The 47,057-nt window shown below is 67.3% G+C and carries 38 protein-coding genes (1 of these 38 running past the window's edge); 22 read left to right on the forward strand and 16 right to left on the reverse strand.

Features of this window, described 5'->3' with window-relative positions:
* A protein-coding gene (locus LGY53_RS40015) for an HhH-GPD-type base excision DNA repair protein (protein WP_225731880.1) crosses the window boundary here: on the forward strand, positions 1–229 show its end. The gene continues 347 nt to the left of window position 1, outside the view; 229 of the gene's 576 nt are visible here — the last part of the coding sequence; its start codon lies beyond the left edge, outside the window; its stop codon occupies positions 227–229.
* Between the two features lie 325 nt (positions 230–554).
* Complete coding sequence (locus LGY53_RS40020) at positions 555–1,817, forward strand: ROK family transcriptional regulator (protein ID WP_225731881.1); 1,263 nt, start codon at positions 555–557, stop codon at positions 1,815–1,817.
* Positions 1,818–1,871: 54 nt separating this feature from the next.
* Here LGY53_RS40020 and LGY53_RS40025 read toward each other — a convergent pair whose 3' ends face one another.
* Positions 1,872–3,494 (reverse strand): DUF2207 domain-containing protein, encoded by a 1,623-nt coding sequence (locus LGY53_RS40025; RefSeq protein ID WP_225731882.1) that lies wholly within the window; start codon positions 3,492–3,494, stop codon positions 1,872–1,874.
* Positions 3,495–3,586: 92 nt separating this feature from the next.
* Between LGY53_RS40025 and LGY53_RS40030 the strand changes: the two genes are divergently transcribed.
* On the forward strand, positions 3,587–4,765 hold the full coding sequence (locus LGY53_RS40030) for a neutral zinc metallopeptidase (RefSeq protein ID WP_225731883.1): 1,179 nt from the start codon (positions 3,587–3,589) through the stop codon (positions 4,763–4,765).
* 15 nt (positions 4,766–4,780) lie between these two features.
* Here the strand turns inward: LGY53_RS40030 and LGY53_RS40035 are convergent, their stop codons facing one another.
* Positions 4,781–6,055 (reverse strand): ammonium transporter, encoded by a 1,275-nt coding sequence (locus tag LGY53_RS40035; protein ID WP_225731884.1) that lies wholly within the window; start codon positions 6,053–6,055, stop codon positions 4,781–4,783.
* Between the two features lie 125 nt (positions 6,056–6,180).
* Positions 6,181–7,026: a hypothetical protein gene (locus tag LGY53_RS40040; RefSeq protein WP_225731885.1), complete on the reverse strand. Its 846-nt coding sequence runs from the start codon at positions 7,024–7,026 to the stop codon at positions 6,181–6,183.
* Positions 7,027–7,539: 513 nt separating this feature from the next.
* On the opposite strand from LGY53_RS40040, the gene LGY53_RS40045 reads away from it, so the two are divergent.
* The 5 genes from LGY53_RS40045 to LGY53_RS40065 all read left to right on the forward strand — a co-directional run bounded on the left by LGY53_RS40045 (position 7,540) and on the right by LGY53_RS40065 (position 18,885).
* Positions 7,540–10,671, forward strand: a complete 3,132-nt coding sequence (locus LGY53_RS40045) for a DNA polymerase III subunit gamma and tau (RefSeq protein ID WP_225731886.1) — start codon at positions 7,540–7,542, stop codon at positions 10,669–10,671.
* A 292-nt stretch (positions 10,672–10,963) separates the two neighbouring features.
* Positions 10,964–12,175: an acetyl-CoA C-acetyltransferase gene (locus LGY53_RS40050; protein WP_167471507.1), complete on the forward strand. Its 1,212-nt coding sequence runs from the start codon at positions 10,964–10,966 to the stop codon at positions 12,173–12,175.
* Between the two features lie 113 nt (positions 12,176–12,288).
* Positions 12,289–14,436, forward strand: coding sequence for a 3-hydroxyacyl-CoA dehydrogenase NAD-binding domain-containing protein (locus LGY53_RS40055; RefSeq protein ID WP_308103080.1), 2,148 nt, complete (start codon positions 12,289–12,291; stop codon positions 14,434–14,436).
* A 131-nt stretch (positions 14,437–14,567) separates the two neighbouring features.
* Positions 14,568–14,978 (forward strand): PPOX class F420-dependent oxidoreductase, encoded by a 411-nt coding sequence (locus tag LGY53_RS40060; RefSeq protein ID WP_225731887.1) that lies wholly within the window; start codon positions 14,568–14,570, stop codon positions 14,976–14,978.
* Positions 14,979–15,321: 343 nt separating this feature from the next.
* Positions 15,322–18,885, forward strand: coding sequence for a serine/threonine-protein kinase (locus LGY53_RS40065; RefSeq protein WP_225731888.1), 3,564 nt, complete (start codon positions 15,322–15,324; stop codon positions 18,883–18,885).
* A 233-nt stretch (positions 18,886–19,118) separates the two neighbouring features.
* On the opposite strand, the gene LGY53_RS40070 is transcribed toward LGY53_RS40065, so the two are convergent.
* Both LGY53_RS40070 and LGY53_RS40075 read right to left on the reverse strand, forming a co-directional pair.
* On the reverse strand, positions 19,119–20,435 hold the full coding sequence (locus tag LGY53_RS40070) for a class I SAM-dependent methyltransferase (protein ID WP_225731889.1): 1,317 nt from the start codon (positions 20,433–20,435) through the stop codon (positions 19,119–19,121).
* Complete coding sequence (locus LGY53_RS40075) at positions 20,432–21,871, reverse strand: FAD-binding oxidoreductase (protein WP_225731917.1); 1,440 nt, start codon at positions 21,869–21,871, stop codon at positions 20,432–20,434. Before LGY53_RS40075 ends, LGY53_RS40070 begins: the two co-directional genes overlap by 4 nt.
* A 362-nt stretch (positions 21,872–22,233) precedes the next feature.
* On the opposite strand from LGY53_RS40075, the gene LGY53_RS40080 reads away from it, so the two are divergent.
* On the forward strand, positions 22,234–22,668 hold the full coding sequence (locus LGY53_RS40080; protein ID WP_167471511.1) for an SRPBCC family protein: 435 nt from the start codon (positions 22,234–22,236) through the stop codon (positions 22,666–22,668).
* A 23-nt stretch (positions 22,669–22,691) separates the two neighbouring features.
* Here the strand turns inward: LGY53_RS40080 and LGY53_RS40085 are convergent, their stop codons facing one another.
* The 3 genes from LGY53_RS40085 to LGY53_RS40095 are packed head-to-tail and all read right to left on the reverse strand — an operon-like array spanning position 22,692 to position 24,473.
* A complete protein-coding gene (locus LGY53_RS40085; RefSeq protein WP_225731890.1) occupies positions 22,692–23,039 on the reverse strand; it encodes a VOC family protein in 348 nt (115 codons plus the stop codon).
* A gap of 16 nt (positions 23,040–23,055) precedes the next feature.
* Positions 23,056–23,871, reverse strand: a complete 816-nt coding sequence (locus tag LGY53_RS40090) for a MerR family transcriptional regulator (protein ID WP_225731891.1) — start codon at positions 23,869–23,871, stop codon at positions 23,056–23,058.
* A gap of 44 nt (positions 23,872–23,915) precedes the next feature.
* The gene (locus tag LGY53_RS40095; protein ID WP_225731892.1) at positions 23,916–24,473 is read right to left on the reverse strand and encodes a hypothetical protein; all 558 of its coding nucleotides are present in this window, start codon (positions 24,471–24,473) and stop codon (positions 23,916–23,918) included.
* Between the two features lie 259 nt (positions 24,474–24,732).
* Between LGY53_RS40095 and LGY53_RS40100 the strand changes: the two genes are divergently transcribed.
* From LGY53_RS40100 to LGY53_RS40110, 3 genes are read left to right on the forward strand one after another with little or no spacing between them, the layout of a single operon-like run.
* Positions 24,733–25,074, forward strand: coding sequence for a YbaB/EbfC family nucleoid-associated protein (locus LGY53_RS40100; protein WP_225731918.1), 342 nt, complete (start codon positions 24,733–24,735; stop codon positions 25,072–25,074).
* A gap of 11 nt (positions 25,075–25,085) precedes the next feature.
* Positions 25,086–25,694, forward strand: a complete 609-nt coding sequence (gene recR / locus LGY53_RS40105; protein ID WP_167471515.1) for a recombination mediator RecR — start codon at positions 25,086–25,088, stop codon at positions 25,692–25,694.
* 55 nt (positions 25,695–25,749) lie between these two features.
* A complete protein-coding gene (locus LGY53_RS40110; protein WP_225731893.1) occupies positions 25,750–26,370 on the forward strand; it encodes a LysE family translocator in 621 nt (206 codons plus the stop codon).
* 25 nt (positions 26,371–26,395) lie between these two features.
* On the opposite strand, the gene LGY53_RS40115 is transcribed toward LGY53_RS40110, so the two are convergent.
* Positions 26,396–27,037, reverse strand: coding sequence for a hypothetical protein (locus tag LGY53_RS40115; protein WP_225731894.1), 642 nt, complete (start codon positions 27,035–27,037; stop codon positions 26,396–26,398).
* 204 nt (positions 27,038–27,241) lie between these two features.
* Complete coding sequence (locus LGY53_RS40120; RefSeq protein ID WP_225731895.1) at positions 27,242–27,448, reverse strand: hypothetical protein; 207 nt, start codon at positions 27,446–27,448, stop codon at positions 27,242–27,244.
* Between the two features lie 135 nt (positions 27,449–27,583).
* Between LGY53_RS40120 and LGY53_RS40125 the strand changes: the two genes are divergently transcribed.
* Genes LGY53_RS40125 through LGY53_RS40140 form a run of 4 tightly spaced genes read left to right on the forward strand, consistent with a single transcriptional unit; the run spans position 27,584 to position 36,426 of the window.
* The gene (locus tag LGY53_RS40125) at positions 27,584–31,336 is read left to right on the forward strand and encodes a DUF2126 domain-containing protein (RefSeq protein ID WP_225731896.1); all 3,753 of its coding nucleotides are present in this window, start codon (positions 27,584–27,586) and stop codon (positions 31,334–31,336) included.
* Positions 31,337–31,373: 37 nt separating this feature from the next.
* Entirely contained in the window at positions 31,374–34,448 is a 3,075-nt protein-coding gene (locus tag LGY53_RS40130; protein ID WP_225731919.1) for a circularly permuted type 2 ATP-grasp protein, read from the forward strand.
* The gene (locus LGY53_RS40135; RefSeq protein WP_225731897.1) at positions 34,445–35,338 is read left to right on the forward strand and encodes a transglutaminase family protein; all 894 of its coding nucleotides are present in this window, start codon (positions 34,445–34,447) and stop codon (positions 35,336–35,338) included. The genes LGY53_RS40130 and LGY53_RS40135 overlap by 4 nt, the downstream gene beginning before the upstream one ends.
* Positions 35,338–36,426 (forward strand): putative zinc-binding metallopeptidase, encoded by a 1,089-nt coding sequence (locus LGY53_RS40140; protein WP_225731898.1) that lies wholly within the window; start codon positions 35,338–35,340, stop codon positions 36,424–36,426. Before LGY53_RS40135 ends, LGY53_RS40140 begins: the two co-directional genes overlap by 1 nt.
* A gap of 1 nt (position 36,427) precedes the next feature.
* Here the strand turns inward: LGY53_RS40140 and LGY53_RS40145 are convergent, their stop codons facing one another.
* The 4 genes from LGY53_RS40145 to LGY53_RS40160 all read right to left on the reverse strand — a co-directional run bounded on the left by LGY53_RS40145 (position 36,428) and on the right by LGY53_RS40160 (position 39,069).
* Entirely contained in the window at positions 36,428–36,850 is a 423-nt protein-coding gene (locus LGY53_RS40145) for a hypothetical protein (RefSeq protein ID WP_225731899.1), read from the reverse strand.
* Between the two features lie 50 nt (positions 36,851–36,900).
* Positions 36,901–37,551 (reverse strand): DUF2637 domain-containing protein, encoded by a 651-nt coding sequence (locus tag LGY53_RS40150; RefSeq protein ID WP_225731900.1) that lies wholly within the window; start codon positions 37,549–37,551, stop codon positions 36,901–36,903.
* A 61-nt stretch (positions 37,552–37,612) separates the two neighbouring features.
* On the reverse strand, positions 37,613–37,864 hold the full coding sequence (locus LGY53_RS44325) for a hypothetical protein (protein ID WP_308103083.1): 252 nt from the start codon (positions 37,862–37,864) through the stop codon (positions 37,613–37,615).
* Between the two features lie 305 nt (positions 37,865–38,169).
* Positions 38,170–39,069: a LysR family transcriptional regulator gene (locus tag LGY53_RS40160; RefSeq protein WP_225731920.1), complete on the reverse strand. Its 900-nt coding sequence runs from the start codon at positions 39,067–39,069 to the stop codon at positions 38,170–38,172.
* 91 nt (positions 39,070–39,160) lie between these two features.
* Here LGY53_RS40160 and LGY53_RS40165 point away from each other — a divergent pair, with 91 nt between their 5' ends.
* The 3 genes from LGY53_RS40165 to LGY53_RS40175 all read left to right on the forward strand — a co-directional run bounded on the left by LGY53_RS40165 (position 39,161) and on the right by LGY53_RS40175 (position 42,723).
* Entirely contained in the window at positions 39,161–40,084 is a 924-nt protein-coding gene (locus LGY53_RS40165) for an EamA family transporter (protein WP_225731901.1), read from the forward strand.
* Between the two features lie 176 nt (positions 40,085–40,260).
* A complete protein-coding gene (locus LGY53_RS40170) occupies positions 40,261–42,024 on the forward strand; it encodes an FAD-dependent oxidoreductase (protein ID WP_225731902.1) in 1,764 nt (587 codons plus the stop codon).
* 57 nt (positions 42,025–42,081) lie between these two features.
* On the forward strand, positions 42,082–42,723 hold the full coding sequence (locus LGY53_RS40175; RefSeq protein ID WP_225731903.1) for a pyridoxamine 5'-phosphate oxidase family protein: 642 nt from the start codon (positions 42,082–42,084) through the stop codon (positions 42,721–42,723).
* Here the strand turns inward: LGY53_RS40175 and LGY53_RS40180 are convergent.
* A complete protein-coding gene (locus LGY53_RS40180) occupies positions 42,711–43,658 on the reverse strand; it encodes an alpha/beta fold hydrolase (protein ID WP_225731904.1) in 948 nt (315 codons plus the stop codon). The genes LGY53_RS40175 and LGY53_RS40180 overlap by 13 nt on opposite strands.
* Positions 43,659–43,813: 155 nt before the next feature.
* Here LGY53_RS40180 and LGY53_RS40185 point away from each other — a divergent pair, with 155 nt between their 5' ends.
* Together LGY53_RS40185 and LGY53_RS40190 are read left to right on the forward strand one after the other, a co-directional pair.
* Entirely contained in the window at positions 43,814–45,052 is a 1,239-nt protein-coding gene (locus LGY53_RS40185) for a Mur ligase family protein (RefSeq protein WP_225731905.1), read from the forward strand.
* The gene (locus LGY53_RS40190) at positions 45,049–45,759 is read left to right on the forward strand and encodes a type 1 glutamine amidotransferase (RefSeq protein WP_225731906.1); all 711 of its coding nucleotides are present in this window, start codon (positions 45,049–45,051) and stop codon (positions 45,757–45,759) included. Before LGY53_RS40185 ends, LGY53_RS40190 begins: the two co-directional genes overlap by 4 nt.
* A 3-nt stretch (positions 45,760–45,762) precedes the next feature.
* Here LGY53_RS40190 and LGY53_RS40195 read toward each other — a convergent pair whose 3' ends face one another.
* Entirely contained in the window at positions 45,763–46,104 is a 342-nt protein-coding gene (locus tag LGY53_RS40195; RefSeq protein ID WP_225731907.1) for a hypothetical protein, read from the reverse strand.
* 243 nt (positions 46,105–46,347) lie between these two features.
* Between LGY53_RS40195 and LGY53_RS40200 the strand changes: the two genes are divergently transcribed.
* A complete protein-coding gene (locus tag LGY53_RS40200) occupies positions 46,348–46,983 on the forward strand; it encodes a DUF5753 domain-containing protein (protein ID WP_225731908.1) in 636 nt (211 codons plus the stop codon).
* The last annotated feature ends 74 nt before the right edge of the window (positions 46,984–47,057 follow it).

Here is a 47,057-nt window from a genome sequence, read left to right on the forward strand (position 1 = left end):
GCTGCGGCGGTTGAAGGAGCTGCCGGGGTACGGGGATCAGAAGGCGCGAATCTTCCTGGCCCTGCTCGGGAAACAGCTCGGCGTCACCCCTAAGGGCTGGGAGAAGGCCGCGGGGGCGTATTCGGAGCAGAATTCGCGGCGTTCGGCGGCCGATATCGTCGACAACGAAACCCTGCTCGAGGTGCGGGCGTTCAAGAAGCAGCTGAAGGCCGCGGCGAAGAAGGGCTGACCCTCCCGACCGGATGCGGCTATTGGCCTACCTGGGACGCACCCCTATTCACCAGCGCGAATGCTGTGGTCTGTGGCACCGGCTCGGCCGGGAGCTTGGTACGTCCTATGTTTCGATGTTAGTTTCACTCTTATGAATTCCAGCCGTCCTACCGCCCCGCGGGTCACCTATGTGACCGCCGCGCTGGGCCTGCGGCTGCCGCTGGCACGCGTGCTGTGTCGTCCTTGCACCCGCAGCTGAGCCGTTTTCGCGACTCGTTTGCTGCCTCGCCGCCCGTGTAGGCACGTCCCGTCCGGGTTACGGGACTTCAGCAAGGATTCCACAAATGTCGCTACCTACCCTCGAGCGTTCCGTTCCCAGAGGTTCGACGGCTACCCGGGTGCGGGTCGCGCGTCCGGTCGTCGCACCCGAACTGCGTATTGCCGACAATCCGGCGGCCGCCGTGCTGCGGGCCGCGACCGGCGGTCCGGTCTCGCGCGACAATGCCGCGCGCACAACGGGTTTGAGCATTGCCACGGTCAACCGTCAGGTCTCCGCACTACTCGCCGCTGGACTGCTGCGCGAACGTCCCGATCTCACGGCGGCGGGCGCGGTCGGCCGCCCGCGGGTGCCCTTCGAGATCGATCACGAGGGATACCTGACCCTCGGCATCCATATCGGCGCGGTCTCCACCAAGATCGTCGCCGCCGATCTGCGCGGCCGCATCCTCGGCGGGCTCGCCATCGCGACCCCGCAGACCGGGCAGGATTTCGCCACCAACACCGTCGCCCGCAGCGCCAAGGCATTCCTGCAACGATGGCATCGCCGCAAACCGCTGTGGGCCGGCGTCGCCGTCGGCGGCCGGGTCGATCCGTCGACCGGTGTCGTCGAGCATCCGAAGCTGCAGTGGCAGGGCGCGCCGATCGGCGCGGTGCTCGGTGAGGTGTTGGAGCTGCCGGTTTCGGTGGCGCCGCACGTCGAGGCCATGGCCGCCGCCGAACTGCTGCTGCCCACCGGCGAACCGCGCGACCGCAATCACGAGCGCGGCAGCAGCCTCTTCTTCTACGTCCGCGAAACCGCCGGCATCGCGGTGACATTGGACGGTCGCGTGCACACGCCGAACAACGGCCCCGGTTCGATCGCGCACCTGCCGACCGGATCCGATGTGGACTGCACCTGCGGCAGGCGCGGCTGCCTGGAGGTCACCGTCGGTGACCGGGCGCTGCACGCCAGGGCCGTCGGCCGCGGAATCATCCCGGCGCACAACGGAACCGCGGGCTCGACCATCGCCGACCTGTACCGGGCCGCCGAGGCCGGTTCCGAGCCGGCACGGGAACTGCTCGCCGAGCGCGCGACGATTCTCGGACACACCGTCGCCATGGTGCGCGACATGCTCAATCCCGACCGGGTGATCCTCGGCGGGCAGGCGTTCAACGGATACCGGCCCGCGGTCGCGCACGTCGCGCGGGCATTCAATCAGGGATCGTCGTTGCCGCCCACCGACATTCGGATCAGCGGCTTCGGCGGGAAGGTGCAGGAGTTCGCCGCGGTCGTGACGTCGCTGAGCGCGCTCTACGCGGATCCGCTCACGGCGATGCGGCGGCTCTGAGCTCACCGACGGGACAGGGTTTTTCGCCGCGACCCTGTCCCGCTCGGTGCCCGCCTATCGCTTCTCGTCCGCGAACAGACCTTCCAATGCCGTTATGAAATAAGGGAATTGGCTGCCGAAGCGCTGTAGGTTCGGATCGCGTTCGAAGCCGCCGAACCAGTACAGGCCCGGCTGCGGCGCCGCGGCCGGATTCAGGTCGCGGAAGGTGCGAATCCAGTTGTCGGCGCGCCCGCCGAGCAGGGTGAACGGCAGCGCCCTCGAGAAGACCAGTTCCTGATCGGCCGGTGGAATCTGTTCGCGCCGAACGTTTTCCAGCCCGCGCTGCAACCCGCGCAGCCGCGCCGTCACCGCGCGGCCCTGCGCGGTGCGGCCGGGAAGATAGCGCGGCAGCAGCAGTACCGCGATACCGGCCAACGCGATCGCGACACCGACCAGTGCGTGTCCCGACGTCATCGCGAGCGCGACGGTGGCGACGATGCCCGCCGCGATCAGCGCGCCGCCCAACCACATCGGCGGGCCGGGCTTGCGGCGGTCGACGAAGTTGCCGGTGGTGACGGCGTCGGCGATCAGCGCGTCGCGCACGGCATCCGCCGGAATCCGTCCCGGCGCGCGCAGCTCACCGAGGGTGACCGAATCGGTGCCGTCCGGCAGCAACGCCAGGTAGACGGCCTTCTCGTAATCGCGCAGCTGATCATCGGGCTGGTTGATTCGCGTTATCCGCCAATCGGTTTCGCTGATCGGGCCGATCCAGATGTAGCGGCGCACCGCGAGATCCACCACGGTCGCCGCGATATCGACGGGGTCGGCGTGCTCGTCGAGCAGCAGGCCCGCCTCGCCGGGCAGCAGGCCGTCGGGCGAGGCGAAGCGCATCCGGTCGCCCTCGGTCAGCAGCGGGTCGACCACCTCGGAACCGCTTCCGGCGGCGGCATTTTGGCGTCGCGACCAGAATACGAAGCCGAGCAGGCCCGCCAGCGCGACGAGCAGAACGCCGAATGCGACGAGCGCGGGCGCGGTCAACGCGAACGCACCAGTATTGCGGGTGTCGCGGATATCGGCGTTGGCGGGAACGGTGCCGGGCGGCAGCTGCACGGTCAGATCGATCGCATCGCCCTTGTGCAGGCCCGACTGCTCCAGATACAGCGTGCCGTCGACCTCGGTGTGCACATTCCCGCAGTCCCTTGCGTTTCCGGGCGGGCCGAGCTTGCAGTCGACGATCGCGATCCGGTAGTCGGGGCTGAGCAGGCTGGCCTGGATCGAGGCGATATCGGTGCCGATCACCCCGAGGTAGCGGAACAGCTGGCTGCCCGGTTCGTCGGCGACCGTGTTGTGCACCGCGTAGGTGAACGTCGACTCGCCCGGTTTCGCCTCGACGGTGAACTGGTCGTTGGCCACCGTCGCGGTGCCGGGGCCCTTGGTATCGATATCGGTGACCTTGAAGATCCGCTCGGTATCACCGTTCAGCGCGATCCGCAGCGGTAGCGACATCCGGAAGTCGCGGCCGTCCGGCACGGACACCGTCTCGATAACCTGCAGCACACCCTGTTTGTCCAGTGTCAGATCGGCTTTCAGACCGATGCCGTCCGGCGCGGGCTGGCCGTGCGCCATCGGCGCAGCGGCAGCCAATCCCGCGGTGGCAAGCGCAAGCGCCCCGGCGGCAGCCCCCCGAAATGTCAGCATGGCTGCCTACTTTAGACAGCTTGCTATCCTGCGTCAGCGGCTAGCATGCGCAGCCGGGCCAGCGACCACAGGAGACGAGGGGGTACGGGGTCGTGACACAACCACCGTACGGGCACGGCCCGGTACCGCCGGGCGGGCGTCCGGTACCGCCGCCTCCTCCCGGGTATGGCAAGCCGTACGGTCCGCCGCCCGGAAATGCGCCGCGGCCCGGGTATCCGCCGGGGTATCCCGGCCGTCCCGGTGCGCCGCAGCCCGGATACGGGCCGGGTTACGGTGGGCCGCAAGGCTTTCCGCCTGGGCAAGGGTTCGCGCCCGGTTATCCGCCGGGCTATGGCGGTGCGCCGGGTCATCGTCCGCCGCCCATGCCGTACGGGCCGCCCGGACATCCCGGCTATCAGCCGCCGCGCCGGTCGCGCGGCGGGGGTTGGCTGGCGCTGCTGCTCGTCGTCATATTCCTGGTGGTCGGTGCGGTGGTGCGCAACGCCGTGGTGACCGGGCGGCACACCACCTCGGCCGGTCCGTCCTCGGTCGCGCCGATCCAGGACACGCCGTCGGGTCCCGCGGAGACGGCGACCAACCCGCTGCTCACCGACACCGAAGCCACGCTGCTACCCGCCAAGTGCGCGTACACGCCGTGGGGCACTCAGGTGGATACCGCGCGAAAATTCTTCGAGACGGCCGCCGACTGCCTGGCGGCGGCGTGGAAACCGGTGCTGGCGAAGAAGAATCTGCCGTTCCAGCCGCCGAATCTGAACGTCAGCGCGTCCACCGCGGGCATAACCACCCCATGCACCGGATCGAGCAGCAATTTCGCCGCCTTCTACTGCCCGGCGAACAAGACCATCTACCTGCCGATCAGCCAGCTGCAGACCGAGATCTTCAAGGACCACTGGGAGATATACCTCTCGGTTTTCGCGCACGAGTTCGGCCACCACGTGCAGGCCGTGGCGGGAATTCTGAAGCGGGCCAACAGTGAGCGGGTCGACGCGGGTGTCCGCAGCGATAGGGGCCTGGAGCTGTCGCGCCGAATCGAATTGCAGGCCAACTGCTTCGACGGCATGTACCTGTCATCGTCCTCGGGCGGCGGATCGCTGACCCAGACCCAGATCGGCCTGACCCGCCGCGACGCGTACGCCCGCGGCGACCAGCCCGGCGATATGCGCGATCACGGCACCTCGCAGCACGGCGGTCAGTGGTTCGAGACCGGTCTCGACAAAAACCGTGCGGCCCAGTGCAATACGTTCACCGCGTCGTCCAGCCAGGTCAGCTGATCCGGCTCCGGCGCCTCATTTCCCGAGGTGGGTCTGGCCGAAGGTCCGCGGCGAATGTCCGTGCACCCCTTCGGCATACGCGGTCTCCGCGTGCAGTGCGAAATCGATGCCGGTGGATTCGTCCTCCCGGCTCACCCGGAATCCGATGGTCCGATCGATGGCCTTGCCGAGCAGGAAGCTGATGGCGAAGGCATAAGCCGCGACGGCGAGCACACCCACCAGTTGCTTGCCCAGCTGAGCGAGTCCGCCACCGTAGAACAGACCCTCGGCGCCGCCGGTCATCACCTGGTTGGCCAGCAGGCCGATCAGCAGCGTGCCGACAATGCCGCCGACGAAGTGCACGCCCACCACGTCGAGCGAATCGTCGTAGCCCGCCTTGAATTTCCAGCCCACCGCGAACGAGCAGACCACACCGGCCGCGAGCCCGACGACCACCGCGCCGAGGGTGTTCACCGAACCGCAGGACGGCGTGATCGCCACCAGACCGGCCACCGCACCCGATGCCGCGCCGAAGGTGGTCGGATGCCCGTCGCGGATCTGTTCCACCGCGAGCCAGCCGAGCATGCCGAGACATCCGGCCACCAGCGTGTTCAAAAAGACCGCCGCCGCAACACCATTCGCCGACAGCGCGGATCCGGCATTGAAACCGAACCAGCCGAACCACAGCAGTCCGGCGCCGAGCAGCACGAACGGCAGGTTGTGCGGCCGCATGGCGTCCACCTTGAATCCGATCCGCGGGCCGAGCACGATCGCCAGCGCCAAAGCCGAAGCGCCGGAGGCGATTTCCACGACCATGCCGCCCGCGTAGTCCAGCGCGCCGAATTTGGCGAGCCAGCCGTCCGGACCCCAAACCCAGTGCGCGATCGGGACATACACCACCAGCGCCCACAGCGGGACGAACACCATCCAGCCGGAGAATTTCGCGCGATCGGCGATCGCGCCGCTCACCAGCGCGGCGGTCAGGATCGCGAAGGTCAGCTGGAAGGTGGCGAAGAGCAGTTCCGGAACCGTCCCGTGCACGGTGTGCGGATCGATATCGCGCATGCCGATATGCGCGAGGCCGCCGATGAGCCCGGCGCCCGCATCGTCACCGAAGGCCAGGGAGTATCCGACCAGCAGCCAGACCACCGTCACCAGCGGGATCGCGATGAAGTTCATCATCAACATGTTGAGTACGCCGGTGGAGCGCACCATCCCGCCGTAGAAGATGGCCAGGGCCGGCGTCATCAGCAGCACCAGGGCGGTGCTGATGAGCAGCCAGGCGGTGGCCGCGGGATCGATCTGTGCCACGGGGTAACTCCTTCCACGCCCAATGCGTTGCGAAGAAATTACCGAACGCGGCGTGAGGTCAGGCGCGGAGGCGGTAGCGAAGCGTAACCACGTAGCGCCCCGAACGCCGCAAATTCAATGACAGCTCACTCGTGGGATGTTTGCCGAGGTCGCTGTCCGCGCCGGGCGAGTATCCGCAGGCCGCGCCGACCCGGCACCGGCAGCTCGTTCTCCACCGCGAGCCATTCGGCGGTGCTGAGCCACTGCTGCTGAACGCGGGCATCGGCGGTGTCGTGGAAAATCCGGCGGCCGCGGTCGTCGCGCAGCTCGTGCGCCATGCTCGACCAGCGCGGCGGCCGTCCGTGCTCGGTGCGGTATTCGGCGAGATATCCGGCGACCAGCGTGCCGATGGTGTTCACCGGCCGCAGCGAAACCCGGTTGCCGTATTTGGCGGCGTGGAAGCGCCGCCCGGCGCAAAGCGATCCGGGATTGGCATTGGAGGCGATCCAACCCGCGCGCTGGGCCCGCTCGATCAGCCACAGATGTTTGACGGCGCCGGGCGCGATATCGCCGATGCGATCCCGGATCAGGCCCATGACCTCGTCGGAGGACAGCACGTCGCGCCGGGTCGGGCCGATGCCGTACGCCTTCCAGTGGTCGTTGGCCAGCCGGGCCAGTGCCCTGCCGAAGTCGTCGATGCTGCGCTGGGCGCGGCGGCCGAGGCGCTCGATCCGCTCCGCCTCCTTGCGCATCTCGTTCTGCGCGGTGAGGGTGCGGATGGCGGCCATGGTCGGCACCTGCCCGCGTTCGAGCAGTTCCAGAATGGCCGCCGCGGTGGCCGGATCCGCGGCCGCGGCCACCGGTAGCGAATCGCGTTTGATCGCGAATTCCTGCGGGCTGATCGCGCGGCTGAGCAGGCCGACCGCGGCATTGTCGCCGGCGAAGTCGGTGCTGGAAAGCCAGGCGGCGGCGATGTCGACACACGACGTCACGGTGGGACTGTCCTCCGGGAATGGCAGCCGGCGGAGCCGGCGGGGCGGGTAGACACCGGTGTGGAAGTGTGGAAATCGGCGAAAGTGCCGGATAAAGCGCGAAAACCAGGTTGCGCCCCGGTCGGGATGAGGGACCGGCCGGGGACACCAACCTGATGAAGGTTTGGCTACCGAAGTTGCCAAGGGCCACGTTAGCCAGCGGATTGCGTGAATGTCATCCCCATTGATGATTTCGTTATCTCCACTAAACAGGGGAAATTCGGGGCGTGAGTTCGGATAAATGCCGAAAATACTGGTGGCTAGGTTGTCGTTTTCCCGTTTCGACCGATTTCCGATTGGCGATTGCTCCGATGTTGCCGACTTCTATCGCCGTTTGGTGCGGATTCGGCGGGCTGTTGGTGATATGTGATTTGCATCACATTTATGGCTCCGGGTTGCCTCTTCGGAAGCCGCGCCGAGCCCGTGGGAGCAGCAGAAATGTTCTTTGTCGGTGGGCGCCGGTAGCCTCTGCCCGTGGCTCTGTACCGGAAGTACCGACCGGCAACGTTCGCTGAGGTGGTGGGTCAGGAACACGTCACCGACCCGCTGAGCACCGCGCTCGACACCGGACGGATCAGTCATGCCTACCTATTCTCCGGCCCGCGCGGATGTGGCAAGACCTCATCGGCGCGCATTCTGGCGCGATCGCTGAACTGCGTACAGGGTCCGACCTCTACGCCGTGCGGTGTCTGCCCGTCCTGTGTCGCGCTGGCCCCGGGCGGTCCGGGCAATCTCGACGTCATCGAACTCGACGCGGCCAGCCACGGCGGTGTCGACGACACCCGCGAGCTGCGCGACCGCGCCTTCTACGCACCCGCCGAGTCGCGGTACCGGGTGTTCATCGTCGACGAGGCGCATATGGTCACCACCGCGGGCTTCAACGCGCTGCTCAAGATCGTCGAGGAACCACCCGCCCACCTGATCTTCATCTTCGCCACCACCGAACCGGACAAGGTGCTGCCGACCATCCGTTCGCGCACCCACCACTACCCGTTCCGGCTGCTGCCGCCCGCCACCATGCGCGGTCTGCTCGGCAAGATCTGCGAACAGGAGCAGGTGCCGGTCGAAGAGGCCGTGTACCCCTTGGTGATTCGCGCAGGCGGTGGTTCGCCGCGGGACAGCCTCAGCGTGCTGGATCAGCTGCTGGCCGGTGCCGGGGCGGAGGGCGTCACCTACCCGAGGGCGGTGGCGCTGCTCGGCGTCACCGATGTCGCGCTGATCGATGACGCGGTGGAGGCGCTGGCCGCCGACGACGGCGCGGCGCTGTTCGGCACCGTCGACAGGGTGATGGAGGCCGGGCACGATCCCCGCCGCTTCGCGGTCGACCTGCTGGAACGCTTCCGCGACCTGATCCTGCTGCGCGCCGTACCCGACGCCGCCGACCGCGGACTGGTCTCCGGCCCCGGCGATGTGCTCGATCGCATGCGCGATCAGGCCCAGCGCATCGGCCCGGCCACCCTGGCCCGCTACGCCGAACTGCTGCACGAGGGGCTCGGCGAGATGCGCGGCGCCACCGCACCGCGCCTGCTGCTCGAGGTCGTCTGCGCCCGCATGCTGCTGCCATCGGTCTCCGACGCCGAATCCGCCGCGCTGCAACGCCTCGAACGTTTGGAGCGCGGTTTCGCGGGCGGAGCGATGCCCGTCGCCCCCGCCGGTGCGACGGCGGGTGGCCCCGCACCCGCCGCGGAGCGTGCGCCGAGTCAACCGGCGGCCGCGCCCGCCGACCCGAGCCGCCGCCGCGGCGCGGAGGCGCTCGCGGCGATTCGGGAGAGCCGCGCGGGGCGCGGCGGTCAAGGACAGCCCGGTGGCGGAGCGTCACCGGATAGTCCGCCCGGACATGGAGATTCCGGTGACGCGGCGGATCCTGCTCGGTCGCCGGGCGACCAGAGTCGTCCCGAGGCTGCCGCAGCGCCGCCCAGCCGATCCGAGCATGGCGTGGCTGGTGCGGGCGGTGAATCCGCCGCAGCACCCGATCCCTCCTCCGGCCGAGGGAACCCGTCCGGACGTGGCGGCGTCGCCGTCTCGGGTGCGGCAGATTCCGCTCAGCCGCAGGGCGGCCAGCGTGGATCCGAAATCGCCGCGGGCGGCGGGCCCGCCGAGACGGTCGATCCGACGGGTGGCCGGATGCCGGTCGGCGACGCGGCTGCCGCATCGCATGGCGATCGGAATCCAGTTGTGGCCGTTGGTGTTACGGCTGGTAGGGCCGTTGGCGCAGTAGATCCCGGTGCAGCCGATCGCCGTGGCGTGGCGGCTTCGAATAGCCCAGGGCCAATCGACCGGTCGGCAGCCGTCGACGGCGCTGCGACTGCTGAGGAACGGCCGCACGGCGTTTCCGTCCCTGCGAAATCGGGCGATAGCGCAACATCGGTCGGGGTCATCGACGCGGCGGATGGCTCGATTCCGAGTGGGTCCGGGCGTGAGCCTGGTGCGGGTAGTGCCAGTTCCGGGGCCGAGGGTGCGCAAAGGCCCGCCGCGCAGGGTGATTCGTCGGCTGGGGCCAGCGCCACTGCTACAGGTGGCCTGGGTGCGGAAAGTACGAGGGCGTCCGAGCCGGTGTTGTCGGAGGTCGATGATCTCGACGACGCCGTAACGGAGGTGGGCGAGGATCCGGCCGAATTCCTCGACGAAGCCGAGTACGCCGATGGGGCCGATGCGGTGGACGCGTCGCTCGACATCGCCGACGCATACGCCGACGAGGTCGAATCGGCAAGTGCCGCAGCCGAATTCGGCGGTGAAGCGGCCGGAGACGATGTTGCCGCCGAATCCGGGCCGGTGGAAGCCGATGCGGCGCAGCCGATCTCCTCGCGGCCGGTGGTGAACGAGGAATCGCCTTCGGTTACGAGCGGGGCGGTGGCGAATGAACCGCAACCCGAGGAGTTGATGCGGGCGGTCGAGGCGGCGTGGGCGGATATCCGGGCCAAGGTGCGCGAGTTCGGGCCGACGCTGCAGGCGCTGCTGTCCGGTGCGTCGGTGGCGCGGGTGGATGGCGCGGCGATCGTATTCGCGCATCAGAGCCCGCCGCTCGCGCAGCGGTTGTCGAGTCAGCAGAACCTGGATGCGGTGCGGTCGGCGGTGCGCGCGGTGCTCGGCCGTGATCACGAGGTGCGCTGGGAGGCAGGCGGCCCGGCGCAGCGCCCGGCCGCGGCGCCCAAGGTGGCCGGGGGGAACCGGTCGCGCGGCGGCGGGCAGCGGGAATCGGGCAGCGCGGGCGGTAGAGATAGCGCGGCGCCGCCGCGTTTCTCCCGGCCGAGCCAGGCGAAGGGGGCGGGTAAACCGGCCGGCGGCAATCAGCGCGGTACTCGCCCGGAGCCGCGGACATTCGGCGACGACGACATCCCGCCGCCCGACTACCCCGATCTACCCGACGACCCGGGGCCAGCGGACTTCGCTCCGGCGGATACCGGCGCGGCAGCGGGCGGTTTCGAGGCCGCGCCGCGCGGCGGGTACGCCCCGGATCCGGTACCGCCGCAAGTCACGCCGGACGACGAAGAGGAGATGCTGGCCGAGGCCGCGACCCCGGTGCCGGCGGGCAATCGTCGCGATCCGGACGAGGTCGCCTTGGAATTGCTCAGAAATGAGCTGGGGGCCACACGGCTGGACGGTTGACAACCGCGGCGCTCGCATCGTTAAGTTAACCGGAGTTCGCACGCACGGTACTATGAACGGGTGGCCGCGAGCTCCGGCGTTGCCAAGTTCTATCGTGTGCACAGGCCAAACCGCACATTTGGACACGTCATCGCCGAGGCTTGCCGATTTTTGTACAGCGTCAGGACGATCGGTCCGCTGGACCGGTCGGTGAGGTTACCCGCGGCCGCGCCGCACAACGCGGTTCGGCGCAATGAAGCGCTCGGACGGATGCCCGGTCCGCCCGCCGCACCCGAGGAAGGAAAACTCCGATATGACCACAGAGGCCTACATTTTCGAGGCCATCCGCACCCCGCGCGGCCGCAACAAGAAGGGGTCGCTGCATTCGGTCAAGCCGATCGACCTGACCACGGGTCTGGTCCAGGAGCTGCGGAATCGCTTTCCGAATCTCGATGAAGACCGGATTTCGGATCTGATCCTCGGTGTCGTGTCGCCGGTCGGCGACCAGGGCGCGGATATCGCCCGCACCACCGTCCTCACCGCCGGCCTGCCCGACACCGTCGGCGGCTTCCAGCTCAACCGCTTCTGCGCCTCCGGCCTCGAGGCCGTGAACCTGGCCGCCCAGAAGGTCCGCTCCGGCTTCGACGACCTGGTGATCGCGGGCGGTGTCGAGTCGATGTCGCGCGTTCCGATGGGTTCGGACGGCGGCGCCTGGGCCATGGACCCGGCCACCAGCTACGACACCTACTTTGTGCCGCAGGGCATTTCGGCCGACCTGATCGCCACCATCGAGGGCTTCACCCGCGACGATGTCGACGCGTACGCGGTGCGCTCGCAGGAGCTGGCCGCCAAGGCCACCACCGGCGGCTACTTCGCCAAGTCCATCGTTCCGGTCAAGGACCTCAACGGCCTTGTCGTGCTGGACCGCGACGAGCACATGCGTCCCGGCACCACCGTCGAGGACCTCGCCAAGCTGAACCCGTCCTTCGCCGGCATCGGCGACTTCGGCGGTTTCGACGCGGTGGCGCTGCAGAAGTTCCACTTCGTCGAGAAGATCAACCACGTGCACCACGGCGGCAACAGCTCCGGCATCGTCGACGGCGCCGCGCTCGTGCTGGTCGGCACCGAGGAGGCGGGCAAGGCCTCCGGTCTGACCCCGAAGGCGCGCATCGTCGCCACCGCCACCTCCGGCGCCGACCCGACGATCATGCTCACCGGTCCGACCCCGGCCGCCAAGAAGGCGCTGGCCAAGGCGGGCCTGACCATCGATGACATCGACCTGGTCGAGATCAACGAGGCGTTCGCCTCGGTGGTGCTGAAGTTCCAGAAGGACCTGCAGGTGCCCGACGAGAAGCTGAACGTCAACGGTGGCGCGATCGCCATGGGTCACCCGCTCGGTGCGACCGGCGCGATGATCACCGGCACCATGGTCGACGAGCTGGAGCGCCGCAACGCCCGCTACGCGCTGATCACCCTCTGCATCGGTGGCGGCATGGGTGTGGCCACCATCATCGAGCGCGTCTAATCCCAACCGGCAGCTGAGAATTCGCGCGGCATGAACGTCAGGCCCGGAGGAGGCAGCTTGCGTAACCACGCAGGGCCCGTGAATGCCGCCATGAAACAAGGAGACACAGAGCTGTGAGCGACACCAACATGATCGGTTGGGAGCAGGATTCGGACGGCATCGTCGTGCTGACGATGGACGACCCGAACCAGGGCGCCAACACGATGAACGAGCTGTACAAGAAGTCGATGACGGCCACCGTCGATCGGCTGGAGGCGGAGAAGGACAGCATCACCGGTGTGGTGCTGACCTCGGCCAAGAAGACCTTCTTCGCCGGCGGCGACCTGAAGAACATGATGAAGGTCACCAAGGACGACGCCAAGCAGCTGATGGACGAGCTGACCGAGATCAAGGCGGCGCTGCGCCGGCTGGAGCAGCTCGGCAAGCCGGTCGTCGCCGCGATCAACGGCGCCGCGCTCGGCGGCGGCCTGGAGATCGCGCTGGCCACCCACCACCGCATCGCCGCCGACGTGCCCGGTTCGCAGATCGGTCTGCCCGAGGCCACCCTCGGCCTGCTGCCCGCCGGTGGCGGCGTCACCCGCACCGTGCGCATGCTCGGCCTGCAGAACGCGCTGATGCAGGTGCTGCTGCAGGGCCAGCGCAACAAGCCGGCCAAGGCCAAGGAGATCGGCCTGATCGACGAGCTGGTCGGCTCGGTCGACGAGCTGATCCCGGCCGCCAAGGCGTGGATCAAGGCCAACCCGGAGGCCGCGCAGCCGTGGGATAAGAAGGGCTTCAAGATCCCGGGCGGCACCCCGTCCAACCCGGCCTTCGCCGCGAACCTGCCCGCCTTCCCGGCCAACCTGCGCAAGCAGATCAAGGGTGCGAACATGCCCGCGCCGCGCGCGATCATGTCCGCCGCGGTCGAGGGTTCGCAGGTCGACTTCGACAACGCCTCGCTGATCGAATCCCGCTACTTCGTGCACCTGCTCACCGGGCCGGTCGCGAAGAATATGATTCAGGCCTTCTTCTTCGACCTGCAGACCATCAACAACGGCGGTTCGCGCCCGAAGGATGTGCCCAAGAAGGAGATTCGCAAGGTCGGCGTGCTCGGCGCGGGCATGATGGGCGCCGGTATCGCCTACGTCTCCGCCAAGGCCGGCTACGAGGTCGTGCTGAAGGACGTCACCATCGAGGCGGCCGAGCGCGGCAAGAACTACTCGGAGAAGATCGAGGCCAAGGCGCTGTCCCGCGGTAAGACCACCGAGGAGAAGTCCAAGGCGCTGCTGGACCGGATCAAGCCGACCGCGGATGCGGCCGACTTCGCCGGCGTCGACTTCGTTATCGAGGCGGTTTTCGAGAACACCGAGCTCAAGCACAAGGTGTTCCAGGAGATCGAGGACATCGTCACCCCCGACGCGCTGCTCGGCTCGAACACCTCCACCCTGCCGATCACCGGTCTGGCCACCGGTGTGAAGCGCCAGGAGGACTTCATCGGCATCCATTTCTTCTCGCCGGTGGACAAGATGCCGCTGGTGGAGATCATCAAGGGTGAGAAGACCTCGGATGAGGCGCTGGCCCGGGTGTTCGACTACACCCTGGCGATCAAGAAGACCCCGATCGTGGTGAACGACAGTCGTGGTTTCTTCACCTCGCGGGTGATCGGCACGTTCGTCAACGAGGCGATCGCGATGCTGGGTGAGGGTATCGAGCCCGCGACGATCGAGCAGGCGGGTTCGCAGGCGGGTTACCCGGCCGCGCCGCTGCAGCTGTCGGATGAGCTGAACATGAAGCTCATGCAGAAGATCGCCAAGGAGACCCAGGAGGCGATCGCGCACGGCGATGCCACCATGGGCAGCAAGCGGCACCCGGCGCTGGATGTCATCGACTACATGGTCGAGCAGGGGCGTCCGGGTCGGCTGGAGAAGGCGGGCTTCTACGAGTACGACGAGTCGGGCAAGCGCACCGGGCTGTGGCCGGGTCTGCGTGAGCACTTCAAGTCGGTGGCCGGTTTCCAGGTGCCGCTGCAGGATCTGATCGACCGGATGCTGTTCATCGAGGCGATCGAGACCCAGAAGTGTTTCGACGAGGGCGTGCTGACCTCGACCGCCGACGCCAACATCGGTTCGATTTTCGGTATCGGCTACCCGGCCTGGACCGGTGGTGTGCACCAGTTCATCGTCGGCTACCCGGGCGGCCAGCAGGCGTTCGTTGCGCGTGCCGACGAGCTGAAGGCCAAGTACGGCGACCGCTTCGAGGTCCCGGCCTCGCTGCGTAAGTAATAGGCCGAAAAGCAAAGCCCGCCAACGTGTTCCGCGTTGGCGGGCTTTTGCTTTCCGGTACGCGGAACAAACTGGTTCGGCCGATCGGTTGTTCTGATCGGAGTACGTCGAGTCGGATCGAGGAGTTGCTCATGCCGGTGGTGTTCGACGCCGAGGTGCGGAAGATACTCGACGGAAGGAACTTCGCGACCGTCGCGACACTCGATGCGCATGGCGCGCCGCATACGTCGGTGGTGTGGATCCTGCGCGACGGTGACACCGTTGTCTTCTCCACGACGGCGGACCGACTGAAGGCGCGTCATTTGGGTCGCGATCCGCGCGTGAGCCTGACCGTATTCGATACCGCGAATCCGTACCGCTCGGTGGATATTCGCGGCGTCGCCGAGCTGACCGACGACGCGGACCGGGAGGTGCAGTTCCTGGTGTCGCGGAAGTATCTCGGCACCGAACCGCCGCCCGAGCCGGACACCGTGCGGCGGATGGTCGTGCGGATCGTTCCGGAGCGGGTCAGCGGGTTCGTCGGCGGGTCCGGGCGTGGGTGAGGTGCGCGCCCGCGATGTTCATCTCGGCGTGTCGCGAGGGATACCGGCGGTGGGTGTGCCGCGCGGGTACGCGTTCTGGTACGGACATACCGAAAGCCGTTCCGGCGCAGGATAATCCGGTTTCGATGGCCCGAGTGCAGCCGAATATCGGTAGCAATTCCGGCGCCGATCGTGGCGTGGGCGAAATCGGCCTGTTTCGAAAGCTCCACCTATGGGTCCATAGCGCGCTACGTTGGAGTATGCGCAGACATATCGGACATCCGAGAATCGCCTGGGGTGCCCGATGTCGGCGTGTGTACTGCTCGCCGGTGACGCCGATTCGATGTCAGTTCGAGGTGGTCACATGACTCGACAACCACGTTCGGGTAAGGAGAACCCCGGATCGGACCCGGCCGAATCGAATACCCAGCGTCAGACGCCCTTCGGCATCACCGATGAACTGGAGGCAATGGGGCTCTACGGCGCGAAGGAGATCGGCCGGGGCGGGTTCGGGGTGGTGTATCGCTGTATTCAGCGCGCCCTCGATCGAGTGGTCGCGGTCAAAGTGCTGTCCGAGGAGTTGGAGGCGGAGAGCCGCGAGCGCTTCCTGCGCGAGGAGCAGGCCATGGGCCGGTTGTCCGGCCATCCGAATATCGTGGACATTCTGCAGGTCGATGTCACCGGCTCCGGGCTGCCGTTCATCGTCATGCCGTATTGCGGGCGCGGTTCGCTCGAACAGCTCATCCGCGAGCACGGCCCGCTCACCTGGTCGGATTCGCTGCGGGCGGGGGTGAAGCTGGCGGGCGCGATCGAGAGCGCGCACCGGGCGGGCATCCTGCATCGCGATGTGAAACCGGCGAACGTCCTGCTCACCGGGTACGGCGAACCGCAGCTCACCGACTTCGGCATCGCCCGGATACCCGGCGGGTTCCGCACGTCGAACAGCCTGATCACCGGCTCGCCCGCATTCACCGCACCCGAGGTGCTCAAGGGTGACGACCCGACCACCCGCTCCGATATATACGGGCTCGGCGCGACGCTGTTCGCCCTGTTGACCGGGCATGCCGCCTTCGAACGGCAGGCGGGGGAGAAGGTGGTGGCGCAGTTCCTGCGGATCACCACCCAGCCGGTGCCGGACCTGCGCGAGCACGATATTCCGGCGGATGTCGCCGCGGCGATCGAATACGCGATGGCCTCGGATCCGGACGACCGCCCCGCCTCCGCCTTCGAATTCGGCGAGCTGCTGCGGGCGGCGCAGCTCGAGCACGACCAGGTGCCCGACGAGATGGCGCTGCTGGACCCGTCCGCGGCGCTGGACGAATTCGAGGGCCCGGTCGAAGAGGGTGAGTCGACCACGCTGGCCCGGCCCGCGGTGACGGCCCGGCGCAGCTGGCCGCTGAATCTGAATCAGGCGGGCGGGCAAACCAGTGCCCAGTCCGCGCCTTCGGCGACGACGCTGCCGCCGACCGCGACCACCAAATTCCGGCCGCCGACCCCGGCCAGGGCACCGGTGCCGCGGCCGCGGCTGCTCGACATCCTGCGGGCGGGCGGGCGGCGCAGGCTCGCGGTGATCCACGCGCCCGCCGGATTCGGCAAGAGCACCGTGGCCGCGCAGTGGCGCGGTGAGCTCACCGAGCGCGGTATCGCGGTCGCGTGGATCGGCATCGCGCATGACGACGACAACGAGATCTGGTTTCTCGCACACCTGATCCAGGCGATCCGGCGCGTCCGGCCCGATCTCGGAACCGGTTTGGAGCAGGTGCTGGAGGAGCGGCCCGCGGATGCGGCCGCCTTCGTCATCACCACGCTGATCGATGAGATCCATGCCGCGGGTTCGACGGTCGTTGTGATCGTCGACGACTGGCACCGGGTCACCGACGCGGGCGCGCACCGGGCGATGGCGGCGTTGCTGGACAACGGATGTCACCACCTGCGCTTCGTGGTGACCAGCCGGGAGCAGTCCGGCCTGCCGACCAGCCGGATGCGAGTGCATGACGAACTGGTCGAAATCGGTTCGGCCGCACTGCGTCTCACCGCGGCGGAGACCAAGCAGATCCTGGTGGAGCACAACGGTTTCGCGCTGACCGACGCGCAGGTCGACCAGATACATCACGCGACCGACGGCTGGCCCGCCGCCATCCAGCTGGTGAGCCTGGCGCTGCGCGGCAATGCCGATCCGGCGCAGCTGATCGCGAACCTGTCCGAGGGTACGCACGGTATCCGCGAGTATCTGGCCGAAAACGTCTTGGACACATTGGAACCCAGGATGTTGGAGTTCCTGATGGCCATTTCGGTGACCGAGCGGGTCTCCGGATCGCTCGCCGCCGCGCTGTCCGGTGACGCCGATGCCGAGCAACTGCTGGAGCAGGCCGAACAGCGCGAATTGTTCCTGCGGCGCATCGAACACGATCCGGAGTGGTTCCGGATGCAGCCGCTGTTCGCCGAACATCTGCGCGCCCGGCTGGAACGCGCCCACCCGGGCCGGTTGAAGGCGTTGCACCGCAAGGCATCTCGCTGGTATTACGAGCATCAGCTGCTGCGCAAGTCGGTGGATCACGCGCTGGCCGCCACCGATCTGAAGATGGCACTGGATCTGTTGGAGAGCGGCGGCATGGACCTCATCGACCGGTCCCGCCTCGCGACGCTGCTCGGCACCGTATCGAAACTGCCCATGCAGCAGGTGGCTTCGCGCTCGAAGCTTTTGATGGCGGTGGCGCGGGCCAATGTGAACCTGCAGCAGTCGGGTGCGGCGCGCAACGCGCTCGGCCGATTGTCGAATCTGCTCGCGCGCGGTTCGGCTAGCGATGCCGATGTGCGGCGCCAGCGGTCCGAGGCGGCGGTGCTCGCGGCGTCGGATCAAATCGCCAGGGATCACACCGAGGGCGTCGCCGCGCGGATCGCGGAAATCCTGGAACATCCGCAGGACCAGTCGGATTGGACCGTATCCACCGCGGCGAATCTGACCTCGTTCGTGCGGCTGTGCGAATTCGACTTCGACGGCGCCCGCGAAATACAGGAATGGGCCGCGGAATACCATGCGCGGTCGAAGGATCCGCTCGGCGCGGTATTCGGGCTGTGCGGTATGGGCGCCGCCGCGTACGAGCAGCTCGATATCGCCACGGCCACCGAATGCTTCCAGCGGGCATGGGAGACGGCGCAGACCAGATCGGGCCCGCGCTCGCACGCGGTGCGGGTGGCGGCCGCGCTGCTCGGCGAATTGAGTTACCGCCGTGGCGATCTCGCCGACGCCGACCGGCTGCTCGACGAAAGCCACCAATTGGTGACCAGGGTCGGCCCGGTGGACTTCCTCATCTCCAGCTTCGTCGTCGGCGCCAGAGTGAAGGCGGGCCTCGGCGATTTGTACACGGCGGCGGCACGGTTGGATGAGGGCGCACGAATCGCCCACGACAACAGGCTGATTCGCCTCGATGCGCATATCAGGGCAGAGCGCCTGCGCCTGGGCTTGTCCGGCGGCCCCACCGCGAACGGCTCGGAATACGATGCCGCACAGATACATTCGCCCCGCCGGATATCCGGCGCAGCGGCACTCGCCGCCGAAGCGGAGGAAATCGCCGCGATCCGCGGCCTCCTGGCCGAACACCGTCTCGGCGCCGACGACCGCGCAGTCCGCCGAGCCCGCGCCCTGCACGGCCGAATGCACGAACAACACCGCCCCCGAGCACAACTGGACGCGGTACTGCTGCTCGCCGAATGCCTCGCCGCCTCCGGCTGGGTCGGCGAGGCCACCGGCCTCCTGCTGCCCGCCGCCGCCGACTGCGCCAAACTCGGCTGGACCCGCCCCCTGCTGGACGCAGGCCCCGGCGTAGTAGGCATCCTCCGCGTCCTCCGCGACGAAATGCCTTCCCCCGCAATGCAATCCGCCGAAACCGAACTCCCAGCCCTATTCCTCGCCGAACTGCTGGACTGACACCTCTCCACCGCGACCCAACATCCGGCTCGGTTCACGAGGCTTTCTTGTCACGAGCGACTTTCCACCACAAGCCGGCGTCCAGCTCGGTTCCCCAAGCTTCCCCGGCAAGAGCGACTTTCCACCCCAACCCTATGCACAGGGCGGATGCGCGCCAGCGCATCCGCCCTGTCGAACCAGCGCCTGAGGCGTGAACCGACCAAAATCCGAGCGTCAGCGAGGATTTGGTCGGCTCACGCCTCCCACCATGGACGCAACGGCACCGTCCAGCTACCGTCCGCCGGCAACTTAACCCCCAGCACCTGATGCAGCTGAACCACATTGCGCTGGAACCCAAGCCGACATCCAGCCATATACAGCCCCCACACCTTCGCAGTACCTTCGCCGACCTCTTCGACGCAGGCATCCCAATTGGCGACCAGGTTCTTGCACCATTCCGCGAGGGTCAGCGCGTAGTGTTCGCGCAGGTTCTCCTCGTGCAGCACCTCGAGTCCGATGTTCTGGATTTCGGAGATGATGCGGCCGGATCCGATCAGCTCACCGTCCGGGAAGACGTACCGGTCGATGAAGTCGCCCGCCTTGGTGGTGCGGGTGTTGTCCGGGCGGGTGATGCAGTGGTTCAGGAACAGGCCGCCGTCGCGCAGCTTGCCCTTGATGTAGTCGAAGTAGAACGGGTAGTTGTGTACGCCGATGTGTTCGGTCAACCCGATCGAGGAGACGGCGTCGAAGTCGGTCTCCGGAACGTCGCGGTAGTCGGAGTGCCGCACCTCGGCGAGGTCGGACAGTCCCTCCTCGGCGATCTTCTTCTGCGCCCAATCCGCCTGTTCGGCGGACAGTGTCGCACCGATGACCTTGACGCCGCGCTTGGCCGCGTAGCGCACCATGCCGCCCCAACCGCAGCCGATATCGAGCAGGCGGTCGCCCGGCTTCAGGCGTAGCTTGTCGAAGACGAGCCGGTACTTGTTCTCCTGTGCCTGCTCCAGCGTCCAGTCCTCGGCGCCGTAACAGGCGCAGGTGTATGTCATGGACGGGCCGAGGACGTACTCGTAGAAGGTGTTCGAGACGTCGTAGTGGTGGTGGATGGCCTCGGCGTCGCGGGTTTTGGAGTGCCGCAGGCCCTCCAGCGCGATCCGGCGCCAGCGCGGCAGGGTCTCCTGCGGCGGCGGGGCGACGGGCTTGAGCCGCTCCCAGCCGAGCGAGCGCGCGATGGTCACCAGGGCCAGCGCGGACGGACGCCGGAACTTCAGGCTGTCCATGGCCCGCAGCATTTCGTACGGGTCGCCGGGGTGCACCCCCTCGGCCACCATATCGCCCGCGATATACGCGCGGGCCAAGCCGAGGTCGCCGGGTGCGGTCGCGAGGTAGTTGATGCCGCGCGGGGTGCGGATATCCAGTTTGTACTGCGAATCCGCCGGTCCGGTCGCACTTCCGTCGTATGCGCTGATCCGGATGGGGACCTCGCCGTCGATCAGGGTCTCCAGGATCTCGGCAATGCTGAGCTTGGTCCCGAGATCGGCAAAGACGTCGGAACGGTCCTTGAACGTGGTCATTTGCGTTGCACCGCCTTCGAATACAAGTCCAGCAAGCGCTGGTCCGGGTCGTAGCGTTTCTTCAGTTCGCTGTAGGTATCCCCGCCGTAGAGCGCCGCGAACTCATCCTTGCCATAGAAGGCATCCGAGTACAGCGATTTGTGCCCGTCGAACTCGGTCACCGTGCGTTCGATGGCGCGGTTGGCCGCGCCATCGGGCTGCCCGGGGACCTTGGGGACGGCCGACCAGAACCCGACATTCACATAGGTTCGGTTCGGCTCCAGCGGGTACAAGGGCCAAACGCGGCCGGTTGTTCCCGCCTCCTTGGTTTCCCGCAAACGCAGCGGGCACAGCCAGAGCGGTTCGATCGGGATCTCGCGCAGGAACCATTCGACGAAGTCGGCGGTGCGCTCCACCGGAACCTCGATGTCCTGCACGACGCGTTCCTGCGGCGGCTGGCCCTTCCTGGCGGCGAGCTTGTCGCCGAGGTTGTACTTGTGGTCGAGCGCGATGATCTTCCAGTAGAAGCTGCTGCGGCGGTAGCGCTTGGGCCAGAAGCGGCGGATCTTCGGATTCTGCGTGCCGAAGGCGCGTGAGCACCAGAACCAGTCGGTATCCCAGCGCCACAGGTAGTCGTGGATGGTGAGACGGTCGCGCTTGGGTTCGGCGCCGTCGTGCTGGATGGACCGGTAGTAGATGTCCATACCGGTGTAGTCGCTGACCGGGCCCGCCTCGTCGGTCTGGCGGCCGAGGGTCAGGTAGCTCTCCTCGGCGGTGAACACCACGCCGTCGAGGTAGTCGACCTGTTCGCCGTCGTAGGCTCTTTCCTCGACGATCCTGGCCAGCGTGGCCTCCAACTCGCGGAGATCGTGGAAGCGCACATGCCGCAGCGCGACGTAGGGCTGTACGCGCTCCAGCTGGATCTTCAGCCGGACCGTGTAACCGAGGGTGCCGTATGAGTTCGGGAAGCCGCGGAACAGGTCGGCGTACTCGCCATCCGGTGTGACGGTGAGTATTTCGCCCGAGCCGGTCAGCACGTCCATTTCCAGCACCGACTCGTGTGGGAGGCCGTTGCGGAACGAGGTGGATTCGATGCCGAGGCCGGTCACCGCGCCGCCGAGCGTGATGGTCTTCAGCTGCGGAACCACCAGCGGGGCCAGCCCGTACGGCAGGGTGGCCGCGACCAGCTCCTCATATGTGGTCATGCCGGCGACATCGGCGGTCTGTGCCACCGGATCCACCGAGATCACCTTGGTCAGCCCGGAGACGTCGAGGCCGGGTGCGGTGTTCTTGGCTCTGGCACGGAACAGGTTCGAGGTCTTCTTCGCCAGTCGCACATTGGCATGCGCCGGTATCGCGCGATAGCTCGCCAGCAGCCGGTCAACGCCGGCACGGTGTGCGGCATATCCTGATTCGCGTGCGGCCGATGCGGGTCCGGCCTTCCCCAACAGACTCAACGCCACCCCTCGACGCTAGTACGCACTGGTTGGTAGAGCCACCGCGAGGGTGTCCTCCAGGGACAAATGTCACGCATATGTTGCACGGTGTTCGATCGTGGTGTCCGCCACCGTGGTTCATATCGGTGTAGCTCATATCGTCGTAGCGAAAAGTGTGACATCGGCTCGCCCGTAGTTGGCGACATTCGCGCACAACGTAATCTGTCGGGAGCGAGTCTTACGAGCGACGTTCGCGGCCCGTCTCGCGTCTCAGCGGTCGAAGCGCATGCGCCGCAGGCGCGAGTCTCGACCGCTGAGACGCGAGACTCCCAGGGGCCGCGAACACGCCGCGCGAAGCGCGGCCAATCAGACAAGGAGTGATCGTGGGACAGGTCAGCGCCAGCAGTTCGATCGCCATCTCGGCGGATCCCCAGCGGACCCTGGAGGCTATCGCGGACTACGAGACGGTCCGTCCGCGCATCCTTTCCGCGCACTACCGCGACTACAAGGTGCTCGAGGGCGGTAAGGGCGCCGGCACCGTCGCCGAGTGGGTGTTGCAGGCCACCGAGAAGCGGGTCCGCAATATTCACGCCGTGGTGTCGGTGTCGGATTCCATTGTCACCGAGCGCGATTCGAATTCGACGCTGGTGAACACCTGGACCGTGACGCCGGACGGCGCCGGTTCGCAGGTCACCCTGCGCACCACCTGGAAGGGTGCGGGCGGGGTCGCGGGCATCTTCGAGGGGATTTTCGCGCCGTTGGGGCTGAAGAAGATCCAGGCCGAGGTGCTGGCGAACCTGCAGCGCGAATTGGCCTGATACCGCCACGATGCGGTTTCGGCTTACGCCTCGCCGATGTCGAAGAGGTTGCCCTCGGGATCGGCGAGGGTGGTCCATTGGTGGCCGTACTCGTCGAAATCGCCGACGTGCTTGGCGCCCAAGGCGATCGCGCGTTGCACCTCGGCCTGCCGGTCGGCGGATCGCAGATCGAGGTGGATGACGTTCTTACCCGGATTCTTGTCCGGCACCTGGATGAACATCAAACCCGTTGCGCCCGTTCCGTAGCCGATGGTGGCGAAGTGCTCGTTGCCGTCCGGGTCCACCGATTTGTTCAGCAGTTGCGCCCAGAAGTCGGCGAGCGCGGCGGCGTCGGCGCAGTCGAAGGTGATGCTGCCGAGTGCGAGTGTCATTGAATCTCCTTGTTTATCAGGGGTGTTCGATCGGCCAGCAGACCTCGGTGCGGTACTGGCCCGGATCTTCGGTATCGATCGGTGAGATGAGGTAGCGCTCGCGCACCGGTTCGGCCAGCGCGGTGGCGTGTTCGGCGACATGGCCGCCCAACGCGCCGTAGGTGAGGTCGAAGTCGTCGAAGCCGCCCTCGTGCACCGCGACCGCGAAATGGCGCGCGGGCATTTCGCGGACGGCGGCGCGGGCGGGCGGATCGATGCGCGCACCGTCCGGCAGCGGTACGAAGGCCACCACCTCGCCGATCTCGTTCTCGAAGAACTCCATCGAATAGGTGCAGCCGTCGACGTCCGCCGGGGTGATGCCCGCCGCGGCGACGACGTGGTGCAGCAGGTCGAAGGAGGCCGCGCACCAGTCGCCGATTCGGTCCCGACCCACCGTCTCGGTGACCGTCAATGCCGAAAACGACGGCACCGCACGGTATTCCACCTCGATCGGGCGTGCGGGGGTGAGCAGCGCGCGCAATGAGGCCACCACCGCGCGGGTGCGCATCAACTCCGCCTCCATGCGTTCCAGATGGGCACGCAGGGTCGCGTCGCGCGTCGCCGGGTCCGGCGCCGCGAGCATCGCCTTGATCTCGGGCACCGGCATATCGAGTTCGCGCAGCCGCCGGATCAGATGGGCCTGTGCGACCTGATCTATGCCGTAGCGGCGGTAGCCGGAACTCGCGTCGATCGCGACGGGTTCGAGCAGTTCGATGTCGTGGTAATACCGCAGCGTCTTCACGCTGAGGTAGGTCAGCCGGGCGAACTCCCCGATGGCTACGGTCGCTGTCATAAGCACAGCGAACACCCTCCAGCGGGTGGAGGGTCAAGCGGTGGTCAGGCGAGCGCGAACGTGAGCAGCAGCGTCGTCTGGAAGAACCCGCGCCACCAGGAATAACCGAACCACACGCCGGGGGCCACCTCCCTGACCTCGTCGTACACCTGCGGTGTCGGCGACGGTGCGTAGTTGAACGCCCAGGTGGGCTGTCCGTCGATCAGCGCGGGCGCGGTGTATACGTCGGCGGGCCACGCCTCGGTGCCCGCGGCGGTGACGCGGTTCATCAGCCGTCCGCCGTCCGGGCCGGTGTAGAAGGTTTTGCCGATCCAGAAGGCCGGCGCCAGCGCCTGTGCCACCGGCGGCCGGGTGACCCAGCCGTCCTTGACGCCCATCGGAACGTCACCGCGCGGCGCGTTCCGGAAGATCGCGTCCTGCTGTTCCGGGGAACATCGAAAGCGCAGCGAATCGATCGTGGCCGCCCTGTTATCCGGGTAGATGACGCAGCCGCCGCCGTAGTCGGCCGCGGGATCCGCCGATGCGGCGGGCGTCAGGAACAGGCTCGGAATTCCCAGGGCGAGCACGCAGGTACCGAGGAAACGAACGCGGTATGTGCTCATGACGGTCTCCAGAACTCACGCACCGGTCTCCGACCCACTTTCGAGGGTAGGGCGATCGTGATGCGCTGAACCGGAACGAGGCCAAGCTGTTATCGCTTATGTACATGACGCATGGTTACTGGTAGGGGCCACAAGATCGGGGAAGTCTTGTGGCGCAGGGCGGATCGGGGTCGATATCCCACGGAGAGCTACGCTGGTTCGCGAGCCGAATACTTGCTCCGCGCCGGTCGGCGCGGATATCGCGATGAGAGGACGAGCCGTGCAGCCCGGTGGTCAATTCGACATGCAGCAGTTACTCGCACAGGCACAGCAGATGCAGCAGGCGGTGCTCGCGGCGCAGGCCGAGATCGCGGCCTCCGAGGTGGAGGGGCAGGCGGGCAACGGTCTGGTCAAGGTGACCATCAAGGCGACGGGCGAGGTCGTCTCGCTGACCATCGACCCGAAGGTGGTCGACCCGGAGGATGTCGAAAGCCTGCAGGACCTGGTGATCGGCGCGATCAACGACGCGATGGCCAATGCGCAGCAGGTCGCCGCGGACCGGCTCGGACCGCTGGCGGGCGGTGGGCTCGGCGGTTCGCTGCCCGGCCTGCCCGACTTCTGAGGACGTAGCAGTTGTACGAGGGTCCGGTTCAGGATCTGATCGATGAGCTGGGCAAGCTGCCCGGCGTCGGTCCGAAGAGCGCGCAGCGCATCGCTTTTCACCTATTGCAGGTGGAGCCGCCGGATATCGACCGGTTGCAGGCGGCTTTGCAGAAGGTGCGCGACGGCGTGCAGTTCTGCGTGATGTGCGGCACCGTCTCCGACGGTGAGCTGTGCCGCATCTGCGCCGATCCGCGTCGCGACCGCACCATGATCTGCGTGGTCGAGGAGCCGAAGGATGTGCAGGCCATCGAGCGCACCAGGGAGTTCCGCGGTCGCTACCACGTGCTCGGCGGCGCGCTCGACCCGCTGAGCGGGGTCGGGCCGGATCAGCTGCGGATCCGGGAGTTGTTGGCGCGCATCGGAAATCAGCAGGACGGTGTGGATGTCACCGAGGTGATCATCGCGACCGATCCGAATACCGAAGGTGAGGCCACCGCAACGTATTTGGTGCGCATGCTGCGAGATTTCCCCGGGCTCACGGTAACTCGGCTCGCGTCCGGATTGCCGATGGGCGGCGATCTGGAATTCGCGGACGAATTGACCCTCGGGCGTGCGCTTTCCGGGCGGCGGGCGCTCTGAGCGCCGGTGGAACAACGGGGTTGCGATAAACCCGGCGCAGGTTACTGTGTCGGGGATGAGCATCGAGTTCTTGCTGACCACGCTCGTCATCGTCGCAACCCCGGGCACCGGTGCCTTGTTCACGCTCGCGGCGGGGCTCTCGCGCGGCGCGCGGGCCAGCATTGTCGCGGCCTTCGGCTGCACCCTCGGCGTGGTGCCGCATATGGTCGCGGCCATCACCGGGCTGGCGGCACTGTTGAACGCCAGTGCCGTCGCATTTCAGACGCTGAAGTATCTCGGTGTCGCCTATCTGCTGTACATGGCGTGGAATACGTTCCGGGACAAGGGCGCACTGACGGTGCCCGAGGAGGAAGCCGATAAGCCCGCGCCTTCGGCGTGGCAGGTGATCACCTCGGCCATCCTGGTCAATGTGCTCAACCCGAAGTTGACCATCTTCTTCTTCGCGTTCCTGCCGCAGTTCGTGCCGAACGGTTCGGCGAACGCGCTGCGGCGCATGCTCGAGCTGAGCGCGATTTTCATGCTCGCGACGTTCGTGGTTTTCGCGGTGTACGGCGTATGCGCGGCGGCCGTTCGCAACCACGTCATCTCGCGGCCCGCGGTGGTGACCTGGATGCGCCGGGTCTTCGGCGCATCCTTTATCGCGCTGGCCGGGCGCTTGGCGTTGCAGAATCAGTAATCGGCTTGTCGCACAGGTTAATTGGTTACAGGTCGAGGCGTGACCACGGCATGGTGTTCAACCGGGACCGGTCGCCCGCGGTCCAGTCCCAGATCAGCTCGGCGACCATCGCGGCATCCCGGATGGTGACGCCGAAGTGCTTGTCCGGCGCGCCATCCCGGTATTCGAGGGTGTACACGCCGGACTTGTCCAGGTAGGTCTGGATGTAGTCGTGCGGGGCGCGTTCGACGATCAGATACGGGTTGGGCGGGGTGAGTTCCGAAACCCATTGCTCGGCAAGTGTTTTCGTCAAATATGGGAATTCGCCCGCGCCGCCGTGCGTCACCGTCACCGGGACGCTCCCGGCCGGGTCGATCAGCCAGGCGAGCTGCGGATCGTATACCGCGTACCCCAGCGGGGTCGCCAGCGCGAACAGTATCCGCCGGACGTGGCCGATCGCGTCGTACGGGCAGGCCACGTGTAGCACCGTGCCGGTCGCGGCACCGCCCACCTCCGCGCTGAGGAACGCATTCGCCTCGGACAGTTCGGCATTGGCCTTGTTCAGCTGCGCCGCCAGCGTCGCGACCGTCTCCGTCTCCGGAACACCCTGCTGAGCGGCGAGGTACGCGTCCACCTCGGCGAGCGTCGAGGCGGCACCGGACGGCAGCAGGAGGTGGTCGTAGTTCACCCGGTCAGCGTACGGGGCATCGGGTATCGCCCCTGTCGTCGGTGGTCCACCTGGATAGAACGCGACATCAGGCATGTCCTCTTCGTCCGGTGATCTTCCTTTTGGAAGTATTCGCCGGATCAGATCCCGGACACACGCCCCCAAGTACTTGGTCATCCAGCTATAACGGCTGGTGGCGGGCGAACTGTGAGACGTCTCGCAGGTTCAGCCGGTGCGGTCCGCCGAATGCGCTGCGTAACAGGAACACCCGCCCGCGATATCGGCGCAGTCGACGATGAAGGTGTGACGGGCCTGGTCCAGGTCGGCGCAGTCTTCCTCGGTGCATTCGACCAGGCGGCCGACATGGGCGATGAGCGTGCCGTGACAGTGGTCGACGGCGGATTCGCAGGATCGGCACTGATGCGCGGGCATGTGGGCCTCCGGGCGAGATCGGTTCGTGATTCGGTCTTAGCACTCCGGTCCGACAAGGGGTGGGACGGTACGGGGTGTGTCGCGGGTCGGCCGAACTCCGGTCATCGGCGGTTCAGGGTGTGGTGAACTTGGTTCATGGGCATCAAGGTGTCCCTCGAACACCGGACGACCTACACCTTCGAACGGCTGGTGCGGGTTCACCCCCATGTGGTGCGATTGCGGCCCGCCCCGCACTCGCGCACCAGGATCGACGCCTATTCGATGCGGGTGACCCCCGCCGAGCACTTCGTCAACTGGCAGCAGGACGCGTTCGGCAATTTCCTTGCCCGCCTTGTATTTCCGCATCCCGCGCGGGAGCTGTCGATTACCGTCGGGCTGATCGCCGACCTCGAGGCGATCAACCCGTTCGACTTCTTCGTCGAGGATTACGCCGAGCATTTTCCGTTCGCCTACCGGCCGGAGTTGGCGGCGGATCTGGAACCGTATCTGCGTCCGGTGGACGGCTCGGGCGTTTTGGTGCGCGAATGGGTGCGCGCGCACCGGCCCGCCGACGGTCCGCGCACGATTGATTTCTTGGTTGCGCTCAACCAGGCGCTGCACGGCGATGTCGGGTACACGATCCGGATGGAACCCGGTGTGCAGTCACCCGAGCACACACTGCGCGGTGCGCTCGGATCGTGCCGGGATTCGGCCTGGCTACTGGTCTCGGTGCTGCGTGAACTCGGGTTGGCGGCGCGGTTCGTCTCGGGTTATCTGGTGCAGTTGGCCCAGGACGCGCCCTCCCTCGACGGCCCATCCGGCCCGGCGGCGGACTTCACCGATCTGCACGCCTGGGCCGAGGTCTATCTGCCGGGCGCGGGCTGGATCGGGCTCGATCCGACATCCGGACTGTTCGCCGGTGAGGGACATATCCCGCTTGCCGCGACACCGCATCCGAAATCCGCGGCGCCGATCACCGGCGCCACCGAACCGACGCGCGCCACCATGGATTTCGCGAATATTGTGCGGCGCGTTCACGAGGATCCGCGAGTCACCCTGCCGTACACCACATCTCAGTGGGAACGCATCGCCGCGGTCGGCGCCGCGCTGGATGCCCGAATGGTGCGGGCGGATATCGGCCTCACCATCGGCGGCGAACCGACCTTCGTCTCCATCGACGACCGGACCGCCCCGGAATGGACCACCGAGGCGGACGGTCCGCACAAACGCGCCCGCGCAATCGATTTGGCCCACCGCCTCCGCCGGATCTACGCACCCACCGGCATCGTGCAATACCGCCAGGGCAAGTGGTATCCCGGAGAACCCTTGCCGCGCTGGGAAATAGCGATCGCCTGGCGCGCCGACGGTGAGCCGGTCTGGACCAGGCAGGAATTGCTCGCCGATCCGTGGCCGCCGACCGGATCGGGGAGTACGCCCGGTGTCGAGGGCGAGCGGGATTCGCGTGCCGACAACGGAAGCGGATGGCCTGACGGTCCGGACGCCGGGATAGCGGAGCGGGTTGATGGTTTCGGCGACGCGGGGCAGGCCGAGTCGGAGTCGAGCGCGTATTCGACGTCGCCGGGCTCGGCTGCCGGGGCCGACATGGCGATCTCGGAACCGGACCTGGCGGATGTCGGCTTCGGTGGTGCTGCGATACGCACGCCGACCGCGTTTTCGCTGGGGCGCGAGCCGGATTCGATGCCGCCGAGCCCGGGTTCAGCGGCTGGCAGTCCGACGGTGGGCGCGAACGCTCCTACGAAAGTCGGTTCCGGGGACTCGGTGACGGTGTCACCGCTGCCGCAGGTCGCGGTGATGCAGGACGATTCGGCCGCCGAACCTCGACCCGCGTCGCTGAATATCGTTGCGGTAGAATCACGTTCCGGTTCAGATGCGGAGCAGGCACGGGCGCTCGTTGTGCATATCGCCGAGGGGTTGGGTCTGCCGCTGACGCAGGTGCGACCGGCGTTCGAGGATCCGTTGGCCCGGATCGCCGCGAAAATGCGCCTGCCGGAGGGGGATCCGGTAAGCGAGCCTGATGCGGCGGTGCTGCTGGCCCGGTTGGACGCCGAGATCACCGAGCCGGTCGCTTATGTGCTGCCGTTGTACCGGCGGGAGGATGGGGCCGGGTGGGCCAGTGCGGAGTGGCGGTTGCGGCGTGGGCGGTCCGATACCGCGCCGCTCGGGCGAATCGTGTTGACGGAAGGGGATTCTCCGGCCGGGTTGCGATTGCCGCTCGATTCGATTTCCTGGCGGCGGCCGCCCGCGCGTCCCGAACACGATCCGTTTGTATTGGGTCCGCTCCTACAGCGCGGTGATGAACCGGCGACGGTCGAGCCGCCGGATTGGTCGCCGACCACCGCGCTGGTCGCCGAGGTGCGCGCGGGCAGGCTGCACGTATTCCTGCCGCCGGTAAGCGAACTCGATGATTTCCTGGATCTGGTGCATCGGGTGGAGTCGGCCGCCGCCGCACTCGGTGAGCCGGTGGTGCTGGAGGGCTATGCCCCGCCGGCGGACGCGCGGTTGCATACGTTCTCGATTACGCCCGATCCCGGTGTGCTCGAGGTGAACGTGCGGCCGACGGTGTCGTTCGCCGAGCAGACGGAACTGCTTGCCACGCTGTACGAACAGGCGCGGCTGGCCCGGCTCGGCACCGAATGCTTCGACGTCGACGGTGCGCACGGCGGTACCGGCGGCGGCAACCACATCACCCTCGGGGGTGAAACGCCCGCGCGGTCACCGCTGTTGCGCCGCCCGGACCTATTGGTTTCGCTGATCACCTACTGGCAGCGTCATCCGGCACTGTCGTATCTGTTCTCCGGCCGCTTCATCGGCCCGACCTCCCAGGCGCCGCGGGTGGACGAGGGACGCGAGGAGACGCTGTACGAACTGGAGATCGCCTTCGCCGAAATCGACCGGCTGTCGCGGGATTCGGCCGGGCTGCCGTGGCAGGTCGATCGGGCGTTGCGCCACCTGCTCACCGACCTGACCGGTAACACCCATCGCGCCGAATTCTGTATCGACAAGCTGTACAGCCCCGAATCGGCAAGGGGCCGAATGGGTTTGGTCGAGCTGCGGGGATTCGAGATGCCGCCGCACTTCCGGATGGCCATGGTGCAATCGCTGCTGGTGCGTGCGCTGGTCGCGATGCTGTGGGAAAAACCGTTGCGGGCCAGGCTAATTCGGCATGGTGCAAATCTGCACGGCCGCTATCTGCTGCCGCATTTCCTGCTCGCCGACCTCGCCGAGGTGGTCGCCGAACTGCGCGCGCACGGCATCGGATTCGAGCTGAGCTGGCTGGACCCGTTCACCGAATTCCGGTTCCCGCGCATCGGAACCGTGGTGCTCGGCACCGTCGAGGTGGAGTTGCGCGGCGCGATCGAACCGTGGAACACGTTGGGGGAGCAGACCGTTGCCACCGGCACCGCCCGGTACGTCGACTCGTCGGTGGAGCGGCTGCAGGTGCGGGTGGTCGGCGCCGATCGCGGCCGTCACGTGCTCACCTGCAACGGTTGGCCGGTGCCGCTGCTCGCCACCGACCAGACCGATGTCCAGGTGGCCGGTGTGCGCTACCGGGCATGGCAGCCGCCGAACTCGCTGCACCCGTCCATCACGGTGGACGCGCCGCTGATCTTCGACCTGGTCGATGCCGAAACCGGGCTGTCCCGCGGCGGCTGCACCTACCATGTGGTGCACCCCGGCGGCCTCGCCTACGAGACGCCGCCGGTCAATGCGGTAGCAGCGCAATCTCGCCGCAACCGGCGCTTCGAGGCGGCGGGACATAGTGCGACCCGGCTCGATCTCGGCGAATTACGTGCGAAGATGGCAGCACAGTCCGCCGATTCCGGAGCGCGGGGCATCCTCGACCTGCGCCGCGCCCGGACCGTATGGACAACATTCAGCGACCGGTAGGCATTCGGGCAGCGGAAGTGAGGTCGGCGCGGTGACCATGCGCGATGACGCGCTCCGGCAGGATGCGCGCTCCGGCACGCGCGAGGAGATCGCCGAACAGCTCGCGCGCTATCGCGCCGAGGGCGGCAGCGACGCCGCATACGACGAATGCGGCAGACCGACCGGAGGCTACTACGACGAGCTGGTCGACGGCGACGGACGAGTGCGGCCGATGTGGTCGGAGTTGTCCGCCGATTTCGTCGAGCTCGGCACCGCCGGGCTCGGCAGGCTGGACGGCCGGGTGCGCAGGCTCATCGAGGACGACGGCATCACATACACCGAGGTCGGCACCGCGGACGAACCGTCGGGTCCGGCGCCGTGGCGGCTCGACCCGATCCCGCTGCTGGTCTCCGCCGATGACTGGACCCGGCTGGAGGCGGGCCTGGTGCAGCGGTCGCGGGTGTTGGACGAGGTACTGACCGATATCTACGGCCCGCGCCGCACCATCACCTCCGGACTGCTGCCGCCGGAGGTGGTGTTCGGCAGCGCCGGTTACGTGCGGGCCGCGCACGGCATCACCGTGCCGGGCAGGCATCAGCTGTTCCTGCACGCCTGTGATATCAGCCGGTGGAGCGACGGACAGTTCCGGGTGATCGCCGACTGGGCGCAGGCGCCGTCCGGCGCGGGCTATGCGCTGGCTGACCGGCGGGTGGTCTCGACCGCGATACCGGAGGCTTTCGAACATTCCAGCCCGCGCCCGCTCACCCCGTTCGCGCGGGCGATGCGGCTGATGCTGATCGAATCGGCGCCGCTGGCCGACGACAACGATCCGGTCGTCGTGGTGCTCAGTCCCGGCGTGCATTCCGAAACCGCTTTCGATCAGGCGTATTTGGCGTCGACACTCGGATTTCCACTGGTGGAGAGCGCGGATCTGGTCGTGCGCGACGGCGCGCTGTGGATGCGCTCGCTCGGCACGTTGAAACGCGTCGATGTCGTGCTGCGCCGCGTCGACGCGGAATTCTCCGATCCCCTTGACCTGCGCCCGGATTCGCGGCTCGGCGTGGTCGGGCTCGTCGAGGTGCTGCGCCGGGGTGCGGTCACCGTCGTCAACACGCTCGGCAGCGGGCTGTTGGAAAGTCCGGCGCTCGCCGGATTTCTGCCCGCGGTGTCGCGGGCGCTGCTCGACGAGGATCTGCTGCTGGAGAGCGCGCCCGCCTACTGGGGTGGTAACGACGCCGAACGAAAACATCTGCTCGCCCGGCTCGACAAGCTGATCATCCGGTCCGCGGTGGACGGCAGCACGAGTTATGGACCCGAATTGTCAACGGCGCAAAGGGCGGAACTGCGGGCGCGGATCGCGGATCGCGGCTGGGAATGGGTGGGGCAGGAACCCGCGCAATTCTCCGTCGCGCCCGCGGTGCACGGCTATGGCGGGTTAACGGCGGTACCCGTTGGGATGCGGCTGTTCTCGCTGGCCCGCCGGGTCGGATACACCGCGATGGCGGGCGGTTTGGGTCAGCTGCGCCAGCGCACCCGGCCGGACCGCATCGTCATCAAGGTGGGCGCCAAGGACGTTTGGGTGCGCGCCGCCGAGACACCGGCCGCGATCAGCACCGAGGCGCCGCACGAGGAACGCGAACGCCGCCGCCCGCCGATGCTGGAGGCCGTGAGCTCGCCCCGCGTCCTCAACGATCTGTTCTGGATGGGCCGCTACAGCGAGCGCGCGGAAGCCGTTGTGCGCCTGCTCATCGCGACCCACGAGTGTTATCAGGACTACCGCTACCGGCCCTGGCTCGAGGGTGCCGAGGCGGTAGCGGTCCTGATGTCCGCCCTGGCCCAGACCACCGCGACGATTGCTCCCGACACCTGCCTGTTCACCGGTCCGCCATCTGATAACGCAGCGGCACAGGCAAATTCGTCTACTGATGAGCCGGAGGCGGAAACCGATGCCGGGGCCGCGCGGCCGGGTGTGGCGGCGAAAGCGTCTGGGGCACAGCGGCAGTCGACCTCGTCGACGATAGGCGCATCCGCGCAGGCTCAATCGGCAGGGAGCGCGGCCGTGGGCGACTCGGGTCAGTCGACGGCGCAGTCGCAAACCGCAGGGAGCGCCGCGGATTCCGATGCGGCGCAGCGAGCTCGGTCTGCCGCGGCGAGTTCGGTGGTCAAGGCGCAGGAACAGGCTACCGAGACGCGGGTTTCCGGCGCGGAAGGCGCGGTCACCGCGGGTGAGCAGCTCGGCGCGGCGGTGGGGAGTGCCCTTGTGGCGGAGGCGAAGTCGCGGGCGCTGGTACTTCGGCCGCCGGATGAACCGGAATGGCCCGCGGTGGCGGGTGCGTCTCGGGAGGGGCACGACTATTTGGAGGCGTTGACGATCGAACGGGAACTGCCCGGGTCGCTGGCGTTCGCCATCGATCGGTACGGCAATGCGGCGCGGGCGGTGCGCGATCAGCTATCGGTGGACACCTGGATGATTCTGAGCGCGGTGGACCGGGCGTTGGCCGAATACCGTTGGACGGGTGAGGATCAGGAGGCGGCGCTGACGGCGGTGCATTCGCTCTCGCTGGCGGCGCTGCTCTCGCTGTCCGGTATCGGATCCGAATCCCTGGTGCGCGACACCGGCTGGTATGTCATGGATATCGGCAAGCGGATCGAGCGTGGCATCGCGCTGACGGGGTTGCTGTCGGCGCTCACCCAGACCTGTGCGCCCGATGTCGAGCCGGTGGTGATCGAGGCGGTGCTGCGCGCCGCGGAATCGTCGGTGAGTTACCGGCGCAGGCACCGGGATTCGGTGCGGCTGTCGGCGGTGGCCGGACTGCTGCTCTTCGATGCCAACAATCCGAGATCGCTTGCCTACCAATTGGATCGGCTGGAGGCCGACTTCCAGGCGCTACCGGGTGCGTCGGGATCCTCACGCCCGCAACGGCTGCTGGCCGACGCCCAGCGCATGCTGCGCCGGGTCGACCCGGACGATCTGGAACTCACCGATGAGCAGGGCAGGCGCACCGAACTGGCCGAACTGCTCGACGGCGTGCACCTGCGGCTGCGTAAGCTGTCGGATTCCTTCGAGACGACCAAACTCTCCGTGCCGCTCAGCATTCAGCCGCTGTGGGGTAGTACGAGGGTTGTCGCATGACCGAACTCGACGCCGCCCGGCGCTACCGCGTCGAGCATCGCACCACCTATCGCTATTCCGACGAGGTCAGCAGCTCGTACGGCCGCGCCTATCTGACGCCGCGGGAATTCCCTGGGCAGCGGTTGATTTCGCATGAGATCGGGATCGAACCCGCACCGTCGGATCGTTCGGTCGGCGCCGATGTCTACGGCAACATCACCACGTATTTCCATGTCACGAGCGAACATCGGCAGTTGACGGTGTCCGGGGTATCGGTGGTCGAGGTCGCCAGGCCGGACCGCGTCGTCGACGCGCGCCTGCCGTGGGAGCAGGCTCGCCCGACGACGGCGAAAGGTCCACTCGCCGTTGAGTTCACGCTGGATCTGCGGCCGCCCGAGATCACACCGGAGGTCACCGCGTACGCCGCCGAATCGTTGACGCCGCGCCGCCCGCTGCTGGCGGCGGTGGCCGACCTCAACACCCGGATCCACCGCGATTTCACCTATCGATCGGGTTCGACGACGGTGTCCACCAGGGTCGCCGACGTCTTCGCGGCGAAGGAGGGCGTCTGCCAGGACTTCGCCCGGATCGGCGTGGCCTGCCTGCGTTCCCATGGGCTGGCGGCGCGATATGTGTCGGGTTATCTGGCGACCGATCCGCCGCCGGGCAAGGAACGCATGGTCGGCGCGGACGCGACGCACGCCTGGTGCGCGGTGTGGATTCCGGACGATCGCGGCGGCCACTGGGTCGGCTTCGATCCCACCAACGACCAATTCGCCGACGAGCGCTACGTCACGGTCGCATGGGGTCGCGACTACGCCGATGTGCCGCCGCTGCGCGGCATCATCTACACCGACGCCAGGGAAAGCACGATCACCGTCTCGGTCGACGTCTCGCCGGTGGAGGCGTAGTGCGCGATTTCGCCTGTCCCAATTGCGGCCAACGGCTGGCGTTCGAGAATTCGGTCTGTCTGTCCTGTTCCAGCCCACTGGGTTTCAGCCTGGCCGACCGTGCGCTGGTGGTGCTCGGCGATCCAGCCGCCGACCAGGCGGACGGTGTCGTCGACGCCGCCCGATTCCGGCTCTGCGACAACCTCCATGTGGCGCAATGTAATTGGCTGGTCGCGCTGCCGGGCAAAGACCAGGTGCCCGCTGACGAGCCGGAAGTCGCTGTCCGCGAATCGGATACATCCGACGCGGGACCGCTGCTCTGTGAGTCGTGCCGCCTCACGCGCACTCGCCCCAACGATCTGGACGCCGCCGGACTCGCCGCCTTCGCCGCGGCCGAGGCGGCCAAGCGCAGGTTGATCCTGGAGCTGACCGAACTCGGCCTGCCCATCGTCGACCGGGACGAAAATCCGGACAGCGGGCTGGCTTTCGACCTGCTGTCCAGCGGAACCGATCCGGTGACGACCGGCCATCGCAAGGGCGTGATCACCCTCGACCTGGCCGAGGCCAACGATCCGCACCGGGAACAGCTGCGGATCGAGATGGACGAGCCCTACCGCACCCTGCTCGGCCACTTCCGGCATGAGATCGGCCACTACTATTTCGCCATCCTGGTCGCCGATGACGATGCGCTGCAACGCTTTCGGACACTGTTCGGCGACCCGTCCGCCGACTACCGGGCCGCGCTGGAGCGCCACTATTCCGATGGCGCGGCACCCGGCTGGGACCGCGAGTACGTCTCCTCGTACGCCACCATGCACGCGGCCGAGGACTGGGCCGAAACCTTCGCCCACTATCTGCACATCCGCGACACCCTGGATACCGCGGCGGCGTTCGGATTCGCGCCGGCCGGGGCCACGCTCGACCGCCCGCAGGTCGGCCGGGCGGGCTTCGACCGGATCATCGAGCTGTGGTTACCGCTGGCCTGGTCGCTGAATATGGTGAATCGTTCGATGGGCCATGCGGATCTCTATCCGTTCGTCCTGCCGGAACCGGTGCTGGCGAAAATGCGGTTGGTGCATGAACTGTGTGCGGCCGCGGCGGCGCGTTGAATCAGCTGATTCCGTTCACCGCGTAGGGTTCGCCGATTCCGTTGGTCACCCATTGGTTTTGCGCCAGCGTTTCCAGCACGCAGACCACCAATAGCTTCCGGCTGCGGTGACTGACCGTATGTTCCTGCTCGGCAATGATTTCCTGCCCGCGCGCGCCACCGTTGAGCACCTTCTTCGGCGTCGGTTCGGAAAGCAACCAGAACAGTTCCGGCCCGACCAGGATGGATTGGCCGCCGGTCTCGTGGAACCAGCGCGCGGAGTGTTCGATCAACAGATCGGTGAATGTCTCACCGCTGTCGGCGGCATCGATGAGTTTGTTCAGCGCCGCCGGTTTGTCGACGCTGCTCTGGATCACCGACGCCAGCCGCAATGCGACCTCGCGGAATTGCTCGACACCAAGGTCCTGCCAGACAGTAAGCCCCATAGGTCTGCTCCATCGATGAATTGTTCTTCCGGACAGAAGTTTCCGGCGGCTCAGCTATTTCCCGCCGTGCTGACGAGGGTGCGGTGCTCGACCGATTCGGACTGGTCGAGCCGCACCGTCGGCCGCGGCGTCAGGGTGGTCAACCCGGCGCGCGCGGCGACCTCGAGTGCGTCGATGCGTGGCATGAGCTGTTCGGCCGTCTCGGCGACGGGTTCCGGTTCGTCGACGGCCTGCGGTGCGCGTTTGTTGTCGCGGCCGCGTGACCACAGCATCAGGGTCAGGTGTACCGCGAAAAGCAGCGTCATCGGCATGCCGGCGTATATGCCGAGCGATACCGGGCCGCCGCCGATCTCCCGCGCGTATTCGATATTCCCGCCGACCGAAACCAGCGTCGAAAGGACGAATAACCCGGTGGCGTACCACCACCCGACGCTGCCTTTCTTGAACGAGGCGGTGGCGATGATGGAGCCCACCACCAAACCGTCGATGGCGATCGGCACATTCGAGGCGAGATGCGGTGCGACGAGGTTGCGCACCGCGAGATCGTGCAGTGCGGCGAAAGACATCTCGAATGCTTTCAACGCCACCGCGGCGGATACGATCAGCGATGCGTGCAATGGGCGCGGTTTGAGCAGCATGCGCCAATCCAGCCAGCGCCGCGGGCGCAGCTCGAACAATTCACCCGAACCGATCGTGGTCATAGCGGGGAGCGTAGCGCCTGATCTGCGCGTATTCGTCCAACCGGCAGTCGAGTCGCCGATTTCAGCGGACGATCAGATCGCGATCGGTGGCGCTGAGCGAGAGCGGCATTATGCGTTTACCGTTCATCCAATTTCGCACGAATTCGGCGGCGGCCGGATCGGCGTCGCGGGAATCGAATGTGGCGCGGTCGATTTCGAGCGCGCCGACCAGGTGGCGCGGTTCGGCGTCGAGGCCGGGTGCGCGCGGTATCGCGCGCAGACCGTCGGCGGTGTGCAGCAGCACCGGTATCCGGGCGCCGTCCGGTGCGAGCACCGTCGCGGACCGGGTGGTGGCCGCCGGATCGAAATGCGCTACGGCGAGCCGGTATCCGGACGGGCGCGCCGGATCGCGTCGTCGAACCCGCCGTCGAGAGCGCGATGGCCCGGAAGCGGCCGCCGAGCGGACCGCCGATCTCGTAGCTGTTGTCGTCGGGCAGCCACGGGTCGGCGTAGGTGATGCGGCTGCCGTCGCCGGTGAGCGCGGGCACCATGGTCATCTTGGCCTAGCCGGAGTAGTGGATGCGGCCCGCGACAGCGGTATAGGTCTGGTTGTTGAACGTCACCAAGTGGCACAGCGCACTACGCCCCGCCGGTGATCTGTTCGGCGGCGGTGTGGAACGCGGCGAGCACAGTCGCGATGGCGGGCCTGCGGTCGGCGTGCGGGCGGGTGACCAGCTCGTAGATGCGGGCCGCGCGCACCCCGGACAGCCGCAGCACCGAAAGTTCCGGATGCACGACGACGAAGCGTGGCATCAGCGCGATCGCGTACCCGGACGCGACCACCGTTTCGATGACGCGGAAATCGTTGAGCCGCTGTGTGACTCGCGGTTGGACCCCGGTGAGGGCGGCGATCGAGTTGAGCACGTCGTCCACCGGGAAGCCGCCGCGCACGCTGATCCAGGTCTCGTCGGCCAGTTCGGCGGGGGTCACCGCGGCGCGCCCGGCCAGCCGATGGGTCGGCGCGACCACCACGTCGATGGGTTCGCGCATCAGCGGCCGCGCCGCCACCCGCGGACCCGAGACGGCGGCGGCGTATTCGTCGCGGTGGGTGAGCACGATGTCGTAATCGGCCAGCAGTCGCGGGGTTTCGGTCGGCGGCACATCCTCGTCGCCCGCGATGATCTCGACGCCGCTGTCGCCGAGTTCGCCAAGCACCCGGTGCAGTAGCAGCGCCGCGCCGGACGGGAAGAAGGCGACCCGCACCTGCCCGCGCGGCGAGCCGCGGTAGTGCGCCATCTCTGCGACGGCGCGGTCCATGGCGGCGAGCACCTCGTCGGCGCGCAACACCAGCGCGTGTCCGGCGTCGGTGAGCCGGATCCGGCGGCCGTCGGGCTCCAGCAGCGCCACGCCCGCCTCCTTGGCCAGTACCTTGAGCTGCTGCGATACCGCGGACGGGGTCATCGAGAGCGCGGTGGCGACCGCGGCGACGGTGCCCCGGTCGGCGAATTCGCGCAGCACTCGCAGCCGCTCCACGCTCATACTCGTCGGGACAACCATTAAGCAATGCTACATAGATGATGCATAAATATTCGATTGTCCCGGATTGTTCGTCAGCCTCACGATAGGGAGCATGTCCAACCGCGATCGCCTGCTCGGCCTCACCGTCGTCGTGCTGTGGGGGCTGAACTTCCTCGCCATCCACATCGGCCTCGACCACTTCCCGCCGTTTTTCTTCGCGGGCCTGCGCTTCGCGGTGGTCGGCATTCCGGCCCTGCTGTTCATCCCGCGCCCGAATGTGCGCATGCGGTGGATCCTGTTGTACGGCACCGGTTTCGGTGTGCTGCAGTTCGCCTTCCTGTTCACCGCGATGCGGGTCGGCATGCCGACCGGGCTTGCCTCGCTGGTGCTGCAATCCTCCGCGCCGTTCACCGTGCTGCTCGGCGCGGTATTCCTGCGCGAACGGCTGCGGCCGATTCAATTGGCGGGCATCGCGATCGCCGTGACCGGCATGGCGGTGATCGCCTGGGATCGGCTCGAACACGCGACACTGCTGCCCGTGCTGCTGACGCTGGCGGGCGGATTCGGTTGGGCCATCGGCAATATCGGCGCGCGGCAGGCCGGCGCGGAATCACCCGATCTCAACCCGCTGCACCTGACGTTGTGGATCACCGCCGTCCCCGCTGTTCCGCTGTTCGTCATCTCGGCCTTCGCCGAGGGCCCGGCCACCGGCCTGCGCGCGTTCGGCGATGCGTTCTCGGCGGCCGGTTGGCCCGCGCTGGCCGCGCTCGCGTATATCGTGCTGCTGGCCACGGTCTGCGGCAGCGGCCTGTGGACCTATCTGATGAGTCGCTACCCCGCGGGGACGGTCGCGCCGTTTTCGCTACTGGTTCCGGTGGTCGGTATCGCGGCGGCCTGGGCGTTCCTCGGTGAGGTGCCGACGGTTTTGTCGCTGCTGGGCGGGGTCGTGGTGATCGCGGGGGCTTTCCTGGCGACATCGGCTCGGCGCAAGGTCGCGATCGTCGCATCGCCGCAATCGGAGCTCGTCAAGGTCTGATAGGCCGAAAACCGTTGTGCCACCAGTAAATCGGCCGATCGGGCGAAATAGCTTACGCCACCGTGCTATCCGCCCCGGCCAGAATGGCCGATCCTGCATACTCACCCACAACCGACCGGCCTTACAGTAATGGCCGACGTGGCAGGTCGGTCCTAGGTCAGGCAGCAGAGCGGCGCATGGCAGAACAGCGATCAACGGTTTCGCGACGGGCGATTCTCCGGGGCACCGTCGCGGTGGGGATAGCGGGTGCGGTGGCCGGCGGCTTCGGCGCCGCGACCGCCCAGGCGGGCCGAGACGGTAGACGGGTCGCGGTACTCGGCGGCGGCGTCGCTGGATTGACGGCGGCACATGAGCTGAGCGAGCGCGGATTCGACGTCACCGTCTACGAGCGGCGCGCGCTCGGCGGTAAGGCGCGAAGTATTCCGGTGCCGGGTAGCGGCACCGGCGGCCGACCGGAGCTACCGGGGGAGCACGGCTTCCGCTTCTTCCCCGGCTTCTACCAACACATTCCGGATACCATGCGCCGGATCCCGTTCGGCGACAACCCGAATGGCGTCTGGAACAATCTGCTCGCGGTCTCCGAGGCGCGTTTCTCCCGGCGCGACGGCGACGACTACCGGATCCCGCTGCGCTCCGGCGGCGGCACCCTGACGCCGGATACATTCCGGGAGACCGTCGGCGCGATGATCGCCACCGCGCTCAAGATGCCCGCCGAAGAGGCGGGCTACTTCGCCGAACGCCTGCTCGTCTTCAATTCCAGTTGCGACGCACGGCGTTTCGGGGAGTGGGAGCACACATCGTGGAGCGACTACGTCGCCGGGCACGAGCGCTCACACGAATTCCGCGCCCTGCTCTCCCGCACCCTCACCAGCATCATGGTGGCGGCCAAGGAGAGCGTCGCCAGCGTCCGCACCATCGGCAATATGGGCGAACAGTTCCTCGGCAACCCGAGGGAGGTCGGCAACGACGGCGGCCTGGACCGGGTGCTGAACGGCCCGACGAGTCGGGTCTGGCTGGATCCGTGGGTGCGCCGATTGCGCGAGCTCGGCGTGAATTTCGTGCTCGGCGCCGAGGTGCGCGGGCTCGACGTGCGCGACAAACGCATCACCGGTGCGCGCATCGTCGATCAGCAGGGCAACCAGAGTTCGGTCGCCGCAGACTATTTCGTCGTCGCGGTGCCCGCCGAGCAGGCGCGCACCTTTTGGTCGCCGGACGTACTCGCCATCCGCCCGGAATTGGCCGCGATGAACCGGCTCACCTGCGACTGGATGAACGGTATCCAGTTCTACATGCGGGCCCCGCTGGATATCGCGCGCGGGCACACCGCATACATCGATTCGCAGTGGTCGCTCACCTCGATCAGCCAAAATCAAATGTGGGCAACCAAAGTCACCGAATTCGGCGACGGTTCCGTGCAGGATTGCCTGTCCGTGGACATCTCGGATTGGAACAGTCCGGGCATGCTCTACGGCAAGCCCGCCAAGGAATGCACCCCCGAGGAGATCTCCCGCGAGGTGTGGGCGCAGCTGACCGCCCACCTGAACGATCGCGGCGAGCTGCTGCGTGCCGCGGATCTGCACTCGTGGTTCCTCGATCCGGGCATCTCCTGGCAGCAGGACAAGGGCCGCAATGCCAACGCGGACCCGCTGCTCATCAATACCGCGGGCTCGTGGGAGTTCCGCCCCGAGCCGCACGGTGCGCTCGAAAACCTGTTTCTGGCAGGCGATTACGTGCGCACCAATGTCGATCTGGCCACCATGGAGGGCGCCAACGAGTCCGCGCGCGCCGCAGTGAACGCGCTGCTGGACGTCGCCGGTTCGGATGCGGCGCGCTGCAAGATGTTCTGTCTGTATCGCGCGCCGGAGCTGGAGCCGCTGCGCAAGATCGACGCCGAACGGTTCGCGGCGGGCCAGGCCAATATGTTCGACGCCAGGCTGTGAGGGATCTCCTGTCCGGAAGGGTGTTTCGCACCGTATGCCGGATGGTTTGATCGAATTGTGAGCAATACCACGGAGATCAGCGAAATCAACGATCCGACCGAGCTCCGCGAGCTGCTCGGCGAGGTCGGCGTCCGCGCGGCCACCAAGGAGCGCACGGCATTACACGCCTGGGACCGGGCCTGGATCGCGAACTCGCCGTTCGTCGTCGTGAGCACCAGCGACGAGCACGGCAACTGCGACGCATCGCCGAAGGGCGACCCGGCGGGCTTCGTCAAGGTGCTCGACGACACCACCGTCGCGCTCCCGGAACGGCCCGGAAATCGCAGGGGCGACGGATATTTCAACATTCTGCGCAACCCGCACGTCGGTCTGCTCTTCCTGATTCCGGGCCGCGGCGAGACGCTGCGGGTGAACGGCCGCGCCCGGCTGATCCGCGAAGCGCCCTATTTCGACGACATGATCGTGCGCGGCCACCGCCCGATCCTGGCGATGGAGGTGGCCATCGACACGATCTACTTCCACTGCGCCAAGGCGATGCTGCGCAGTTCGCTGTGGCAGCCGCAGGACTGGCCGGAGCCCTCTTTGCCCGGCCCGGCCCGGATCGTGAAGGATATCCAGGCCGATATCACCGAATCGGTCGCCGACCTCGAGCGCCACTACGCACCCGAGAACTACCGCAAAAAGCTCTACCAGGACTGATCCACGAATTCCTGGATCGCGGCGGTGACCGCGGCCGGATCGTCCTCGTGTGCGTTGTGCCCGGCGTCGGCGATGATGCGGACGGTCGGGTGCGGGATCAGGCTTGCCACGGTGTTCGCCTGTGCGGTGGGCACGATGGTGTCGTGTTCACCCCACAGCAGTAGCGTCGGTGCCGTGATGGCACCGAGTTCGCGCTGCACGGCGGCCGGCTCCAGGCCGCGGACCTGCTGCCACATGGCGATCTGATTATCGACGCGGCGCAACGGTTCCCAGTACGCGTCGGCTACCTCGTCGGTGAGCCGTTCCGGATGCGTATATGCGGCACGGAGATTGGATACGAAGATGCTCCTGGTCATGAGGGCCGTCGCCAACTCGCCTACCACGGGTACCCGCATGAGCCGCAGATTCGGGTTCAGCTCGGTATCGAGCACCAGCGGCGCGATCAGCAATAGCCGGTGCACGGCCGCCGGGTAGCGGGCGGCGAAGTCGGCCGCCACCGAACCATTCAGTGAGTGCGCGAGCACGGTGGCGTGGTCCAGGCCGACCGCGTCCATGAATTGCCGTAAGGCGTCCGACATCTCGGTGACGGAGTAGCCGAAGTCCTTGTCGTGCAATGAGGTATACCCGGTGCCGGGCAGGTCGACGGCGTAAACGGTGTGCTGCCGGGCGAGTTCCGGAACGATATCGCGATAGGTGTAGGCCCACAGTGTGCCGCCGGGAAGTAGCACGATGGGCGGGCCATCGCCGGACTTGCGGTAGGCGAAGCGCGCCACCGGAGTATCCACGTACCGGGTGCCGCCCAACCAAGTTGCGGCCGCCGACCCGGCCGGTGGCTCGTCGGCGTGTGCCGGTGCGGCTCCCACGAACACCGCCGCCGTCGCGGCGAAGGTGAGCATGCCGCGAATCCAACGCCGCGGGCGACCAGAAACATTCATCACCAAACTCCTTGCTCGGGCAAATCGGGCGCCCGATCCCGAACCAAGAGCCGCTATTCGCGGCGAGTGTGACACGGTCTCGGTATGTTCCCCGCCACAATGAGATGGCGGCACCAGCGCGCGCCGAGCCGCAACGGCGAACATAGACTCGCGGCGTGGCAGATATTTCGGTGCGTGGGCGGATCGCGCTGCTGGCGGCGGCCGCGGCGTCGTGGGCCTCGCAGAAGGCGGGCCGGGGCAAGGGATCGATGATCGGCGGGCTCATCGCGCTGCGGATCGACGGCACCATCATGGAACAGCTGGGGCGCGATCGCCGCACCGTGCTGGTCACCGGCACCAACGGCAAATCGACCACGACGAGAATGACCACGGCGGCGCTGAGCACCATCGGCCGCGTCGTGACTCAGGCCGACGGCGCCAATATGGACGCGGGCATCGTCGCCGCGCTCAGCGCCGACCGGCACGCGCCGCTGGCCGCGATCGAGGTCGACGAACTGCATCTGCCGCACGTCACCGACGCGCTGAATCCGGCCGCCGTCGTGCTGCTGAACCTCAGCCGCGACCAGCTGGACCGCGTCGGCGAGATCAATATGATCGAGCGCAAGCTGCGCACCGGCCTGGCCGGGCATCCGGACACCGTGGTGATCGCCAACTGCGACGACGTGCTGGTCACCTCGATCGCCTACGACCATCCGAACGTGGTGTGGGTGGCCGCGGGCAGCGGCTGGTCGGTGGACGCGACGAGCTGCCCGCGCAGCGGCGAGCCGATCATCTGGGAGGGTGCGCACTGGCGCAGCACCGGCACGGATTTCCAACGGCCGGAACCGGATTGGTGGCTCGACGGGAACGACCTGTGCGGCCCCGGCGGGGTGCGGCTGCCGTTGGAACTGGCGCTGCCCGGCCGGGCGAATCGCGGTAACGCCGCACAGGCCGTCGCCGCCGCGGTCGCGCTCGGCGCCGATGCGGCACAGGCCACCGCCGCGGCGGGCACGGTGCGGGAGATCGCGGGCCGCTACCGGACCGTCCAGGTCGGCGAGCATGCCGCCCGGCTGCTGCTCGCCAAAAATCCGGCGGGCTGGCAGGAGGCGCTCTCGATGATCGAACCCGCCGCGGCCGGACTGGTGATCGCGGTGAACGGCCAGGTGCCCGACGGCGAGGATCTGTCCTGGCTGTGGGATGTGCGATTCGAACATTTCGAGGGCATGCAGGTGGTGGCCGCCGGTGAGCGCGCCACCGACCTCGCCGTGCGGCTCACCTACGCCGGTGTCGAGCACACCACCGTGCCGGATCCGTTGCGCGCCATCGCATCCTGCCCGGCGGGCCGGGTCGAGGTGCTGGCAAACTACACCGCATTCCGTGATCTCAACCGCGACCTCGAGGAGCGGACAGCATGACCGATTCGACGGTGCGCATCGGCCTGGTATTGCCCGATGTGATGGGTACCTACGGCGACGGCGGCAATGCGGTGGTCCTGCGTCAGCGCCTGCGCATGCGCGGCTACGACGCCGAGATCGTCGAGATCACGCTGCCGCAGCCGGTACCCAACTCGCTGGACATCTATACCCTTGGCGGCGCGGAGGATTCGGCGCAGCGGCTGGCCACCCGGCACCTGCAGCGGTATCCGGGCCTGCAGGAGGCGGCCGCGAAAGGCGCACCGGTGCTTGCCATTTGCGCGGCGATCCAGGTACTCGGCCAGTGGTACGAGACCTCGACGGGTGAGCGCGTCGACGGTGTCGGCCTGATCGACGTCACCACCTCGCCGCAGCACCGCCGCGCGATCGGCGAGGTGACGACCACCCCGCTGCTCGACGGTCTTACCGCGCCGCTCACGGGATTCGAAAACCACCGTGGCGGAACCAAACTCGGCGGCGACGCGGCCGGGCTGGCGCGCGTCACCCGGGGTGTCGGCAACGGTGTCGGCGACGGCTTGGAGGGAGTGGTCCAGGGTTCGGTGCTCGGCACCTACATGCACGGCCCGGCGCTGGCCCGCAACCCGGAGCTGGCCGACCTGATCCTGCGGCGGGCGCTCGGCGTATCCGAGCTGGCGCCGCTCGACCTGCCCGAGGTGGATCGGCTGCGCCGCGAGCGACTGCGCGCCTGACGACTATTCCGCCGCGCTGCCATCGGTGCGCGGCGGAATCGCCCACCGCGCATAGGTGTATTCCGGCGATACCGTGATCACATCGCATGCCCGTACCAGGGCTTCGGGTATCGTGCCGTCGAAATGCGTTGTGTCGGGGATGATTACGGCCTCGGCGCCGTTTTTGGCCACCACCTCGAGCAGCTTCTGCTCCGGCTGCTCGGTCTCCCGGCCGAACACCACGGTCTTCGACAGCTCGTAGCCGAGGCGCCGGGCCAGGCTGCGAATCCGGGTCTCGTCCCAGGTCTGGGAGACGCCGGAGATATCGCGGCGCAGGTATCCGATCGCCATCGGCCTGGTGCTCATCGTCGTCCTTCCCGCTGGCCCTGCATCGATCCGGTGCGGGTCGATCCGGTTGGCGGCATCACTCCCCCTGCTCGTCGTGTGCGTTAACACCTGAGTGAAGTGTGCTGCATCGATCGGATCCACGGTAGCGTTGCAAGGGGATGGCCGATGGACCCAACCGCCGTCGGGTTCGGCTTCGAACTACCGGTGGCGGTTTCGTCGGCGTGTGCCCGATGGCCGTTTTCCTACTGGAGGAGACGCACCGTGATACCTGGCTGGCTTCGTAAAGTCTTCGGGCACAAGAGTATCGACGGGTACGTCGCGTGGCCGATGCTGCTCGCCGACGGGTTCGCTCCGGTGCAGCGCCGGATACACGGCACCGAGGCGGCGGCCCGCTCGCTGCGCTGGTATCAACCCGAATTGATACCCGGGCTGTTACAGACCCGTGACTACGCGACCGAGGTGCTGCGCGCGTATTCGGCCTTTCTCGACGGCCCCGGCGATCTGGAGGACGCGGTCGACGCCAGAATGCAGCGCAAGACCGTGCTGCTCGACGAGGGCCACCGGTTCCACTTCCTGATCGGCGAGCCCGCGCTCTATCACACCCTCGGCGACGACCGGGTGATGCACCAGCAGCTGGAGTATCTGCTGGAGGCATTCAAAACGCCGAGGACGACCATCGGCATAATCCCGCTGTCCGCGGAATTTCTTTGTCCGACAAACAGTTTCGTACTGCATGACCGGACCAGCGCCGAGGTGGAGACCATTTCGGCGGCCATCTCGGTGACGGCGTCCGACGAGGTCGCGCTCTACGAACGCGCCTTCGAACTGCTTGCCGCACAGGCGGTGTGCGATGACGACGCCCGAATACTGATCGAGAAGGCCGCCCAGGGGCTTTAGGCCCTGTGTCGAAGTCCCATCCGGCGCCTCCACGGTCCAGCTCGCCGCCTGGCCGCGTTGTCGTCGTCGCCGAT

Source organism: Nocardia sp. JCM 34519.1, from assembly GCF_020361265.1.
In the GTDB taxonomy this organism is placed as follows: Bacteria; Actinomycetota; Actinomycetes; order Mycobacteriales; family Mycobacteriaceae; genus Nocardia; species Nocardia arthritidis_A.

Coding starts and splice junctions, on each gene's coding strand:
- LGY53_RS40135 (WP_225731897.1), top strand. CDS start 34,445: ATGACCGAACTCGACGCCGCCCGGCGCTACCGCGTCGAGCATCGCACC.
- LGY53_RS40160 (WP_225731920.1), bottom strand. CDS start 39,069: ATGAGCGTGGAGCGGCTGCGAGTGCTGCGCGAATTCGCCGACCGGGGC.
- LGY53_RS40050 (WP_167471507.1), top strand. CDS start 10,964: ATGACCACAGAGGCCTACATTTTCGAGGCCATCCGCACCCCGCGCGGC.
- LGY53_RS40090 (WP_225731891.1), bottom strand. CDS start 23,871: ATGACAGCGACCGTAGCCATCGGGGAGTTCGCCCGGCTGACCTACCTC.
- LGY53_RS40145 (WP_225731899.1), bottom strand. CDS start 36,850: ATGGGGCTTACTGTCTGGCAGGACCTTGGTGTCGAGCAATTCCGCGAG.
- LGY53_RS40195 (WP_225731907.1), bottom strand. CDS start 46,104: ATGAGCACCAGGCCGATGGCGATCGGATACCTGCGCCGCGATATCTCC.
- LGY53_RS40060 (WP_225731887.1), top strand. CDS start 14,568: ATGCCGGTGGTGTTCGACGCCGAGGTGCGGAAGATACTCGACGGAAGG.
- LGY53_RS40190 (WP_225731906.1), top strand. CDS start 45,049: ATGACCGATTCGACGGTGCGCATCGGCCTGGTATTGCCCGATGTGATG.
- LGY53_RS40070 (WP_225731889.1), bottom strand. CDS start 20,435: ATGACCACGTTCAAGGACCGTTCCGACGTCTTTGCCGATCTCGGGACC.
- LGY53_RS40165 (WP_225731901.1), top strand. CDS start 39,161: ATGTCCAACCGCGATCGCCTGCTCGGCCTCACCGTCGTCGTGCTGTGG.
- LGY53_RS40110 (WP_225731893.1), top strand. CDS start 25,750: ATGAGCATCGAGTTCTTGCTGACCACGCTCGTCATCGTCGCAACCCCG.
- LGY53_RS40020 (WP_225731881.1), top strand. CDS start 555: ATGTCGCTACCTACCCTCGAGCGTTCCGTTCCCAGAGGTTCGACGGCT.
- LGY53_RS40150 (WP_225731900.1), bottom strand. CDS start 37,551: ATGACCACGATCGGTTCGGGTGAATTGTTCGAGCTGCGCCCGCGGCGC.
- LGY53_RS40065 (WP_225731888.1), top strand. CDS start 15,322: ATGACTCGACAACCACGTTCGGGTAAGGAGAACCCCGGATCGGACCCG.
- LGY53_RS40130 (WP_225731919.1), top strand. CDS start 31,374: ATGCGCGATGACGCGCTCCGGCAGGATGCGCGCTCCGGCACGCGCGAG.
- LGY53_RS40025 (WP_225731882.1), bottom strand. CDS start 3,494: ATGCTGACATTTCGGGGGGCTGCCGCCGGGGCGCTTGCGCTTGCCACC.
- LGY53_RS40085 (WP_225731890.1), bottom strand. CDS start 23,039: ATGACACTCGCACTCGGCAGCATCACCTTCGACTGCGCCGACGCCGCC.
- LGY53_RS40125 (WP_225731896.1), top strand. CDS start 27,584: ATGGGCATCAAGGTGTCCCTCGAACACCGGACGACCTACACCTTCGAA.
- LGY53_RS40170 (WP_225731902.1), top strand. CDS start 40,261: ATGGCAGAACAGCGATCAACGGTTTCGCGACGGGCGATTCTCCGGGGC.
- LGY53_RS40180 (WP_225731904.1), bottom strand. CDS start 43,658: ATGAATGTTTCTGGTCGCCCGCGGCGTTGGATTCGCGGCATGCTCACC.
- LGY53_RS40095 (WP_225731892.1), bottom strand. CDS start 24,473: ATGAGCACATACCGCGTTCGTTTCCTCGGTACCTGCGTGCTCGCCCTG.
- LGY53_RS40120 (WP_225731895.1), bottom strand. CDS start 27,448: ATGCCCGCGCATCAGTGCCGATCCTGCGAATCCGCCGTCGACCACTGT.